Raw genomic sequence first — 42457 nt, 5'->3', positions numbered from 1 at the left:
AGCCCGTCCGACCGTCTCTCCGATCCGTCAACACCGCCTCAGCAGCGCCGGTGAAGGGGGTTCTAAGGTTTACCCCACAAAGCCGCAAGTGGAAAATTGCATATAGCGCGTTTTTTTTGCAATTCAGTTTTTTATATTTTAATAACAATAACTTACATTACATCCATCTAGATGACTTCACACCTATTTACGATTATTGAATGAAGTACCAAGCAATCGCCACACCGCAGCACCCAAGTTCACCCTATATATAGTGAGATTTACTACTCCACCCACAACGCTGAAACGAGTCGGCCTTCCTGTTTTGAATCACGCCAGACCCAGAATCAGAGGTTCGACACTCAGCTTTGAGTAAAATGCCCGGCAACAATGGCCAGAGGCTTGCGTAATCCAACTGAATGCGGTCAGGTCGACCGAAAAGGAACGCCTTAGATTTTCACGTCATGATATCGTCAGACTCATACCCCTTTCCAAGAATTCAACCCGTCGGCTTTGACGGTCTGCTTGTTTCATTTGCGGATACCATGGCGGAGTCATCAAACCGTGCGGCGCTGGCCTTTAGAAATGCTTTGGACCTGGCCCAATGGCACGGCGTTATTGAAACGTCCGCTTCGCTAGCCTCGGCCTATGTCCGCTTTGATCCCGACCAACTCCCTCACGCGGAAATCCGATCCCGTGTTTCCGAGTTACTTGGGCAGCAAAACTGGTTTGACGCCCCGATGCCCTCGGGCCGCAAATATTGGCGCGTCCCCACTGTCTATGGAGGGGACCTCGCGCCGCAACTGAACGAAGCGGCTGCCGCAACCGGGCTGACGCCGGATGAAGCAGTTCGACGGCTCAGCGACTCGCGCGTGCGTGTTTTGACGATCGGATTTGCGCCCGGGCAACCTTACCTTGGGCCTCTGGGGCCCGAGTTCAATATACCACGTCTGCAAGAGCTGACCCCTATGGTGCCCGAAGGGGCGTTAGTTCTGGCCATCTCACAGTTTGTGCTGTTCTCGGGGCCGACGCCAACCGGCTGGCGGCATGTTGGGCAAACCGCGTTTCGCTGCTTTCGGCCCGAGACCCCAAACAGTTTTGCCCTGACGCCCGGTGATGAGATGCAGTTCTATTCTGTTACTCAGGAGGACCTGGAAAATATTCGCGCGAACGACTTTGATGGTTCAGGCGGTGCGACGTATCAGGAAATCGGGTCATGAGCCTTTCCGTTCTGCGCATAGGGCCTGCTTGTACAGTGCAGGATCTGGGGCGTACCGGTTACTTGGATCAGGGTCTGTCCCGCTCGGGGGCTGCAGACATACTGGCCTTGCACGAAGGGGCCGCCTTGCTGGGCCAAGCGCCTGCATTGGCGGCTTTGGAAATGGCAGGCTTGGGCGGTGAATTCGAAGCGACCGAACGCACACGCATTGCGCTGACCGGCGCGCCGATGCAGGCGAGCGTCGACGGAAACCCAGTCATTTGGAATGCGTCGCATGAATTAGATGCGGGACAGCGATTGACCATCGGCGCGGCAATATATGGGACCTATGGGTACTTGCATATCGGCGGCGGAATTGACGGCGACATGTTCCTTGGCTCTCGGTCTGCCCACCTAACGGCCAAGATCGGGCGGACTGTACAAGCTGGTGACCGCTTGTCTGCCGGGGCCGGTTCAGGCGCTGTCGGGTTGAAACTGCAGCCAGACGACCGATTTTCAGGCGGGGTACTGCGGGTCGTCGCCAGCTTTCAAACCCCTTTGTTTGACCAAGATACTCTGGACCGGTTTGCCAATACGCAGTTCCAACGCGGTGGCCGGGCCAACCGAATGGGAATGCAGCTTGAAAGCGCCGGAGAAGGATTTGCCGCCAAGGGGCAGCTCAACATCCTGTCCGAGGTCATAACACCCGGCGACATCCAGATGACTGGCACCGGAAATCCGTTCATCCTGCTGCCGGAATGCCAGACCACCGGAGGGTATCCGCGCATTGCAACCGTCCTTCCGTGCGATCTGCCGCGCGCGGCGCAAACGCCCGCTGGAGGACACCTGACATTCAAGTTTGTCACGATGGATGAAGCCGTCGCCCTGCACGCGGCTTTCCAAGGCGATCTGTCGCGCCTGCCCACTCAGGTTGAACCTCTGATCCGCGACCCACATGACATCCCTGACCTGTTGTCTTACCAATTGGTCGGCGGAATGATCTCTGCAACAGACTAAGGAGTTTTGCCGATGCCCAGCGTTGATCTGAATGCAGATATGGGAGAGAGCTTTGGCCCATGGAACATGGGTGATGATGCAAGCCTGCTCAAAATCATCACCTCGGCCAACATCGCTTGCGGCTTTCACGCCGGTGATCCGGACGTAATGGCGCAGACGATGATACAGGCGGCAGAAAACAATGTTGGTATTGGCGCGCATCCGGGGTTTCCCGACCTTCAGGGATTTGGTCGCCGCAACATGAAAATCCCACATGACAGCCTGCGCAATCTGGTCCGGTATCAGCTGGGCGCAGCCATAGGGGTTGCCAAGGCCGTTGGCACCAAGGTCCGGCACCTCAAGCTGCACGGTGCACTGGCCAATATGTGTTCGGTTGACATCGACATGGCGCGGGCTTGCTATCAGGGTGCCCTGGATGTGGACCCGGACGTTATCATCATGGTTTTGGCCGTGACCAAACAGGAAGACGCCGTGCGCGAACTGAATTGCAAATGGGTCGGAGAGATTTTTGCAGACCGCGCCTATAACGACGACGGAACTCTGGTCGACCGCGGCAAACCCGGCGCGGTCATCCATGACCCCGAACTGGCCGGTCCGCGCATAGTGAATATGGTTCAGGAAGGGGCCATCATTACCGAATCCGGCAAACGACTGCAAACGTCGATCGACACCATCTGTCTGCACGGTGACGGGCCAACTGCTGTGCAGATTGCCCGCTCGGTTCGGGAAAACCTGATTGCGGGCGGCGTTGACGTGACAAAATTTATCCGTTGATCAGGTTGGCGCAACTCGGCCACCCCATGTCGTGACTGTTGCCCGGTACGGCCCCAGGCCCTAGCATGTGCGTAACTGTATGATCTGAGTACCACAAATTCCGGGAACGATCCGCGCCGATCGAGCGGCGCAACGGCAAGGAGCGCGCTTAATGTCTTTTGATTTGATGTCTTACGAACCCCGCGGCGACAAGAAGAACTCGGACTTCTTCAACGAATATCTGCCTATGATTTACGAGCGCCGCTCAAGCTCGGGTATCGCAGATCAGGTCGGGTCGATGCGGGCCATTGTACTTCAGGTGGAACCGGATGCGCTGTTCGACACGCTGGTCGAACTCTACGTGATGACCCCCTATCGCCACACGGCCAGTTATCTTGGGCGAACGCACAAGTTTTCGGTTCTGCATTCTCATGCAGATTACCCCGCGCTAGTCGTCATGGCTCCTCTCAGCCCGACATTCGAGGACTTCATTCCCCGTATCAACCGCATGTACCCGTTGGCCCGCAGCACGCCCCAGACCCGGTATGTCGGAGAGGTATTCGCGGCCTCCGACCTGAAGACGCTGACCAAAACGCTGGAAGATCAAAACATAAGATTTGAATATAGTGGCGATACCGAGAACCCGTTTTACACGCTGGACGGTTTCCGTTTCACGACGCCATCGGATTTCACCTGCAATCGGGTCGGCTATTCCACGCTGGATTTCAACGACACGGACAGCCTTGGCCTGGGGGACCGTGTCTTGCTCAGCGACGCGGAACAAACCCGCCTGGATCAGGCAGCCGGTTTTGGGTCAGACAGCAAGATTGCACCTCTGATGTTGGGGATCGACCACCTTGCCACGCGGGTATTGGCCGGAGAGCGTGAGGATGCGATCCTCGAGTTTCTCACGATGGTGCCCTACTATTTCTGGGGTGCGTACAACATCTTTGACATGAATTCGTCCACCAATGTGAACCGCAATCCGAATGTCGACGATGACAAGAAATCGCCTGCCAAGGTATTCACGGCGAACAACACGCCCTCATTCGTGAATTCCTTTGCCAAGTTACCGATGCCCACCGAAGACTTCGTGCGCAACTTTGGCCGCCGCCTGCACCATATGGCCGTCGAGATACAGGATGGAGACCACGGCGCTGGTGAAAAGAACGTCGATTTCGTCGTGAACACCCTCAAAGACAAGGGCGTGCCTTTCCTGGCGCATGTAGTTGGCGAATGCAAAGACGACCCAAACCTGAAACAGATTTTCTCAAAACACTCCAAGCACACTCTGCTGATCACCGAGTATATTGAGCGCTGCCATCACTATGACGGCTTCTTCACCAAGGATAACGTCGCCGCGCTGACTGCCGCCGCCGGTCAGGATGAACAATATCAGCACGGCCACGTCTTCGACTAAGAAAAAGGGCTGCGAGTGTTTTCGCAGCCCATGTTCAGTCTGAAGATTGCATGTCGGGTCTTATGACGGCCCAATCATGAAACACGTCACGTTCCGTGCCTGAAGCCTGCGACAGGCCAAATCAGCCTGTTCGCGGGTCATGCCCTGAAACGTCGCATCAAAGCCGCGCGCGCTTTGGTTCACTTTGCGCAGCGTTCCTTCCAGAGTGGTCATTTCCGAAAGGGCTGTTTTCAACAGCACCTTTTCGGCCTCATATCGTGTTGTGTAGCGCCCGACATTCACACCCCAGAGGTGCCCACCCGAGGTGGACAAGCGCGTGACGATCTCCTGCTCGGGCTCGGGCTGTTCGATCGGGCCTGTGGAAGCAAGGACAAGATCTTCGGGACGGGCCGCCGGGCGGGTCGTATCCTCGGACGGGGTTTGTATATCTGCGGCGGCAATGGCTGCCGCAATCCCGTTCTGAATGCGCGTGCCGTTCTTCGCCGCGGTCGCCGCGACCGTACCGGCCACCTGAACGGCGGCCCCCGGTCCGGGGCGCAGTACCGGTCGTAAACTGGTGGTCGGCGCGCCGACCAACCGCGCCACTTGTACATTCAGACCCGCATTTCCTGCATATACAGGACGCGACGGTTTGCGAATGGGTGCGCGCGACGGTGCGCGGCGGAAACCCATGTCCAGCAGTTCTGCCACTTTGGCATTTCGCGACGCGCCGGATTTACCGCCGAATACCGTGGCAATGATCCGTTCGTCTTTGCGTTTGGCCGAGGCGACAAGGTTAAAGCCTGCTGCCCGCGTGTATCCGGTCTTGATCCCATCTGCTCCCCGATAAGCGGCCAGTAACCGACGGTTCGTGTTCGGCACCGTCTTGATCCCGGCATGGGTCGATTGACGCGAAAACAGGTTATAATACTGCGGGTAATCATACAGCAGATGCCGGCCCAGCGTGGTCATGTCCCGCGCGGTCGACAGGTGACCCGATTCCGTCAATCCATGAGCGTTCTTGAATGTCGTGCGGCTCATGCCCATGGCTTTGGCAGTCCGGGTCATGCGGCGGGCAAATGCTGCCTCGGACCCGCTGATGGCGATGCCGATTGCCGTGGCCGCGTCATTGGCCGATTTAACGGCAGCGGCGCGGATCAGATACCGGAACGCGATCGTCTGACCCGTGCGAAGACCCAGTTTCGAGGGGGGTTCGGACGACGCTTTCTTGGTGATGCGAACTGGGGTGTCCAGCTCGATCTCACCGTTTCGCACGGCCTCAAACGCGATATAGAGCGTCATCATCTTGGTCAGCGATGCGGGGTGAAGCCGGGTGTCGGCGTTGCGCGAATGAAGCACCTCACCGGTGCGCGCGTCGATCACCATGGCCGCATAGGGCGCCGCCAATGACTGGAGTGGTGCAAAAGCAAGCAACCACACGAATGCTATAAGAATAAAGCCCATCCGGGCCGGAACTGTCCGCCGAACCTGCACGATCTTTGCCTCTGTCTACCTCGCGCTGCCGGGTTTTCCCGGTCAGCAAATCAATTATTTTATTATTCTTCAGGCTAACACAGAGACCCCATGAAATAAACCGTAAGCTGACAAATTCGTCGCTTTGTCGGCCACGATAGAAACACCATATGTTGCCCCACCTGGGCCCCAAACCACTAAATCCGGGACACCCAAGAATACAGCCCTTGTAATCGCTCTGTTTTTCCCGAACTGAGACCTATCGGCAACATCATCCAAGTGCCTGAACAAACCCTGTCAGCTCTCCCAGGTGTTGCAACTCTTTGAAGCGCGGATTGCCCAATGGTGTTTCTGCCTTTTCGATCTCCCAGACCAGTCCATGCGGAACATATACACCCCAACACCCTGCCTGAATCGGGGCGACCACGTCGGATCGCATCGAGTTCCCTACCATCATCGCCCGCTTGGGCCCCTCGCAATATCTGTGGAAAATCTCTCGGTAGGTCTCCGGGGTTTTCTCCGAGACAATCTCGACTTCATCGAACAGCTCACCCAAGCCTGACTGGGCAAGCTTGCGTTCCTGATCGATCAGATCACCCTTGGTGATCAACACGACCTTATGTGTCGCGGCCACGCCCTCGATCGCTTCGCGTGCATGGGGAAGCAACTCAATCGGATGGGCCATCATGTCCTGCCCTGCTTCGATCAACTGCCGAATGACTGACGCGGGAACGCGGTCTTCGGTTACTTCGATGGCGGTTTCGATCATCGACAGGGTGAAGCCCTTGATTCCGTATCCATAGTGTCGAATGTTGCGCTTTTCAGCTTCCAGCAAACGCTCCAGCAGGTGGTCGCGCTCGGCATGATCGGCAAGCAATTCCGCAAAATGGCTCTGCGTCAGTTGGAAGAACCGCTCATTGTGCCACAATGTATCATCCGCATCGAACCCGATTGTGGTCAGCTTATTTTCCATTGCAAATGCGTCCTGCTGGCTCTTTTCTCTGACCCCTTAGACGTTATATAACCGCACAGATAAACCGAAGCCTGAATCGGACAGCCGTGTGATGCTTATTGACCAATGGATGATGTCTGACAATTCCGACGACGATTCTGACTCGTCGGTTCTGGTCCAGACACGCCCCAAGACCAAGCGCCCGCCGCTGTATAAAGTCCTGCTTCTGAACGATGACTACACCCCGATGGAGTTCGTCGTTCATGTGCTTGAACGGTTCTTTGGAATGACACACGCCGAAGCGTTCGAAATCATGCTGACCGTCCACAAAAAGGGCGTTGCCGTGGTAGGTGTATTCAGTCACGAGATTGCGGAAACCAAGGTCGGGCAGGTTATGGATTTTGCCCGTCGGCACCAGCATCCTCTGCAATGCACCATGGAACGCGAAGAGTAACGCCAGCGGCGGCTCTAATCGGATTTGCCCATGTCCCCTCGCCTTGATCTTGCCCTGCAAAGCGGCCTTGTTCTGTCTCAACCGCTGACAGTCATCGGGCCGACACCGGCAAATGATCTGTCATCTTTGTCGCGCGACACGCAGGTCGTTCAGCCCTTCAAACCGTTCCACGACCATTTTGCAGACCAGGGGTTTGCCGTAACGCCGCAGTCTCAGGACCCGTGTCAGGATGCGATCGTGATCCTGCCTCGCGCCAAGGCATTGGCCCGCAGCCATGTGCAGCAAGCCTCCGCACGCGCAAGCGGGGTGATCGTTGTGGACGGCGCCAAAACCGATGGCGTGGACAGTCTGCTGAAAGAGATCCGCAAGCGCACAGATGTTGAGGGGCCAATTTCCAAGGCGCATGGTAAAATCTTCTGGTTCCGCGCTGCGCCTGATGCGTTTGACGACTGGGCCGCGCCACAAACCCAAATGGCGGACGGATATCAAACCGCTCCCGGCGTTTTTTCGGCAGATGGAGTCGATCCGGCGTCAACGCTGCTTGTGAATACGCTGCCGGACAAGATCGGAGCGCGGGTTGCTGATCTGGGGGCGGGTTGGGGATTTCTCTCAGCGTCGCTGATCCAAAAGGCGGGTTTGCGCCATCTGCACCTGGTCGAAGCCGACAATATCGCCCTGACCTGTGCGCAGGCGAATATCACCGATGAACGCGCGCTTTTCCACTGGGCCGATGCTGTAAAGTGGAAGGCGCCCGACGCGCTGGACACCGTCGTCATGAATCCGCCCTTCCACACGTCACGCAGCGCCGAGCCGGAATTGGGCCAAGGATTCATCAAGTCCGCCGCCCGCAATCTGCCCAAACATGGGGACCTGTGGATGGTCGCCAACCGCCACCTGCCATACGAAGCAACTTTGACTGAAAGTTTTGCGCGCGTTGAAGAAGTGTCCGGCGACGCACGTTTCAAAGTGTTCCATGCCTCTCGCCCTCGAAGGTGATCCCGGTTAACCTCCGCCTCAACTCAGGAGATTTGCATGTCCTTTTCCATCGCTGGCAAAACAGCAATCGTGACCGGCAGCGCCAACGGTGTCGGTTTGGCCATCGGTCGTCACTTTGCGGATGCGGGTGCCAATGTCATGTTTGCCGATATGGACGAAAAGCGTCTGGCCGATGAACTGGGCGAACAGGCCGATGACAGCAACATTCGCTTCTTTGCGGGTGATCTGCGGGAAAAGCTAACGATCGCCAATCTGCTTTCGGCCACCATAGACGCGTTTGATCAGGTGGATATTCTAATCAACGGGGCACGGCAGGTGATTCCTTCCGACCCTCTGGATACTGACGATGACTCGGTGCGGACTCTTCTGAACCAGAATCTGATGCCCGCTTTGCGGCTTAGTCAGGTTGTCGCCAAACGGATGATTAAACAGGCGGGTGACAACGAAAACCCCGCAGGGTCGATCATCAACCTGTCGTCGATTGCCGCCCGACGCACGCATCCGGATTTGATGGCCTATTCGGTTTCAACCGCCGCGCTGGATCAGATGACCCGGTCCCTGGCCGTGGCGCTGGCCCCGAGCCGCATCCGTGTCAACTCGATCGCACTGGGATCGGTGATGAGTGCTTCGCTGCAATCTACCCTGAAAGAGAACCGGGATTTCCGGGATGACATCGAAAAACACACACCTCTGTCCCGTATCGCAGCCCCGACCGAACTGACGGAGACTGCTCAGTTCCTTGCCTCGGACGCCGCCGGTTTCATCACCGGCCAAATTCTGACCATTGACGGTGGCCGCACCCTGCTGGACCCCGTCGCAGCCCCGGCGCACTAATCCAATGTTCGAAAAAGAAAAATCAACGGCCTCAGCCTGGTTCCGACACCTGCGTGATGACATCGTCGCGGCGTTTGAAGCGCTGGAAGACAGCCACGACACCGGCCCGCTCTCGGACGCCGAACCGGGTAGGTTTGAGGTCAAGGAAACGAAACGCCAGGCTGACGACGGTACGGATGCAGGTGGCGGCTTGATGTCCGTCATGCGCGGAGGCCGTGTGTTTGAAAAGGTCGGCGTCAACATCTCGACCGTTTACGGCACACTGGGTGAACGCGCGCAACAGGCCATGGCCGCTCGCAAAGGCATTCCCGGCATGACGGAAGACCCGCGTTTCTGGGCTTCGGGCATCTCATTGGTCGCGCATATGCAGAACCCGCATGTACCGGCTGTCCACATGAACACGCGTATGTTCTGGACACCGCATGCTTGGTGGTTCGGCGGTGGGTCCGACCTGAACCCCTGCATCGAGTATGATGAAGACACGGCCCATTTTCACGCCACCCAAAAGGCCCATCTGGACCCGCATGGGCCAGGGCACTATCCACGGCTTAAAGACTGGGCAGATGAGTATTTCTATATCCCGCACCGCAAACGCGCCCGTGGCGTCGGAGGCATATTCATGGATGACTACTGCACCGGCGACTGGTCAGCGGATTTTTCGCTGACGCAAGACATCGGCAAGGCGTTCCTCCCTGCCTTTGCGCCACTGGTCGAAAAGCGCCGGGTCCAGGATTTTGGTGCGGCAGATAAGGACGCCCAGCTTGTGCACCGTGGCCTCTATGCAGAATATAACCTTGTATATGACCGTGGCACCAAGTTCGGGCTGGAAACCGGCCATGACCCCGATGCCGTTCTCATGAGCTTGCCGCCGCTGGCGAAATGGGTCTGATCAGCGATCAGAACCCGAAATCCATGAAGTTGTCATAGCAATACCCCTGCGCGGATCCGGCGGACATGTTTTCACCGACGCGCTTGACCGTGACCGAGTAACCCGGAGTGGTATCGACCCCGTCGGGCGGGGTCAGCGAGAATTGCACGGTCCTCGTCTGTTTCTCGTAGGCCCGGGTGATGTAGATGCGCTGGGAGGCCTTGGTTCTGAGGGTGCGAATGGCAAAGTCGCCAATACCACACCAATACGCAACCGGCGCCGAAGAACCGGTAGTGGAAACTTGGTAAATACCGTTCTTCAGGGGTGTAACCGTGGTTCTGAACGCCGGATACGCGCCGATCCCGAAACCGACTGCCTGCGCGAGTCCCGGCAGGGCAATCAACAAAGCCAAAAATGGCAGCTTCCAATTTCGCATAACAAAAATCCCGTGAAAAACCTGACCAGAACCATAGCAAACAAAGAGACCGAGTAAAGAATCCCGATCACAACGCAAGAAGGGCCGGTGGCCTAATAATTGCCCAGACGCCCGCCTACATCCTGCGGGGCCAGCGCGACGGTTTTGATCACCGCATAACAAACCCGACCGGGCTCCAGCCCCAAGGATGCGACCGAGCGGCGGGTAATCCTTGCCAGAACCGACCCAGCCTCGGTTTTTATGGAAACAATTGCGCCCGGCCCGTCACCTGCCCGGATCGTCTCAACCGTACCCTCAAGCATGTTCAAAGCAGAAAGCCCCTCGGGGCGTTTGCTGGACAGGATGACCTCTTGGGCCGGAATGCGGATACGCAGACTGGCTCCGATCTGATGAGGGATAAGCGGTAGAAACAGACTGGTGCCACCTGCATCCAGTTCGGTCAGCCCGTCTTCATGGTGCTTGGCCACGCGGACCTGCAGCACCGCACCGACGGATCTGACACCTGCTGGCGCAACCGACGGGTCGGCCAACACCTCGGACGCGGGACCATGGCGTACGGCTTTGCCGTCTTGCAAAGCCACCACCGAAGTGGCAAGGCGCGCGACCTCGGCCGCCGAATGTGTGACATAAAGGATCGGTACGGACACTTCATCGCGAAGCCGCTCGAAATACGGAAGAATTTCAGACTTGCGCGCATCGTCCAGCGCGGCCAAAGGCTCATCTGCCAGGATCAGACGCGGGCTGGCCAGCAATGCGCGGCCAATCGCAACACGTTGCTTTTCACCGCCCGAAAGACCCGCTGGTCTGCGATCCAGAAGATGCCCGACCCCCAGCATTTCGATTACCTTCTCCGGGCTTTCCTTACGGGTCCTTCTGGGCGCAAACCATCGCCCGAAGAATAGGTTCTGACGAACTGTGAGATGCGGAAACAGGCGCCCTTCCTGAAAGATATAGCCAAGCCGTCGTTTATGCGGCGGCAGCCACAGGCCACGCTCGGTGTCGAACAACTCCCAATCATCGATCGCGACGCGACCTGCCGACGGGCGCAACAAACCCGCGACCGCATTTACCACCGTGGTTTTACCCGCCCCGGATCGCCCGAATAACACCGTCACCCCGGGCGGGGCCTCAAAGCTAATGTCCAGACTGATGTCCGGCAGGTCGTGTTGCAGGCGTACAGAAAGACTCATGATCCGGCCACCCGTGCAGCGACCCGACGCCCTATGAATTCTGACAACAGCAAAGCGCCCATCGCGATCACGATCGAGATCACGACCAACCTTGTCGCGGCAGCTTCACCCCCCGGCACTTGCAGGAATGCGTAAACGGCCGAGGGCAGGGTCTGGGTCTGACCCGGAATGTTCGAGACGAACGTGATGGTCGCCCCGAATTCCCCCATCGCTTTGGCAAAGGCCAGTATCGCCCCGGCGATCACGCCCGGCAGGATCATCGGCAACGTTACCGTAGCAAAAACCAGCGGGCGCGACGCACCCAGTGTAGCCCCTGCCTGTTCAAGTTTGGGGTCCACAGCCTCGATAGACAGCCGGATCGCCCGAACCATTAACGGAAACGCCATGATCCCAGCGGCCAGCGCTGCTCCGGTCCAGCGAAAGGCCACAACGATACCGAATTCCGCCAACAGCCTGCCCAAAGGCCCCTGAATGCCAAAAGTAATGAGCAACAGATACCCTGTGACGACTGGCGGCAGGATCAATGGCAGATGCACCAGCCCGTTCAGAACCTGCCGACCTGGAAACCGCCAGCGGGCCAAGGCATAGGCAACAAAGATGCCAAAAGGCAGGGTGACCAGCGTGGCCCAAAAGGACACACGCAAGGATAGCTTCAGCGCCTCAAGCTCTTCCGGCCCTAGCCATCCCATGCGTTATCCACCCGGCAGGGCAAACCCCTGCTCTGCAAACACAAGGCGCGCCGCTTCCGAGTTGAGATGGGCAAGAAAAGCTTTGGCCCCGGCGGATGGTGGCAAGATCGCTGCCGCAGGGTAAATGATCGGCGGATGCAGGTCCGGTGAAAAGGTCGCAACGACTTGGACACGATCTTCAACCTTGGCGTCGGACCGGTAGACAATTCCCAAAGGCGCCGCCCCGGTTGCAACCAGCGCAAGCGCGGCTCGGACATTGTCTGTTTGCGCGACCTGATTTTGAACGCGGCTCCATTGACCCAGGCTTTGCAGCGCCGCTTTGCCATAGATCCCAGCGGGCACAGCATCCACCAGCGCCATAGCCAGATGCCCCCCATCCAGTGCGGCCTGCAGATCGACTTCCGGCCTCATTTCGCCGATTGTGATTGCGTCACCACCAGCAATCAGGACAAGCCCGTTCCCCAAGAGATCGACACGAGAGGCCTCATCTATCAATCCCTGTTCCTGCAGGACATCCATCCAGTCCGCGTTGGCGGAAATGAATAAATCCGCGGGGGCACCAAGCTGTATCTGCCGGGCCAAAACGGACGATGCTGCGTACGAGATGGTAACCTCCTGTCCGGATTGCTGTTCAAACGCGGGCGCGATCTCATCCAGCGCGGTTTTGAGGCTGGCGGCGGCAAATACCAATACGCCTTCCGCTTCCGCCCGCAGCGGACCCTGCAGCGACCCCACCAGAACGAGGGCCGCAATCAATACGCGGTGGGCACGTGACAGGAGCATATCCTTTTCGTTGGCATCGTTTCAGTCCCTTCGGGGATATCTGAGGCAACCGGGGGCACGCAAGCGCCTTTGCGGAACGCAGCCGCATATCAGGCAGATATTGAAAGAAAAATGCACAGCATCGCCATTTCCGTCAGTTGGTTTGCGACCAATGTCGCAAACGATATTGATCCAGACCCTTCACAGATGGATGCTGCAATCAACTCAGGAACAGGACGTCCACCATGCTGCACACTTCACCCGGTCTGATCGACGCCATTCGTTCACGCTTTGCCCATGTCGATGCCTGTCCCTTTCAAGGCCCCCGCATTTTTTTCGAGAACGCAGGCGGGGCTCTTACGCTGAACTCGGTCGTTGAAACCTCGGCCAAATTCGCCGCAATCCCTGACAATCAGGGACGAGACAACATAGCCAGCCATGCGCTTGTGGGCATCATCAACACCGCCAAGGCCGATTTGTCAGTATTCATGAACGCCTCGACAGGGCAATTCTTTGTCGGTGAAAGCGGAACTGAGTTGTTGTTCCGAATGATCCGAACGGCCTGTGTCAACGCACCCAAGGGCAGCAAAGTGATCGGCAGCTCGATCGAACACCCCGCAAGCCGTAGCGCCGCACGACGCTGGGCCGCGATTGCGGGGTTGGACTACGTCAACGTGCAGCATGATGACGAAACGGGTTTGGTCACAGCCGAAGATTACCGCGCAGCCCTGACGCCGGATGTGCGCGTCGCAACGATCGTTCACGCGTCGCCCGTTACCGGCATGGGCATGGACGTCGCGGCCATCGCGCGGGCTATACGTGACATCTCACCCGACTGTTTTATCATCGTCGATGGCATTCAACACGCGGCGCATGGGCAGTTGGACATCGACAGCTACCGCGTCGATGGCTATGCGATTTCGCCTTACAAAGTGTTTTCTCGCCACGGCTACGGAATTGCATGGATTTCAGACCGTTTGACCGCCCTGCCCCATGATCAATTGATCGACGCCCCATCAGAGGGGTGGGAGTTCGGCACCCGCGACACCGGGTCTTACGCAACGATGTCCGATGTTGTGGCCTATTTTGACTGGCTGGGGGCTCAGGTCTCGGAAGAATCAGATCGACGCGCCCGGATTGAGGCTGCGGGTCGCGCCATTCACGCCTATGAAACCCACCTGACCGACGCGATGATCAACGGCACCGGCAACCTGCCCGGCCTGCGAGATATGGATCACATCACGATTCTGGCCGGTGCGGATAATCCTGCGCGGGAAGGGCTGGTCTCAATCGTAGTGCGCGACACACCCTCCGCCCAAGTCGTGACGCGACTGAATCAGGAAGGTATCCGTACCCACATCAGAAAGGCCGACCACTATAGCGGCAATGTACTGACACCACTGGGCTTAAGCGACTGTATCCGCATCTCGCTCTGCCACTACAATACCGAACAGGAAGTGGCGCAGTTGCTGACCGTTTTGAACGAGATGGCGGACTGATCCGAAATCTGAGAAAGAAATTATGCAAGACCCTCTTGCACCCGCGCGCTGGCTTGGCTACATGCACCGTCACGGGTGATTAGCTCAGTTGGTAGAGCGCTTCGTTTACACCGAAGATGTCGGGAGTTCGAGTCTCTCATCACCCACCATCCTTTCCCCACAATGTATCAAGGTCTTACGCGACTAGCACATTTTGCTTTGCTGCGCGTGAAACTGTGTCCGCTGCGCCTCCGCTGCACTTAAACGGAAAAGATGTCTCCAACACAGGAGATATGGGCCATGGCAACAATCGTAAAACGGCCTAGCGGAAAGTGGCAAGCGACTGTACGGAAAGACGGGCAATCCCGATCTAAGTCCTTTCTAAAGCGTTCTGATGCGGCGAAGTGGGCGCGAGAGACGGAGTTGAGCGCCGACAGAGGATTGCTAACCCCAACCCTCAGTGTGGGCGCATCCGAGATGACGCTTGATGAAGTGCTGCGAAAATACCGAGATAACATCACAAGCGAGAAACGGTGCGCGGAAAATGAAAGTTATGCAATCAACGGGTTCCTGCGTAAGTGCTCCAAGTTAGCCACCAAGAAGGTCGGCAAGCTGCGATCTGGTGACTTTGTCCACTATCGTGACCAGCGCATTAAATCCATGAAGGCGGCGACTGTGGTGAGGGAACTGGGTTGGTTGCAGCATGCCCTTGATGTCGCCTGTGAGGATTGGGGGCAGACCCTGCCGCATGGGAACCCGGTCAAGCCTGTCCGGCGGCCCAAGATCGACAACCGCCGCGAGAGGCGATTGCAGCAAGGAGAATGGCAGGCTTTGTTGGAAGCCGTAAACCAAGCCCGGTCTCCACTGATGATACCGTTGCTGACGCTGGCCTTGGCAACCGGGATGCGACGCGGGGAATTGTTATCAATGCAATGGAAGCACGTAGACCTTGAGCGTCGGACAGTGTTCTTGCCCCAAACCAAAAACGGTCGCGCCCGTACAGTGCCTCTCAGCCCGAATGCTGTTGCCGTATTGATGGACCTGCCGCGCGAGGACGACCGGTGTTTGCCGTTGTCTGGTAACTCTGTGCGATTAGCCTTTGAACGTCTCAGGCAACGGGCGGGCGTGGTTGACCTTACATTTCATGACATTCGGCACGAGGCGGTATCGCGCTTTGTGGAAAGTGGGTTATCGCTTGCTCAAGTCCAGATGATCAGCGGGCATCGCGATTTGCGGATGTTGATGCGTTACACCCACCTGCAGACTGATGACATCGTGGCGAAGCTGGCAGCCGTAGAATTTGCTTAAATCGAATTGATATAGTGCAGGGTGGTCAAACTCTCCCCAGTGCGTCGGCAGGGACCACCCTCACCCGCATCCAGCGACAACAAGTGTCCCTTGTGCATTTTGGCTGTCCGGTTGCTGGCAAAACAATCCTCAAGAATTGGCAATGACGTTAGCCCTCCGTCTGGTGAACTAACAGGCGTTACCACTCCCTCATTTGAGCAAAACCCCTCCATCAATTGAGCATACAGGTTTCGCTTGGTCAGCGTTGATCAAGTTGCTTTTTACGGGATTGGACTTCCTTCACTCCAATGCGAGTGGAGTAAGTGGCCATTAAGCATAAGTAAACAAACACAAAATCACGCTGACCTGTAAGCAAAGATACTGAAAAGAGGGCTTTTGATCCCTCTAGTTTAGCCATTGCGTGTTCACCGGGATTTTCTCCCAGTCGCCCCAACGGGGCAATTCTATCTGCTCGGTATCCGCGAGAGCGTATCCCCAAAATGGGTCCAATGGACCAAACACAGGAGGCTTACATGCCCCATATCACTATTGTCGACAAACCGTGCGGCTATGGCAAATCCACACAGATCAACCGCAGCTTCAAAAAGCAGGAGAAGTACATAGCGGTTGTGCCTTACCTGAGTGAGGTGGAACGGTTCATCGAAGATGCCCGAAAAGGCTCCGATTTCATTCTTACACAACCCGTTAACAACGGTAGCAACAAAAGCGATCACTGCGAGAAGTTGATCCGGGCAGGTAAATCAATCGCATGTACGCACGCACTTTTCTACCGACTTGGAACTCTGGCAACCCAAGACACAGGGATTGTGAGATGTACTGATTTCGACAGCGGCGGCAAACCGACAATCGAAGTCGATCACCTACTTGATAGATACAACATGATCATCGACGAAGTCGTAAACCCCTTCGAGGTGGACCAGACAGTCCGAAAGGTTGACTTTGACACAGCTTACCTCGGCCTTGGCATGGCAAAAGAGGAGCCTGACGGACGTATTGTTCCAACGGAAATGTGGGACGAGCTTTACCGCAAAGGGAACAAGACATTTGACCGATCCCTATATGACAAGGCCAAGTCGGGCGCACTGTATCGCATAAGCGAGAAGCTGTTCGTCCTCGCCATTCCCAAAGAACTCTTGCTCAAGCCCAAATCCGTGACGATTTACACGTACCTTTCTGAAGGATCGGTGCTGTTGCAGTACCTGCACAAACTGAAGAAAGACCACCCCGAATGCTTCACATTGGAGGTGGAGCGTCTGGATGCAGTAGATGAGGCAGCATGGCGAGAAGATGTTGCTAACGCGCTGACGGTTCTACCCATGCCAGAGATAGGGAGCCAAAAGTGGACACATTGCGCACAGCTAAAGTCGATCAAAACGCATCGGGAGTGCTCTTCGATTGGCCAGAAGCTACGCAGGTTCAAGGATAGAGAACTGTATGGAGTAAACCTCAAAACCGTAATGCTGACGTGTGCACGTGACCTGTGGCACGGGGCAGTAACAGGCCAAAAGCCAAAGGCAGGGAGGCTATCAAAGCATACACGGCTGTTCGGTCGAGCGATGAAGGAAGAAGTGTACAACAAGGGCACGGAGACCTTTGACGAGGAGTGGACCACAAACGGTGTCAGCTTTGTGCCCAACACCACACGCGGTACTAATGACCATATCGGATGCACAACAGCGGTGTACCTATATGACCAAAACCCCAACCCACAACTGTTGACCTTCCTAGGCATGAAACGCGACAGCAAGGAGGCTCATAGGTTCTCGAATGCCTATGCGTTGACCGAACTGGTGCAGTGGCTATTCCGATCAGCAATACGTGTCGGAGGTCTAAACGGTACCGGACACGCCTATACGCCAAGGCGTCGGGTAACGCTTTACATGCCATCTCAGAGAATGCGGAACCTACTGCTGAACTGGCTGCTATCGGGTCAGGTCGACAGTGGGCCGGTCAATGCGAAAGGACAGAGACAGATTGAGTTGCTTGCCCGATTGGAGGGTCGTCAGGTGGCGGCAGTAGCCTAATGCCGTTTGACATAGCTGCGGAACAGACGTTCCTAACTCGTGAAGAGGCCGCCCTGTGCGGCCTTTCTCGTTTCTGGACGGGTCGTCCGTGTAAGTATGGGCACGTGTCCGAGCGGTACGTTAGCAATCGCCAGTGTGTGCAGTGCAATGCAGAGCAAACGGCGCAGCGAGATCGGAGGTGTCGAGCAGTCGACCCATCTTACCGGATGTACAGGTCGGTACTAAACCGGTCGGGACAAGTACTGATGGGGCGGGCGAGCCCCTCTAATTCGGTTAGCTGCTCTCAGGAGGACTTGAAACAGCACATTGAGGCCCGGTTCACAGACGGCATGACATGGGATCGGTATGGTCAATGGGAAGTGGACCACATAGTGCCACTTTCGGCTGCACGGTCTTTGGAGCAACTCATCGAACTTTGTCACTACAGCAATCTGCAACCACTTTGGAAGCGGGACAACTTAGCAAAGGGCGGGGCGTAAGCCTCGCCCGTGCGGGATGTAATCTGTCTTCTTTCGGTAAGCTCCCAATAATCTAACGCGAATAGAACCCATCACGTAGTTCTTGCCTTAGGCGCAGACGCTCGGGGTACTCTTTCAGGAATAGTTCGGGTGGTTTGCCCTCCCAAACCTGCGCATAAACTCGCATCTTGTTACCGCCATAAATCTTCGCAAGGTCCTCATTGGAATAACCCCTCGCCCAAAGGTCATCGGTAATCGCCGCAAGGATTTTGGCAAGTTCACCGTTGCCAGTGGCCCCTTTGTTGAACGCATCGATCATGTAGCCGCCGTCGTCGTACATGCTCGCGTTAGCAGTTGCGAACTGTACGACTAGTTCAGTCGAGAACATGTCGTCCGTAGCGATCCCAACATGGTCGACCCCCACAAGTTGGACATAGTAGTCGATCATATCAGCAGCTTGCTCGGGTGAGATATCCTCGGGCCAAACTCCGTCCATCATCCATTCGGTGAAGGTCGGAGAAATATAGCCGCCCGATTTGGCAGCACGCAGCGCCTCGTCGTCGGGAATGGCCCGATAACAACCGCGTGTCGTGGCATTGGGTTCGTTCGCATAGAGCCCAGCTGGGACAGAGTGCGTATAGACATATGGCACGCCGGGATAGTTTTCATCCATGTAGTCCATGGCGTCGTTGGCCGTTTTTGAACCCGTGTGGCTTAGGTCGAGCAGAATACCGAACCGCACCATTTCATCGATGACCGACTTCCCCCAAGGCGTCAGACCAATGTCGCGCCCGTTATAGGCCGCCAACTGCCCCGATCCGGTTCTGAAAATGTCATTGTAAGCCAGGATCATACTTTTGATCCCCATATCCTTTAGCAATGCCATTTTCTTAAGATCGCCGTTCAGGATTGTGGCGGTTTGGCTGTTCCAGATGACGGCCGTCTTGCCTTGTATATGGGCGGCTTCGATATCTCGGGTTTCATTGACGATCAGGTAGTTTTCCGGTTGCTGCGCCATGGCTGAGCGAAAGTGATAGTGCTGCTCTAGCAGGGTTTCAAACGACATATCCGCAGCAGCCAGGGTCATCTCGTGTCCCGTAATGCTGTTGTCCCGAGCGCGCGCGAAGTAAGTATGAAGCTGGTCGTAGTCGGTCCAACCAGTGCCGTAGGGGCTGGCCAACATGCCGAGGACGATGGTGTCTTGTACGAATTGCTTCGCCTCTTCTGATGCATCCCAAGTCTTGCTTTCCTCGCTCGCGTGTAGTGCGCAACCTAGAGTGATCGCGATAGCGCTTACGGCCAACATGGTCTTCATGACAGAACCTCCCTAACTGCTTTGTTTTTAGCGCCACATTCGAACCCGTCAGAAAACGATCCGGGTTCTTAGACCGAAGAGCGTAATGCTATCCTGAGTGGGGTTCAGCAGCGGGTCAGAAATGAACTGCAGTGATGGCGTGATCTGCAGTCCGGGCGAGATTGAAAAACGGTAGAATGCTTCGAGCGTGAACTGCTCACCGTCTATTCCTCTTGCCTCGGCCCAGTTCAGGCCCAACCCGGCCAAATCGGTATTGCGACCATAGTAGCCCAGACCTGCAGAGACGGACCGGTCATAAAGCGCTGCGGTCCCCTTTGAGGCCCCAGCCCGAAAGAACGGCATCCACTTATTGTCAACAAACCATGCGGCAGAGAACGCAGCGCCGTAATCTTCCGCTCGACTGCCATCGTCAGCCGCATCCGCATGCCAGAGGGTCAAATGGATATTGTCGAAGTAGATGCGATCAAAGCCGGAGGTGTAACCAAATTCGAGTGATTTGAAGAGTTTGCCGTCGCTAAACACATCAAAGTTTGGATCAGACGGGTCGGCGTTTGCGTCTGAGACGCTGGCAACGGCGTAAAGGTTCTCGCTCAGCTTTACCCCACCGGCAACACCAAGGCCTTGGTTGGGCGTGTTAACTGTCGGGTTGGTATTGAAAGACAGGTTTTGGAAACCACTGTAGGGGCTTACCAACCCATAGATATCCACAAAGTCCGTTACATCAATCTGCCCGACTTGGAGCGTCCACGAACCGTTCTCGGCCCTTTGGGTCCAGAAAAGGTTGGTCAGCAGCAGACCATTATCGTTGAAGGCCGTTCCCGTGATTGAAAGGGCTCCGCCATCCAGACCGAGAAACTGCGGAGCAACGTCCGTGTAACTGTGCCGGTCTTCAATCTTGAATGTCAGGGAACCCCGTTCAGTTGCCTGCCAACTACCGTAGAAGCGCGCAATTCCGCTGGCCGCGTCGCCGGTTCCCAGATCAGCGTTCGTGGATTGGCCCAATGCCAAGTAATCAATGTTGAACCGAAACCCGCCCTCAGCCAGTCGGTCTTTCCATTGAAACCAACCCGGTGCGATGTTGCGTGGAAAATCGGAACGATATTGAGGGTCGGTTAGTCCATCTCCGGGCTCTAGATCAGCTTCGACCGAAGAGGGCCCGGACAGACCTTGAGCCGACGCTACACCAGCGAAGGAAATGCTCAATGCGGCAACCAGAAGTCTTATCATTCAGATGCCTTTGCCCCGCCGGTCTTGCGATTTCCCGCCGCCCGGATGCGATCGGCGGCACGCTGCTTCCATTCCAGCCTGTCTGCCTCGGTTTCCAGAGTTTCGACACGTTCCGTCTCTAACTGAAAAGTCGCATTCATAGGCATGAGGCCGTCCACAACCATCATGTTCTGAACAGACGGATCGATTGTTAGCGTGCCCGTCAGCCGAACGGGTTCGTGGAAATAGCTGGGCGCCCAATCCCCATTCAACCGAACACGGATCATTTGGTTGGGCGGAGGTGGCGGCATGTGGCTGCACATCCCGCGTTCCGGCACCAAATACGCAACAGGCCGCCCGTCCGGATCATTCGGAGCAGGAATGGCAAAGCCCGCCAGTGTGATTGATTGACCATCGAATTGTGGGTTTCCGTTCATCCCAGCCTTTCTCCGACGTTCCATCACAACTTCACGCTGATCGAGCAGCCAGTCGACGTCAATTCCATCAGATGCCAAGGCATCCTCAGTCTCGGTCAAAAGCATTTGCCACTTTTGCCGCTCTTCTTCGCTACCACCATCCTGCTGCAGCCTGCCACGCAATCGAACGACGTAAAGAACATCGTCAAATTGTTCAGGGCTAAGATCACGGTAGGGGTCTTCAAAGACCTGCGCAGATGGGTCTGGCAAGTCGGTCCAATCCAATGCGGTTTCAGGCGTTGCCAACGCAGAATGCCCACACCATAAAAACCCTGCGAATACTACCCAGCGGAACCAATGGTGCATAAATTCTCTCCGGCTACTTAGGCAGGTCAATTCAGTGTGTTTTTGTAGATAACGCCATCTTTCATGATCAGTCGAATCGTATCAGGGCTTTCAGGCCTCGGGTCAGCCCCAAACCATTGATCACCCGTACCAACCACCGAGAAATCTTCGAGCGGGTTACCGTCGATCAGCAGGATATCCGCATAGGCGCCTTCCTCGATCACACCGAGCTTGCCAGCCGTGTAAGGGTTCGAGAAATCGCCTGACAATGCTACGACCTCACCGCCGATTGACGTAAGCGTCACCATCGACTGGTACGGTCCGAAGAACTCGTTATTGAGATGTTTTTCATAAGCAATCTGGATGTTGCAGGCTTCCACTGATCCCACGCAATCGGTCTGAAAGCCGCGTTTTACAGGGCATTCCTTCATATTCGGAATGTAGTTCGCGAAAGTCGCGGACGCCGATATCGCTTTCGCGAGGCTCTTGGGCTCGTTCTTGACCGATGGAATATCCAACAAACCCGGATCAAAAGCCGTGAGGTTGGTCGTTATGTAAGCCCCTTTCTCGTTCATAATCTCGGCAATCTCGCAATCGAAGGAGAAGCCGTGTTCAATGGACATTACACCGGCCTCAAGGGCGTTCATGATTGCTTCCTTGCGATAAGAATGCGCCATGACATAGGTGCCGTATTCGTTGGCAACCTGAACGGCAGCTTCGATTTCTTCCTTGGAGCCGGCGAGCAACTGCCATGGGTCAAAGGCCGAGATCACCCCACCCGACTGCATGAATTTCAGCTGTGTCGCCCCCATGCGCATGTTATTACGACCATACAAGTAGACATCATCGACACCGCTGACCTGTTGCGCCATGTTCAGATTACCGAAGTTGGTCTGTCCGCCCGGCGGCGAGGTGAAGGATGCGAAGTCAGCGTGGCCGCCGCGTGTCCCGAGGAACGCGCCTGACGCATAGTGACGTGGACCGACGATCTGTCCGGCGTCGATGGCCCTCCGCAGACCGCCGTTGGCGCCGCCAGCATCTCTTACAGTCGTAAATCCTTGCATCAGGTACATCTCGGCCATCCTGGTTCCATGGATGCCAAAATCCTCCCAGGTCGAGTTCGTTTCCATGGAAGCGATAGACGGTCCCATGAGCATGAGGTGTGCGTGAAGCTCGATGAAGCCAGGTGTGAGTGTCCTACCGCCGCCATCGATCACCTCCGCATTGGGGGCATCAATCGCATCTGTTGAGACGGCCTTGATCAGGTTGCCTTCGATCAGAACGCTGGCATTTTCGATACGCTGTTCATTCACACCGTCGAAGACATGCACGTTGGTAAACAGCGTTTGGGGTTCTTCTTGATCCTGAGCTTGTGCAGACGTTGCAACAAAGAGACCTGCAGCGACAATTGACGCCGAGCAAAGAGACATTCGCAGACCGGACATAAGTACTCCCTTCATATTCATGTTTCGCCAACTGTAGCCCGGAAAGTTTTGCCTCGGTTGCCAGTTTCGCATTAGGATGTTCGAATGTGACTGCAAAAATGGCCACTGATCACAGCATTTGATCCTGAAAGGGTGACGAGATTGCCGTTCCACTCCACCTCTCAAGAGCATAGCGAAGGGTTCATTCGCCTCGCGTTGGCAGCTCCGTTTCTGCAGTATCTCACCGACCGCGAGATCGATCCGCAACCAGCCTTGGATCAGGTCGGCTTGAAAGCTGAACTGTTGTCTGAACCATCTGTCTATGTCCACTCAGAGCTGGTCTACGGTCTGTTAAATGCCTTCTCAGACTTATCAGGGGATCGATACCTTGGCCTGAATGTAGGAGAAACTTTTGACCTGCAGGAATGGCCTCCGTTTGCTCAAGCCTTGCAATCAACAAAGTCACTGTTCGAGTTTTTTGCCCGTTTCGTGGGGCTAGTACCGCAGGAGTCCAATTCTGTGCGGCACAGCCTTGTCATTGAAGCAGACAAAGCGACTTATCGTATCGAGAGGCAACAAGACCCAACTGTCCCACCCATTCAGGTGACCGGTTTTGGTGCCGCAATCTATGTACGCCTCTTGCAGACCGTCGTCGGCGATTCCTGGGATTCTTCACTTGTGCGATGGGAAAGCAGATACATCAATGGTTTGCCTATCGACTACAAAGGGATCGAAGTTGGGTTGGGAACCGATCCCGGAATGCAAATTAGTTTTCCGGTGGAATGGTTGTTTCTGCACCATTCCTCTGAGGGCTCTGCCAAACCCGTTGCCTCGGCTCGACAAGATGAAGAAGTGACTGTGGTGGCCGCTTTGCGATCCGTCTTACGCGACAAGCTGGATGAAACCGAACTGGGGCCAGAGGTGGTGGCCGGATTTCTGGGGATACAGCCGGAACGGTTTCTGAAAGCGCTTCAACAACAAGGCACGACGTTGCCCCGGGAGATCAAACGGCTACGTATCGATGTCGCCAAAGAGCAGCTCAGAGATGAGAAGATGACAATTGCGGAGATTGGTCTGATGCTCGGCTACTCTGACAAGTCCCATTTCACTCGCTTTTTCCGAGGTCAAACCGGAATGACACCGACCAAGTTCCGCCTTGGTGCATAATTACGTTGCAATTACTTGGACTGCTTAACCACTACGTAACAAGTGCGGGCCGACGAGAATTTGCGACACATTTTTTGAAGCCCCTATCTAAGGATCGCAGTGTGACAATTGCCCCCATGGCCCCTGCGGCGGGGCATGCAGCGCTGCGCCTCCGCTGCAGCAATTCTCTGTTTTAGTTCGATCAGCAATACACCCGATTGCAGAAAGCTGTCATGTGCTATTGAACCGCCGGGAAGATTGTGCAACCTTCAAGCCACTGACAACACTAGACATCTATCCAAGATAGTGCTGGTTGCGGCAGTGGAAAACAGCGCCTTGTTGCACGGGCGGATTAGGATAGAGCGCTTCGTTTACACCGAAGATGTCGGGAGTTCGAGTCTCTCATCACCCACCATCACATTTTCCCCTTATTTACTGACACTTGCGGGCCAATTTCCCCCCTTTCAGGTATGGTCCGCACATACTGTGCGGGTTTTTGTACTAAAACTGTGGGTCAAACATCCAAGGCCATCCGTGCCTGAGCAACCACATCAACCGTTTCAAGTTGAGCGTATTTAATTGTTTGAGAAATGTTCGAATGCCCTAGAAGGATCGAAACTTGTTGGATCGAAAGCCCACGCTGAACCATCCGGCTTGCGTATGTATCCCGAAGGCTATGCACTGTCGCCCTACCCCGTGTCGCCACAACCCGTTCTGACTTGTTACAATGGGTTCGGATCACTTCACGCAACACCTTGATAGCCCATTCCATGTTCTGGCACTTAGTACGTTCGAGGCTCGCCAATCGTAGCTAAAGGGGTGGAAGTACTCTCTGGAACCGGGATCACTCGCCTGCTCAGAAAAAAATCGCCCATAGGCTATCTCTTTCACTCTTCTGTCAAAAGCGCTGAGAGATGTGAGGACTTTGGTTTCAACGTGTTGATTTTCATTATAAAAAAACTCTTCTGCAAAAAAATTGGTGCTTCCCCAGATATTTTTTCCATCTACTGTTAAGCTTGACCCCATTATCCCTGGGACAAACACTACTTTGTTTTTACTTCCAGGTAAGCTGAAGCCGTTTCCCCGAACGGCGTCAATTGCCTGCGCAGATGCAGTTTCGCTGAATGAGTTAAAAGACAAAATTATAGCGATTAACCCAAGCAATTTTCTATACATGACAACCTCAAACAAAGATCAGTCCGCAACAATGAAATCATTTTGACACTGTGATCAAAGGTTGTCGAGGCTTTAGCCGACTACCGAACTGGTAGAGTCAAAATGCTCAGTTTTGGTATAGGTGCAACGATGTGGAACGACATATCAGGCTTCCACCAGAACTTCATTTTGAGTCGAACTACTCGGAACCTTTAGAATAATTTTTGCCCAAGCGTGTTTCTAATCTGAGCAGCCTCAACTGACTGGTCCAAGTTGATTGTTAGTGCATCATCGGCCAGTGATCCATCGGGATGATGGTTTCGGGCGCTGGCGGGCGGTAACCCAGAGCACTGTGGGGTCGTTTTGTGTTGTAGTGTTTTCTCCATTGTTCGATCAGGATTTGTGCTTCGCGCAAGCTGTAGAAGATCTCTCCGTTGAGTAGCTCATCCCTGAACCGGCCATTGAAGCTTTCACAATATCCGTTCTCCCATGGGCTGCCGGGTTCGATGTAAGCCGTCTTGGCGCCGACGGCAGCAATCCAGTCTCGGACAGCCTGGGCGACAAATTCCGGCCCATTGTCAGAACGTATGAAACTCGGCACGCCGCGAAGTATGAACAGATCCGTCAGAACGTCGATTACATCGGTCGAGTTCAGTTTCCGCTCGACCCTGATTGCCAAGCATTCCCTACTGTATTCATCAAGGATGTTCAGCGTTCGGAAGGCTTTTCCATCATCGGTTCGGCAATGGACGAAGTCATACGACCAAACATGGTTGCGAAACTCTGGCCGTAGCCGAACACACGACCCATCGTTCAGCCAGAGCCGTCCTTTCTTCGGTTGTTTCACTGGCACTTTCAGCCCCTCCCGTCGCCAAAGCCGTTCAATCCGCCCATCACTGACAGACCAGCCAGCCTCTCTCAGCAGTGCAGCGATCCTGCGATAGCCATATCGACCGTATTGACGGGTCAGCTCGATCATGTCGGCCACCAATCGGTCTTCGTCTGCGCGACCTTCTGGGACACGCCGTTGCGTGGACCGGTGTTGTCCAAGCACGCGGCAGGCGCGTCTCTCGGAAACGTTCAGATGGCTACGAACATGATCGATGCAGGCACGACGACGAGCGGGGCTCAGTAGTTTCCCTTTGCGGCTTCCGTCAGGATCAGTTTGTCCAGCGTCAGATCTGAAACCGCGCGTCTCAGTCGCTCGTTCTCTTTCTGAAGCCGCTTGAGTTCTTTCAACTGATCTACACCCATTCCACCGTACTTCTTTCTCCAGCGGTAATAGGTTTGTTCAACAACGCCGATCTGCCTGATCGCATCAAGACGGGACATGCCTTGCCCCATCAGAACTTCAACCTGCCGTAACTTCGAGACAATCTCTTCGGGCTTTGGTCTCTTGTTTGCCATTCGTGGTCCTCCGTTTCCTAAACATAACGGTGGACCAGTTCAGTGGGGGAGGCTCACTCAAGGATTTCCGTAAGCGCCTTTTACTGCTCGGGATTCGCCGTTTCGTACCACCAACTGATCTCTTGTGCTTGCGCCGGCAGCACCACCGCCAATCCCAGCACTGCCGCGGCGGCAAGCATCGTTGTGTTCTGCATGGTTGTTCCTCCCTCTTCAGTCGCGATCAATGCGCGACTGTGCAGCTACGGTTTTATGTCGAGGCACGCTCGACAATGGTAAATTCGACTACCTTTGAGACCCCCGGGCCACTGCGCTCGCTATTGATGCGCGACATTAGACACTCGGCCGCGCGCCGACCAAGCTCAGCCTGCGGCTGCGCAACTGTTGTCAATGATGGATAGGCAAGGGCCGCGACAGGGATGTCGTCGAAACCCATGACGGCGACGTCACCCGGCACCGAAAAACCTGCGGTATGCAGCGCGTGCAGGGCGCCAATGGCCATGTAGTCGTTGACTGCAAAGATCGCGCGCGGACGCTCTGCGCCAGCAATAAGGGCCTGCGTTGCGGCGAACCCACCCTCTTCGTTAAGCGAGTGCGCTTCTATAGTCTTAACGTCACATCCACGATTGCCAGCTTCGCAAAGAAAACCGGCGACACGTGTTGCGCTCGGCTCTCCCGGGCCAGAAACGATTGCCAGCGGGCCATAGCCCTTTTCAATCAAGAATTTGGCCGCAGCGGCAGACGCCGCTTTGTTATCAACAAAAACATTGTCAACTGGAAGCGCGCCGCCGGATTTCTCAGAAATCTCAATTCGCGAAATTGCGATGCCTGAATCCAGAAGTGGCTCAAGGTCTGGCACACGAAGATTAAAAAACGCACCGACGACACCGTCTACACGACCCGATTGCGCCCAATCAATAAATCTTCGCTCTCGGTCCGGTGCGCCTTCGCTGTCATAAATGATGATATCGTGATTGCTCTCTTCAACCACCTTGCGAACCCCGCGTACCAACGCCGGGTAGAAAGGGTTGGTCAGGTCGGGAACGACGCAGCCAATAGTATGCGTACGCCCGCTCTTTAGTGCCTGGGCGAAACGGTTTGCACGGTAACCAAGCACTCTTGCCGCCTCTTCGACGGCCTGAATTGTATCCACTGAAAGCGTCGCCCGCCCCTGTGGACTAAGCGCCAAAGAGACCGTTGCTTGCGAAACCTTCGCCAATTCCGCCACTTGTTTCTGTGTTGCTGCCACGCTTTCGAATCTCTATTTATACGTATCAGTAAATATTTATACGTATTAGTCAAGAATTGATACGAATAACTCGCGCGAAGCCCCGCCATGCGGTTGGGCTGCCAGTTGGGAAAGTCTTACGCGATTGGCACTTATTTCTGCGTTGCGCGAAAACGGAAAAGATACCTTCAACACAGGAGGCACGGGCCGGTCCCTTACCCTCTGAGGCAATAAGGGTCGCAGCTTAATTCCCACCGCAAATTGCCAGCCCACGGGATTTATTTGGCGATCTGTGATAGAGTGTCGTCCAGTTTATGGGTACCAGGATGTTACAATGTTTGAATACGGAATAGCGACGGACACTTTTACGGGCTCGGGTTCACGAAGTGGCGGCAGTAGCACAAACCTGTCTTATTGGGTCGGATATTTCGAACAAAACCCCGAAATATTAATTGCCTCGATTGTCGGAATTTTGCTGATCGCAAGGTACATTTTGGCCCGATAATATATGCTCGGCACAACAGACGGACATACGCAGGCTGACCGTTTTCAGTGGCTTTTCAGAGGGTGCTAAAAATGGCGATCCCGGAAGGACTCGAACCCTCAACCTGCTGATTAGAAGTCAGCTGCTCTATCCAGTTGAGCTACGGGACCGCTGCGCCCTTCTTGCGGTTTTTATGACCGGGGTTCAAGAGCCAAGCGCATGAAGGCGCTGTTCGGATCCTCTTTGTAGCCAAAGATTGGCCCGCAATAGGAATAACCTAACGACTCATAGAGTTTTCGCGCCGCGTCATATTCAGGAAGAATGTCTGCTCCGGTCTCCAGAACTAACGCAGTCACGCCCTCGGCCCGAGCGATTTCTGCCAAACAGGTCATCATAATGCGCGCCAGTCCCCGCCCCCGTGCCTCTGCCAGGACATGAACAGATTTGACTTCGGCCGTCCCATCCGGAAGCTCCTTTAACGCACCGCAGCCTACGGCCTGACCCTCGTCATACATCGCCCAAAACCGAATACCCGGCCCTGCCAGCCCTTCGGCATCCATCGTGTGATTGCTTTCAGCAGGACCTGCTGTTTTGCTGTGGGCAAAATGAGCCTGAACCACCGGACGCAGCGCCGGTGAAGTCGGGTCGGCCAGCCGAATGTCGATCACTCAGTGTGTCCAGGGAGTGCGCCGGTCGGTGGCAAAATTCTCACCATAGCCGCGCGATCGCAGGTTTGCTTTACGCTTGTGCGGCTCGCTGACCTGCGCGTCGATGCCGTTATCCTTGGCATAGTCCAACGCCTCTTCTTTGGTGTCGAACTTCAAACGCACCTGTGTCTGCGTGTCACTGGATGACGTCCAACCCATCAGCGGATCAACCTCACGCGCGGATGCCGGAGCGTACTCCAGTACCCACTTGCGGGTCTTGGCCATTCCCGAAGTCATTGCATTCCTTGCAGGCTGGTAAATCCGTGCGCGCATGTCGCCTCTCCGTACTCGCTTGGCTGAGGACGTTTATGCGTCAGAGCGCGCTCCGGGACAAGGTGGCAATTGTCGCGCCCATTCCCCTGCCTCTGATGACAACTATTGTCATCAGATTGGGCTAGAAAGAGCTGAGGTGCAGACGGAAAAAACGCAACGCTTTGCCCAGAGCGCAACCGGGACATCACCGCCGAAACACTCAGCCCAGCCTCAAGCCGCGTAATGAGACTAGAATCTGGATCAGGTCTTGCAGTTGGACAAAATAAGAACAAATGTAAGGACCTGATCCGGAGCCCGCCCATGCCTTATGCCCATTCCGACAAGACCCAACTGACCGCCGAAGACGTCCGCGCGCGCCTGAAACTGGAAGGCGGCAAACAGTTCGTTATGCACACTGAATTCAATGCGGCAGGGGACCAACCCACAGCCATCAAAGAGCTGGCGGGCGGCGTTATGGACGGCGAGCGCGATCAGGTTCTGCTGGGCGCGACCGGAACGGGCAAGACCTTCACCATGGCCAAGGTGATCGAGGAAACCCAGCGCCCCGCCATCATCCTGGCGCCCAACAAGACGCTGGCCGCTCAGCTATATGGGGAATTCAAGGGATTCTTCCCGGAAAACTCGGTCGAGTATTTCGTCAGTTACTATGATTACTACCAGCCCGAGGCCTACGTGCCGCGCAGCGACACCTATATCGAGAAAGAATCGCAGATCAACGAACAGATCGACCGGATGCGCCACTCGGCCACCCGCGCGCTGCTGGAACGCGATGACGTTATCATCGTGGCCTCGGTTTCTTGTATCTACGGCATCGGTTCAGTCGAGACCTATGGGGCAATGACGCAGGATCTGAAAGTCGGCCACGAGTATGACCAGCGTCAGGTGATGGCTGACTTGGTCGCCCAGCAATACCGCCGCAATGACCAGGCGTTTCAGCGTGGGTCCTTTCGGGTACGAGGCGACTCGCTAGAGATTTGGCCTGCTCATCTTGAGGACCGTGCGTGGAAACTGTCGTTCTTCGGCGAGGAATTGGAACAGATCACCGAGTTTGATCCCCTGACCGGCGAACGCGCTGCAACGATGGAACAGGTGCGGGTCTATGCAAACTCGCACTACGTGACGCCGAAACCAACGATGCAACAGGCGATCATCGGCATCAAAAAGGAACTCCGCATCCGGCTGGACCAACTGGTGGGCGAAGGCAAATTGCTCGAAGCTCAACGTCTGGAACAGCGCACCAATTTCGACCTGGAAATGCTCGAAGCCACCGGCGTCTGCAACGGGATCGAGAACTATTCGCGCTACCTGACCGGTCGCGCGCCGGGCGAGCCGCCCCCGACCCTATTCGAATTCATCCCCGACAACGCCATCGTCTTCGCCGACGAATCCCACGTCTCGGTCCCGCAGATCGGTGGCATGTACCGGGGCGACTATCGCCGCAAATTCACGCTGGCCGAACACGGGTTCCGCCTGCCGTCCTGCATGGATAACCGCCCCCTCAAGTTCGAGGAATGGGACGCCATGCGCCCGCAATCCGTCTTTGTCTCGGCCACCCCGGCTAAGTGGGAGATCGAACAGACCGGCGGTGTCTTCACCGAACAGGTGATCCGCCCCACCGGCCTCTTGGACCCCGAGGTCGAAATCCGCCCCGTCTCCATGCAGGTGGACGACCTGCTGGACGAGGTCCGCAAAGTCGCCGCCAACGGCTTTCGCACACTGGTCACCACGCTGACCAAACGCATGGCCGAGGACCTGACCGAATACCTGCACGAACAGGGCATCAAGGTGCGCTACATGCACTCGGACATCGACACGCTGGAACGCATCGAAATCCTGCGCGACCTGCGGCTGGGGGCGTTCGACGTGCTTGTCGGCATCAACCTGCTGCGCGAGGGGCTAGACATCCCCGAATGCGGGCTGGTCGCCATTCTGGACGCCGACAAAGAGGGCTTCCTGCGCTCGGAAACCTCGCTGATCCAGACCATAGGCCGTGCCGCGCGCAACGCCGACGGACGGGTGATCATGTATGCCGACAAGATCACCGGCTCCATGGAGCGCGCCTTGGGCGAAACCAACCGCCGCCGCGCCAAACAGCTCGCCTATAATCAGGAACACGGCATCACCCCCGAGACGGTGAAGAAAAACGTCGAGGATGTTTTGGCCGGGCTTTATGACGGCGACGTGGACATGAACCGCGTCACCGCCACCATCGACAAACCGATGCACGGCGCCAACCTCGAGGCCCATCTGGACGGGTTGCGTGAGCAAATGCGCAAAGCCGCCGAGAACCTGGAATTCGAAGAGGCCGCCAATATCCGGGACGAGATCAAACGTCTGGAAGCCGTCGATCTCGCCGTCGCCGACGACCCCATGGCACGTCAGTGGGCGGTCGAGAAGGCGTCCGAAGACGCAGTGAAATCGCGGGGGAGGTCAACGGCTGGTCGACCGGGGCAACGAGGTGGGAATGTGAAGCGACGGAAGCGTTAAACTGTTAACAACGCAACTCAAAGTCGCAGCACTTGGCGTTGTTTGTTTCAACCGCCTTGCCTAACCGCAGTCTGTGGCTAGGTTCAAGGTATGCGAGCCATTCTGATATCACTGATCCTTAGCACGCCTGCCTATGCGTGGGATGCAACAGTTGGTCCAATTTGCACGCTTTCGCACGAGACCGGCGCGGCGAAAATATTTCTCACATACGATCCATCGAAACCACTTTATTCAATCACCGTGACCCAAACGAACTCTGTTTGGAAACAGGCCCCTTGGTTTGCAATGCGTTTTGAAGGCTCGTCCCCGATCGAGATTGCTACATCGCGCCATGTTCTATCCGACGGCGCAACTTCTTTGACCGTCACGAATACGGGTTTCGGAAACGTGCTTGATGGGTTGGAGTACAACCGCATAGCCTACGCATTCACGCAGGATCATGTGGCCACATTCTCGCTGGACGGCGCTGCTGACCCCGTGCGGGTTTTTCGTGAATGTGCTGGAGCGCACCTATCTTAAAGCGTCCGGAACGCAACCATTCCTGACATAGTTCTCATTGCGTTTTCACAGCAATATGAATTAAGAGAGTAAGCCTCGAACGGTCTGAACCCGAGCGAGTGTTCCTCGCTCAGGTCAGTGTTCAGCCCTTATCCCAGTGGGCAACCACATCATACCCAACAGGCGTTGGCGGGCCTTCCATGAATTCGGCGAATTGGCCCCACAGCTCTGCCACTTTCGGGGCATTCGCGTTCGAGGTCGCCTCGCTCTCGACCACGGAGATCACATAGCCCGAGCCGTCTTCATTCATCACATTCGTAAAGCTATGCATGCCGGGCATGCCCATGATTTCTGACTTCAACGCGTTCATTTTCGCCGTCGCGGCCTCGCGTGTGCCTGGCTTCATTTTGAATTGAGTAATACGTGCAAACATGACTTTCCTCCCTCGTCTGGCGAAATTGCCGTAGGGCGCGACCAAAACGATCCCGCCGCGCGTAAGGTAGCATGGCGGCGTCAAATCCCGTATTGATACTTGTGGATTCAGAGTGTTTTCAACCGCGCGCCGTACCCGAGTATGCAGCCTAACACTCCAAGGTTGCAGCCCAGCGCGTAGAGCCGAAATGTTGCAGGACTGCCGCGCAGCTTAAACCCCCAACTCCGCCCGCGCCTTCTTAGTCAGTTTCGTCACCACAAGATCATAAGAGGTCACGATATGCTCGCACAGGGAGGCATCGCTCATCCCGCGTGCCTCGTAGACCTGAAGCCACTTCATCCCGCGCGAGGCCAGATAGGGCGCGGGGCGGATGCCGGGTTGATCACTTAGCACCTCAAAGGCCAGATCGGTGGCTTTGAAAGTAAAGGCGTCGCGCCCCTCGTTCCAGCCACAGATCGCAAACACCTTGCCGCCCACTTTCCACACATCCGCATTGCCCCATTGCACAACATGGGTGGTCGCCGTGAGGCCCGCGCAAAAAGCGTTGAAGTCGTCTCGTGTCATGTCAGAACCTTAGGGCCGAAGGAATTTTGCATTTCCAACCGCGCGACCAGCGGGGTCCGGTTGTGCTGTCTGCGGGTCCTGGGGCGGTGCCGCCTGCAATTGCGGGTCACATGCAATTCCGTCGCCATCGGGGTCATTGCGCCGGTGATAGCCCGGCAACCCTTCAAAGAACGGTCCGGGTATGATGGCTTCGGCCGCTGGGCAACCAGCCATAGCGATGAGGTGAAACAGGGCTTCCTCCCGGCCGAATTCAGAGGTCCGCGTATAAACGGTTACCGCGATTGCCGCAGTCGTCACCGGCAGCATCAAAATCATGATCGCAATGCGCACGGGCGACAACGCGCGTCGTCGCACGGTATCGGCGCGCATGCGACGGGCCGGTGTATTCGGGTCTGTAAACAACTGTCGCGGGTGGGGGTCACGGGGCGGCATAGCTTATGATACATCGAATTTGCGGCGAATCCGAGGCCCCCTCGCCGATACTTCAAATTAGGTGGATTCGTTCTGTGGCACGTCATACCAAGTTCCCGCGGCCATAGATGTCGCAAAACCTGACGTACCCTGCCAAAGGCGCAAGAATTGACATGTCGAACACCGATCCATTCCGCCCTGTTGACGAAACGGCCCGTCAGTTGGCCCGCGATCTTATTGCCAGAGCAACCTATGGCGCTCTGGCGGTTTTGCGGCCAGATATGCCGGCTCCGTCAGTGTCGCGTATCGCTATTGCCGCAGACGAAGACGGAACGCCGTTTACCCTGATCTCGACACTGGCGGATCATACCCGTGCGTTGCAGGCCAACCCCGTTTGCGCAGTTTTACTGGGTGCACCGGGACCAACCGGAGACCCTTTGACCCATCCGCGGCTTACGCTGCACGCCAATGCGGTATTTGTTGCGCGTGGTACGGATGAACATGATCGCCTGCGCGCGCATTACCTAAAGCTGCGGCCCAAGTCGAAGCTCTATGTTGATTTTACCGATTTCGGCTTTGTGCGGTTTCGCATTTCAGACGGTCTGCTGAACGGCGGGTTCGGCAAGGCTTGGCGCCTTGCCCCATCGGACATATGGCCCGATCACCGCACCACGTGAACCGCGCAGGCTGCGTGGCGTACAACGTGGTTCGCCGTTGAACCAAGTAGCAAGTCCTGCATTCCTGGTCGGTGGGAGGCCATGATTATCAGATCGGGCTTATGCTCTTCGGCCCAGTCAAGAATGGTCCGCCCTGAATGCCCTTCGACCAATACACCATTGGCATTTGGCAGCTTCGCGGCCAGATCGTCCAATTCCGACTGCAGGGCCTTTCGTGCCTCGGCCAAATATTCGGGCGGCATGTATGAGATCGCATAACTGGGAATATGCTCGACCACATGCAGCAGGGTCACCTGCGCATCCGGCGTCGCCAGCACCTCGGCCAGTTTCAGGGGGCCGGATATATCCCGTTCTGCATCAAACGAAATCGGGACAAGAATATTGTGATACATGGTGCGCACCTCCGTTCAATTTACGATAAAGATGCGTCGCAACAGAACGTGCTGCTTTGATTTAAGTCACGATCCGCCAAATGTTTCGGCGACATCATACATAACCGGCTCAAAGCTTCTGCACAATTCGTTGATCTTCCGGTTGCGCTCCCGCATTTCCGGGGTGCGCAGCATGGCCAGAAAATCCTCGCGACGCGCCCATTGCGAGTAATTGGCGATTCTGGTCTGCGCGTCATTCACATGCAAACCCGCAGCAACAAAACCAGGTTGTTTCGAGATGAAGTCCGCATAGGCGTCGGTCAAAGCCTCCAGCAGATCGTGACAGGTACCCGGGGTCATTTCAAAAGTGGTAATGACAGTCTGGACGCTTGCGTTCTTTGCAATCTTCGGCATCTGGATTCTCCCTTTTCCAATTGAACTTAACATAGGTTTCGGAAAGATCGCGGGTTTCCTTTGGCTTTTGCCCAAAGCTGCAATCATTGAAAATCAATACATCCTAACGATCCGTTAACCATGCTAACGGATGCTGCGCGAATGTGGCGGTTTGTTTCCCTTCTTCTGCTTATGTTGTCGGCTTCCCCCGCGTTGCCCGGCCCGTGGCTTCGCGAGAAGGACAGCGCCTTTACCGCCGCATCTGTCACGGCTTTCAAAGATGGGGACTATGGTTATGACTATAAGTCCGCGCTGTACGCTGAGTGGGGGTACAAAGATAACCTCACCCTTGGATTCGACTTTGAGGAAAACCGAGACCTTTACGGCCACGCAACCGTATTTGCGCGCCTGCCCTTGGCCAGCTTGGGCGAAAAGGGAAGGTTAGCGGCGGAATTTGGCGTGGGCGTGCACCACCGCCATAAGGGGGCGTGGGCATTGTACAAGGCAACTTTGTCCTACGGCAAAGGCTTTCAGACCGGCTGGGGCAATGGGTGGGTCGCGGTCGATACCACGTTGGAATACCGAACCCACAATGCCCTGATCCGAAAACTAGATCTGACTGCAGGCCTTAAATCGCGACGCTGGGTTGACCCTTTGCTGCAGGTCGAAACCGCATATCGTTCCGGCGACGACCTATATTGGCGGGTGCGTCCGTCGGTCATGGTCAGCAATCCTGACAGTCCCACAACGTGGGTGCTGGGATTTGAACGCAATGATGCCCGTGATAACACAGGCATCAAAGTTGCGATCTGGGGAGAGTTCTGAGTGCACCGCGAACCACATGTGGAATTGCGGTTCAGTACTCCATGCGCACTATTGCCGACACCTGACCTCGGACACCTTGCGCCCATCGTAGTTGGATTTGGTCCCCGTTAGAGCCCTGCTCCAAGTTGACATACGGTGTCGTGTAGACCGCCGACCCGAACGTGTTCTTCAGTTGCCCAATAATTGTAACGGCATCGCATCCGCGTGCCCGGCCACCAAAAGGCAGACGCCCTTGGGTACCAATCGTCCAGACCTGCGAGGTCGAGCTTTTTGAGTATCGAAGCCGCAAGGGGTTTTCGACTTTTGCTGAAACGCCATGGAACGTGTTGTCCTGAAACTTGACGTTAAGATGCGCCTTACGGTTCAGATCGGCAAGGGTCGTATCCACTTGCTCCGCCCGGTTGATATTGCCGTTGGTCGAGCGGAACTTGTTGCCCGTCACCACGACACCGTTCAAAAAATGACCCGAACCATGGGGGCGAATAACGATTGGACTAAACCACGGGGCGACTTGGCTGGAATAAAAGATATTGTCCGTGATGGTCATGGCGCTGAAAGAGAACCCACCACTGTAGACCGGATTGGCGTCCCTTTCATTCGTCCATTGGACAAAGCAGTTGTCGACGTAATTCTCGGAAATTGTCGAGCTGTTATAAGTGCCGATCATCACGAGGCCAGCCGTGCGGACGCCCTGCGGAATACTGTCGCCCTGAAAGAAATGGTTTCCCAGAACAAGGTTGTTCGTACCCCCAAGAACTGCAAAGTGCAAAAAACGTACCGCCCGATTGTGGCGCAGCTTGATGTCGTTTGCTGTCGCGTTCAACGCGATGGATTTGCGGTCCGAAACATTGAAGGATTCCTCGGAAGACAGGAATTGGCAATTGTCGATCAGCATGCCCTGACACCCGGTTCCGATAGACGTAATCCCACGGTCCTTTGGGCGGCTGATAAAGCAATTGGTGATGGCGAATGTGCTGCCAGACGGCGCAAGGCGAATTGCACTGCAACGACCGTTGCACTGGAATTCAATCTCTTCCACTCCAAACTTGCGCAGTGTGCTGAAGCCACTGAAATCGAGAAGGTACTTAAAGTCGACAAAGGTGAATGTCTGCGTGCCTGAGGCGTCATAAATCGGAGCGTTCAGCGTGATCTCGCCCGCGCCGACGTTTTTGGATCGCACGTAGATTTCGCGCCCGACACCGCTGCCCTGAACCAGCGCGCCCACCGGGATATTGGCCACATTGGCGACATTTCTCAGGCGTGTCGGATCCGATGGATTGTAGGTCGCCACTGACGTGAAAGTCTCGGTATCCCAGGCAGAGCTGTTTCTGACATCAAATTGGCCATTGCGGATCACCCGGCGCGTTGAAAACCCGGCTTGTTTGTTTGGAACTGCCGCCGCCATATCAATTGGCCCGGTGATCGCGACTTTTCTGCCGCCAAGATCAAGGGACTCGTGGTCAGAATTGTTCAACAAGGCTTGAAACGCCTTTTTGAAAGCAAGCTCTTCATCACCAAACGCCGAGATGTAGGCGGGCAGATTGTAGTTCTTGGTCAAAAGCAACATCTTGTCGTCAGGCATGGTGACGGTGCCCTCGAATTCCACCTCTGACGACAGGGTCACGCTCTGCGCCAAAAAGTACGTTCCTTCGGAAACAAAAACGCGTCGCCCGCTTGCTGCCTGGTCGGCCGCCTCAAATGCGTCAGTGTCGTCAGCAACACCATCTCCTACGGTGCCAAAATCCCGCACATCGACTAGGCTGATCTAGGCTGATCATGTCGCGCAGGAATACACCCGTGACATCCTCGATCTCGATATCGTCGACTCGGATAACCGAACCGTTCGCGCCTTCGATATCCAGCCCGAAATGCCCGTAGATCGCCTGAATACCCCAAGGCATGTCCACACCGGCGCGCTGGCCAGTGCCCACAATGGCCGTGACCTCGTGCACCGTGCCGTAGCCCGAAAGCTGCGTTGCCGAACCTTGTTCGACCACTCCAGTGACATGGGCATCCCCAGCACCACCTGCCCAGGCCGCAATGCGGACTTCGGGCAAAGGACCACTGATTGCTTTGACCCGCGCCTTGATCTGCAAGTAACAGCCCGGCAGCAGCGGTGTTTGCCCCATATATCGCAGCTTTTGCGTCGGGCTTACCTTCAGGATTTCAAGACAGCCTCCAAAATCCGCATCGGCGGGGACAAACGCGCCCGTGCCTGAACCGTCATATGTCGGCGATCCGGGCGTTCCGTCGCCGCTGGACCAAACATTGAGGCCATTTGCGAAAGCAGGCGGCATGAATACGATGCCGTCGGTGATTGCCTTGTTCATAGAAATCCCTTTCCCATTAGCGCTACGGCAGGTCACCGTGCGCATAAACCCAGTGCCCGAGAGCCATGCCCAAGCGCGAAATCCTGAGTATCGGAAAGGAATTAATCGCCCGTCACGCCTCCGTAACGGAGGCGTTGCATCAGGCGGACGGGTCGGAATTTCCAAGCAATTGGACGCCGTTGATCTTCCACCCGCTTTCAAGCTGGATCATTTGATAATCAAGGATATGGGCACGCCCATCCCCATCGACGATCATCACCTTCTGCCACAAAGCTCCGGCCACTTCGCGCAGCTCCAGAAACCTTACTTCGGACGGTCGCCAGACCATCGGATAGCCATTTCGCACCATCGCCCCGAAATTCTCGGGCGTGCGAAATATGTTCTGAATATTCGGGCTGGCAAAGGTAAAGGCGGTGACGAAATCATCCACTTTGAACGCTTGTATCTGGGCCGCGATATTGGCCTCGATCTCGGCATCCTGAGCGGCACCGCCCGACGCCAGCCCGACGCTGAAGGCTATAGCAAGAATAATACGGCGCATGGGGCCACCTCCTGATCCAAGAGTAGCCCCATGCGGTATTAGGTCAAATCAGACCAGTTCTCCGGCCAGCGCCTTGTCGATCAAGGCAATCGTTTCCGGCACGCCATACAGCGCGATAAATCCACCAAAACGCGGCCCTTGAGAGGCCCCCAAGAGGACTTCGTACAGGGCGGTAAACCATCCCCGCAGAGGGTCGAACCGATCCCGCCCGATGGCATAGACCACGGATTGCAACGCCTCATCTTCGATCGGACCGTCATAGTCTGCAAGCGCGGCTTTAAGCGCTTCCAACGCCTCGCGCTCTTGATCTGTAGGTGCACGATGTTGGCGGGTTGGCTTGACGAAATCGTTGAAGTAGCGAACCGCAAAACCTGCCGCCTGATCAAGGTCAGGATGCGTTTCGGCCGTGGCTTCAGGCGCGTAGCGATGGATAAAGCCCCACAACGCCTCTTTGTCCTCGGCGCCGGACACAGACGCAAGATTCAACAACATCGCAAACGACACCATCAGCGTTGATTCAGGAACGTCGCCGCCGTGGATATGCCAAACGGGGTTGTTCAACTGCGCCTTCGATTCTTGCCCCGGATAGGCCCGCAACTGCTGGTGATACTCATCCACCGCTTTGGGAATAACATCAAAATACAGACGCTTGGCCGTCTTGGGCTTTTGGTACATGAAATACGAAAGGCTTTCGGGCGCGGCGTAGGTCAGCCACTCCTCCATCGACAAGCCGTTGCCTTTCGATTTCGAGATCTTCTGCCCCTGCTCATCATTGAACAACTCATAGTTCAGCGACTCGGGCGGCTGTTTGCCCAGCGCCCGGCAGATTTTCGACGACTGCGTGACCGAGTCGATCAGGTCCTTGCCCGACATCTCATAGTCCACGCCCAGCGCGGCCCAACGCATCGCCCAATCCGGCTTCCACTGCATCTTGACGTTGCCACCAGTGACCGGGATTTCGACCTTTTCACCGTCGGGCTCCTGATAGACGATCGTCCCCTTGGCCACGTTACGCTCTAGCGTGGGAACCTGCAGAACGTGACCGGTTTTCGGGCTGATCGGCAGGAAGCAGGAATAGGTCTCGCGCCGCTCGGCCCCAAGGGTCGGCAGCATGATTTCCTGAATCTTCTCGAACCGGTCCAAGGCCGTCAGAAGCATCTCATCAAACTTGCCGCTGGTATAGTAATCGGTGGCCGAAGCGAATTCATACTGGAACCCGAAGCTATCCAGAAAGTCACACAGCATCGCGTTGTTGTGTTGCGCGAACCCTTCATGCGTCCCAAACGGATCGCGCACTTTGGTCAGCGGCAAGTGCAGGTCTTCTTTCAACTCTTCCTGCATTGGTACGTTGGTCGGCACTTTGCGGAAACCATCCATATCGTCCGAGAAACAAATCAGCTTGGTGGGAATATCGCTGATCTGCTCAAACGCGTGACGCACCATCGAAGTCCGGGCAACCTCGCCAAATGTTCCGATATGCGGCAGGCCCGACGGTCCATACCCTGTCTGGAACAGTACATACCCCTTTTCCGGAGCGCCCTTCTGATAGCGTTTGAGCACCCGGCGCGCCTCTTCGAAAGGCCAGGCCTTGGACGACATCGCGGTTTCACGCAGTTCAGACATTATTCGACAAGCTCCATCGGGAAAAACAGTGCCGGTCACCGCACGCAACCGACCGGCCCCTCCTATTGTGCCGGTGCAGCATGAGTCAATAAAGGCTGGGGTTTTTCCTGACGGGAAAGCCTGGAAACGCGGGATCACTCGGTCAGTTGATCCAGTTTAGCCGCCCAAATGAAATCATTCTCGCTGAGCCCGCCAATTTCGTGCGTCGTCAATTTGACATCTACATACCCCCAGCCAAACGCGATATCCGGATGGTGGCCCTGTAGATCCGCAAGCCACGCACAAAGATTGGCCAAATACGTTGCCTTGGCAAACCCCTTGAACGCATAGTGGCGGCTCAGCGTTTTTGCGTCTGCGCCCAGTTTCCAGTCAGCGGCAAGCTCAGCCATATGCGTATTGGCCTCATCAGCCGTCAAAGGTGGGATTCCTCCAGAACAGGGCACACAGGTCCGGTCTGATAGGCTGCACGTCTCTCCAGATAGGGTCATTTTCATTCACTCCGCTGCAGTTACTTTTTCCGGAAATTTGTTCGGCAGCAGCCCAAGGGTCTGCGCTTGCCGTACATCAGCCAACAGGTCTCGGTCGGCGGCCTCAAACAGGTTTTCGGGCGAGTTTAGCACGAAATAGCCCATTTGATGCATGTCGATCCGATAAGGGGTACGCAGGATCGTAAGAACGTCGAACGGATCCCGGTCAGGTATGTCGCTTTCCACGGCATAGACCAACTCTGTCGGCGACGAGGCAAGACCCGATCCAAGCGCCTTGATCTGGCCGTTTTGACGGCGCAAACCAAATTCGATCGAGAACCAGTAAAGGCGGATCAGCCACGAATAGTCCTTTGCACCGGCCTGAACACCGGCCTTGCCAATCGCATGGCTAAAGGCGGCGAAGCGCGGATCACTCAGCAAGGGAGTATGGCCAAAGATCTCATGAAAAATATCGGGCTCTTCGATGTAATCAAAATCCACGCGCGAGCGGATAAAGGATGCGGCTGGGAAAACGCGGTCGGCCAACATACCAAAAAAGGTTTTGAACCCAATCAGGGCAGGCACCGGCTGCACCCGCCAACCGGTAAGGTCCAAAAGCCGCTCTGAGATTGCGGCGCAAGAAGGTACGGACGTTTTCGGCATATCCAGACGAGCCAACCCGTCCAGGTAATCCTGAGCCATATAACGTTGAACATTTGCCTCTTGAGCTGCGTAGAGATCGGCCCAAACGGCGTCCTCTTCCGGCGAATAGGCAATATGTCCGCGCGCATCGGCGACTTTGGCGACGTATTTGGTCGACTTCGGCATCACGTTTCCTCCTCAAGAGAATTTTAGCTACGTCGAACGGGAGATTTGGTTTGGATTCATCCGGAAATTTCGATATTTTGGCAGATACATGTCGAAAAAGTGAAAAATATGACACGAAATCTTCAAACCGCCGATATCGCCATTCTGCAAGAGCTTCAGGCCGATGGTCGTTTGTCCATGCAGGAGCTTTCTGACCGAACAGGATTATCCGCGTCACAATGCTGGCGGCGCGTGCGCGATCTAGAGGCCGTCGGTATTATCGCGGGCTATACGGCTCAGATACGCGCCAAGTCCGTTGGGCTGAACGCAATCGCCTATGTCCATGTAGCCCTGCGCGAACATCAGGAAGACAGCATCAACGCCTTCCTGCGCCTGATCGAAACCGAACCGCAAATTGTCGAGTGCGCCTCAATTACCGGGGATCACGACTTTATCCTCAAGGTCTATGCCAAAACCCCAGAAGAGCTTGAGCATTTCATCATGCAACGCCTTTTAAAATCCGGTTTGGTTCGCGACACGCGCAGCAATTTTGTGCTGCGCCAGACAAAAACACGCGGGCCTTTGCCCATTCTCTAACAGCGGCAAAGCAAAATCCGTTGAACCTGCCCGCCAGCCCTCCTATCGTGCGGATGCAGAAA

General features: G+C 55.7%; 42 protein-coding genes, 2 tRNA genes and 1 pseudogene. 18 read left to right on the top strand and 27 right to left on the bottom strand.

From position 1 onward, the window contains the following. Positions 1-524: 524 nt before the first annotated feature. The 4 genes from ACT2B1_RS04275 (at position 525) to ACT2B1_RS04260 (ending at position 4367) form a co-directional block, all read left to right on the top strand. A complete protein-coding gene (locus ACT2B1_RS04275; protein ID WP_254428723.1) occupies positions 525-1199 on the top strand; it encodes a carboxyltransferase domain-containing protein in 675 nt (224 codons plus the stop codon). Next, a complete protein-coding gene (locus ACT2B1_RS04270; protein WP_481668622.1) occupies positions 1196-2194 on the top strand; it encodes a 5-oxoprolinase subunit C family protein in 999 nt (332 codons plus the stop codon). The genes ACT2B1_RS04275 and ACT2B1_RS04270 overlap by 4 nt, the downstream gene beginning before the upstream one ends. Before the next feature lie 12 nt (positions 2195-2206). Beyond that, on the top strand, positions 2207-2968 hold the full coding sequence (locus tag ACT2B1_RS04265; protein WP_171239807.1) for a LamB/YcsF family protein: 762 nt from the start codon (positions 2207-2209) through the stop codon (positions 2966-2968). Positions 2969-3119: 151 nt separating this feature from the next. Next, positions 3120-4367, top strand: a complete 1248-nt coding sequence (locus tag ACT2B1_RS04260) for a hypothetical protein (protein ID WP_171239808.1) — start codon at positions 3120-3122, stop codon at positions 4365-4367. 60 nt (positions 4368-4427) lie between these two features. Here the strand turns inward: ACT2B1_RS04260 and ACT2B1_RS04255 are convergent, their stop codons facing one another. Then, positions 4428-5810, bottom strand: a complete 1383-nt coding sequence (locus tag ACT2B1_RS04255) for a D-alanyl-D-alanine carboxypeptidase family protein (RefSeq protein WP_171124692.1) — start codon at positions 5808-5810, stop codon at positions 4428-4430. Positions 5811-6090: 280 nt separating this feature from the next. After that, entirely contained in the window at positions 6091-6792 is a 702-nt protein-coding gene (locus tag ACT2B1_RS04250; RefSeq protein ID WP_171239809.1) for an HAD family hydrolase, read from the bottom strand. 91 nt (positions 6793-6883) lie between these two features. On the opposite strand from ACT2B1_RS04250, the gene clpS reads away from it, so the two are divergent. From clpS to hemF, 4 genes are read left to right on the top strand one after another with little or no spacing between them, the layout of a single operon-like run. Next, positions 6884-7225: an ATP-dependent Clp protease adapter ClpS gene (clpS, locus tag ACT2B1_RS04245; RefSeq protein WP_171123198.1), complete on the top strand. Its 342-nt coding sequence runs from the start codon at positions 6884-6886 to the stop codon at positions 7223-7225. A 30-nt stretch (positions 7226-7255) separates the two neighbouring features. Beyond that, on the top strand, positions 7256-8221 hold the full coding sequence (locus ACT2B1_RS04240; RefSeq protein WP_171239810.1) for a class I SAM-dependent methyltransferase: 966 nt from the start codon (positions 7256-7258) through the stop codon (positions 8219-8221). Between the two features lie 36 nt (positions 8222-8257). After that, entirely contained in the window at positions 8258-9055 is a 798-nt protein-coding gene (locus ACT2B1_RS04235) for an SDR family NAD(P)-dependent oxidoreductase (RefSeq protein WP_171122384.1), read from the top strand. 4 nt (positions 9056-9059) lie between these two features. Continuing rightward, positions 9060-9944 (top strand): oxygen-dependent coproporphyrinogen oxidase, encoded by an 885-nt coding sequence (gene hemF, locus ACT2B1_RS04230; RefSeq protein ID WP_481668621.1) that lies wholly within the window; start codon positions 9060-9062, stop codon positions 9942-9944. Between the two features lie 7 nt (positions 9945-9951). Here hemF and ACT2B1_RS04225 read toward each other — a convergent pair whose 3' ends face one another. The 4 genes from ACT2B1_RS04225 to modA form a co-directional block, all read right to left on the bottom strand. After that, positions 9952-10359 carry a hypothetical protein gene (locus tag ACT2B1_RS04225; RefSeq protein ID WP_171124629.1) on the bottom strand — a complete coding sequence of 136 codons (408 nt, stop codon included), beginning with the start codon at positions 10357-10359 and terminating at the stop codon, positions 9952-9954. A gap of 92 nt (positions 10360-10451) precedes the next feature. Next, positions 10452-11549 (bottom strand): molybdenum ABC transporter ATP-binding protein, encoded by a 1098-nt coding sequence (gene modC, locus ACT2B1_RS04220; protein ID WP_481668620.1) that lies wholly within the window; start codon positions 11547-11549, stop codon positions 10452-10454. Continuing rightward, positions 11546-12238, bottom strand: a complete 693-nt coding sequence (modB, locus tag ACT2B1_RS04215; protein WP_171124625.1) for a molybdate ABC transporter permease subunit — start codon at positions 12236-12238, stop codon at positions 11546-11548. The genes modC and modB overlap by 4 nt, the downstream gene beginning before the upstream one ends. A 3-nt stretch (positions 12239-12241) precedes the next feature. Beyond that, complete coding sequence (modA, locus tag ACT2B1_RS04210; RefSeq protein ID WP_481668619.1) at positions 12242-13021, bottom strand: molybdate ABC transporter substrate-binding protein; 780 nt, start codon at positions 13019-13021, stop codon at positions 12242-12244. Between the two features lie 224 nt (positions 13022-13245). Here modA and ACT2B1_RS04205 point away from each other — a divergent pair, with 224 nt between their 5' ends. From ACT2B1_RS04205 to ACT2B1_RS04190, 4 genes are all read left to right on the top strand, one after another. Next, positions 13246-14499 carry an aminotransferase class V-fold PLP-dependent enzyme gene (locus ACT2B1_RS04205; RefSeq protein WP_481668618.1) on the top strand — a complete coding sequence of 418 codons (1254 nt, stop codon included), beginning with the start codon at positions 13246-13248 and terminating at the stop codon, positions 14497-14499. Between the two features lie 73 nt (positions 14500-14572). Continuing rightward, a tRNA-Val gene (locus ACT2B1_RS04200) sits at positions 14573-14648 on the top strand. 130 nt (positions 14649-14778) lie between these two features. Beyond that, the gene (locus tag ACT2B1_RS04195) at positions 14779-15786 is read left to right on the top strand and encodes a tyrosine-type recombinase/integrase (protein ID WP_481668617.1); all 1008 of its coding nucleotides are present in this window, start codon (positions 14779-14781) and stop codon (positions 15784-15786) included. Positions 15787-16298: 512 nt separating this feature from the next. After that, positions 16299-17810 (top strand): hypothetical protein, encoded by a 1512-nt coding sequence (locus ACT2B1_RS04190; RefSeq protein WP_481668616.1) that lies wholly within the window; start codon positions 16299-16301, stop codon positions 17808-17810. Between the two features lie 531 nt (positions 17811-18341). Here the strand turns inward: ACT2B1_RS04190 and ACT2B1_RS04185 are convergent. Genes ACT2B1_RS04185 through ACT2B1_RS04170 form a run of 4 tightly spaced genes read right to left on the bottom strand, consistent with a single transcriptional unit; the run spans position 18342 to position 22995 of the window. Then, positions 18342-19583: a membrane dipeptidase gene (locus tag ACT2B1_RS04185; protein WP_481668615.1), complete on the bottom strand. Its 1242-nt coding sequence runs from the start codon at positions 19581-19583 to the stop codon at positions 18342-18344. Between the two features lie 48 nt (positions 19584-19631). Next, entirely contained in the window at positions 19632-20810 is a 1179-nt protein-coding gene (locus tag ACT2B1_RS04180) for a carbohydrate porin (protein ID WP_481668614.1), read from the bottom strand. Next, the gene (locus tag ACT2B1_RS04175; RefSeq protein ID WP_481668613.1) at positions 20807-21571 is read right to left on the bottom strand and encodes a DUF3299 domain-containing protein; all 765 of its coding nucleotides are present in this window, start codon (positions 21569-21571) and stop codon (positions 20807-20809) included. The genes ACT2B1_RS04180 and ACT2B1_RS04175 overlap by 4 nt, the downstream gene beginning before the upstream one ends. 26 nt (positions 21572-21597) lie before the next feature. Then, a complete protein-coding gene (locus ACT2B1_RS04170; protein ID WP_170464209.1) occupies positions 21598-22995 on the bottom strand; it encodes an amidohydrolase family protein in 1398 nt (465 codons plus the stop codon). Between the two features lie 141 nt (positions 22996-23136). On the opposite strand from ACT2B1_RS04170, the gene ACT2B1_RS04165 reads away from it, so the two are divergent. Then, positions 23137-24141, top strand: a complete 1005-nt coding sequence (locus ACT2B1_RS04165) for an AraC family transcriptional regulator (protein ID WP_481668612.1) — start codon at positions 23137-23139, stop codon at positions 24139-24141. Positions 24142-24634: 493 nt separating this feature from the next. Here the strand turns inward: ACT2B1_RS04165 and ACT2B1_RS04160 are convergent, their stop codons facing one another. The 7 genes from ACT2B1_RS04160 to ACT2B1_RS04130 form a co-directional block, all read right to left on the bottom strand. Next, on the bottom strand, positions 24635-24892 hold the full coding sequence (locus tag ACT2B1_RS04160; RefSeq protein WP_481668611.1) for a site-specific integrase: 258 nt from the start codon (positions 24890-24892) through the stop codon (positions 24635-24637). Further along, positions 24859-25296: a hypothetical protein gene (locus ACT2B1_RS04155; RefSeq protein WP_481668610.1), complete on the bottom strand. Its 438-nt coding sequence runs from the start codon at positions 25294-25296 to the stop codon at positions 24859-24861. The genes ACT2B1_RS04160 and ACT2B1_RS04155 overlap by 34 nt, the downstream gene beginning before the upstream one ends. A 259-nt stretch (positions 25297-25555) precedes the next feature. After that, a protein-coding gene (locus tag ACT2B1_RS04150; RefSeq protein ID WP_481667660.1) for an IS3 family transposase occupies positions 25556-26682 on the bottom strand; the annotation gives its coding sequence in 2 pieces (ribosomal slippage) (positions 25556-26418 and positions 26418-26682; 1128 coding nt in all). Between the two features lie 247 nt (positions 26683-26929). Then, positions 26930-27928 (bottom strand): LacI family DNA-binding transcriptional regulator, encoded by a 999-nt coding sequence (locus tag ACT2B1_RS04145; RefSeq protein WP_481668609.1) that lies wholly within the window; start codon positions 27926-27928, stop codon positions 26930-26932. A 556-nt stretch (positions 27929-28484) separates the two neighbouring features. Then, positions 28485-28561: transfer RNA gene (locus tag ACT2B1_RS04140), tRNA-Arg, on the bottom strand. Between the two features lie 21 nt (positions 28562-28582). Then, positions 28583-29059, bottom strand: coding sequence for a GNAT family N-acetyltransferase (locus ACT2B1_RS04135; RefSeq protein ID WP_481668608.1), 477 nt, complete (start codon positions 29057-29059; stop codon positions 28583-28585). Continuing rightward, positions 29060-29371, bottom strand: coding sequence for an ETC complex I subunit (locus ACT2B1_RS04130; RefSeq protein WP_171122403.1), 312 nt, complete (start codon positions 29369-29371; stop codon positions 29060-29062). A 300-nt stretch (positions 29372-29671) separates the two neighbouring features. Here ACT2B1_RS04130 and uvrB point away from each other — a divergent pair, with 300 nt between their 5' ends. Beyond that, entirely contained in the window at positions 29672-31858 is a 2187-nt protein-coding gene (gene uvrB, locus ACT2B1_RS04125) for an excinuclease ABC subunit UvrB (RefSeq protein WP_481668607.1), read from the top strand. Between the two features lie 90 nt (positions 31859-31948). Then, on the top strand, positions 31949-32377 hold the full coding sequence (locus ACT2B1_RS04120; protein ID WP_171122407.1) for a hypothetical protein: 429 nt from the start codon (positions 31949-31951) through the stop codon (positions 32375-32377). Between the two features lie 121 nt (positions 32378-32498). Here the strand turns inward: ACT2B1_RS04120 and ACT2B1_RS04115 are convergent, their stop codons facing one another. From ACT2B1_RS04115 to ACT2B1_RS04105, 3 genes are all read right to left on the bottom strand, one after another. Continuing rightward, positions 32499-32789 carry an antibiotic biosynthesis monooxygenase family protein gene (locus ACT2B1_RS04115; protein WP_171122409.1) on the bottom strand — a complete coding sequence of 97 codons (291 nt, stop codon included), beginning with the start codon at positions 32787-32789 and terminating at the stop codon, positions 32499-32501. Positions 32790-32999: 210 nt separating this feature from the next. Beyond that, a complete protein-coding gene (locus ACT2B1_RS04110; RefSeq protein WP_171122411.1) occupies positions 33000-33353 on the bottom strand; it encodes an MmcQ/YjbR family DNA-binding protein in 354 nt (117 codons plus the stop codon). Between the two features lie 9 nt (positions 33354-33362). After that, complete coding sequence (locus tag ACT2B1_RS04105) at positions 33363-33659, bottom strand: excalibur calcium-binding domain-containing protein (protein WP_481668999.1); 297 nt, start codon at positions 33657-33659, stop codon at positions 33363-33365. A gap of 278 nt (positions 33660-33937) precedes the next feature. Here ACT2B1_RS04105 and ACT2B1_RS04100 point away from each other — a divergent pair, with 278 nt between their 5' ends. Further along, entirely contained in the window at positions 33938-34441 is a 504-nt protein-coding gene (locus ACT2B1_RS04100) for a HugZ family pyridoxamine 5'-phosphate oxidase (RefSeq protein WP_171239827.1), read from the top strand. Here the strand turns inward: ACT2B1_RS04100 and ACT2B1_RS04095 are convergent. Together ACT2B1_RS04095 and ACT2B1_RS04090 are read right to left on the bottom strand one after the other, a co-directional pair. Next, on the bottom strand, positions 34426-34833 hold the full coding sequence (locus ACT2B1_RS04095) for a universal stress protein (protein ID WP_171122417.1): 408 nt from the start codon (positions 34831-34833) through the stop codon (positions 34426-34428). The two genes, ACT2B1_RS04100 and ACT2B1_RS04095, sit on opposite strands and share 16 nt — an antisense overlap. Positions 34834-34899: 66 nt before the next feature. After that, a complete protein-coding gene (locus tag ACT2B1_RS04090) occupies positions 34900-35226 on the bottom strand; it encodes an antibiotic biosynthesis monooxygenase family protein (RefSeq protein ID WP_171122419.1) in 327 nt (108 codons plus the stop codon). 141 nt (positions 35227-35367) lie between these two features. Here ACT2B1_RS04090 and ACT2B1_RS04085 point away from each other — a divergent pair, with 141 nt between their 5' ends. Further along, complete coding sequence (locus tag ACT2B1_RS04085) at positions 35368-36030, top strand: hypothetical protein (RefSeq protein WP_481668606.1); 663 nt, start codon at positions 35368-35370, stop codon at positions 36028-36030. Between the two features lie 31 nt (positions 36031-36061). Here the strand turns inward: ACT2B1_RS04085 and ACT2B1_RS04080 are convergent. The 5 genes and pseudogenes from ACT2B1_RS04080 to phhA form a co-directional block, all read right to left on the bottom strand. After that, a pseudogene (locus ACT2B1_RS04080) lies at positions 36062-38360 on the bottom strand (glycosyl hydrolase family 28-related protein). 139 nt (positions 38361-38499) lie between these two features. Further along, on the bottom strand, positions 38500-38901 hold the full coding sequence (locus tag ACT2B1_RS04075) for a DUF4864 domain-containing protein (RefSeq protein ID WP_171239836.1): 402 nt from the start codon (positions 38899-38901) through the stop codon (positions 38500-38502). A 48-nt stretch (positions 38902-38949) separates the two neighbouring features. Next, on the bottom strand, positions 38950-40524 hold the full coding sequence (locus ACT2B1_RS04070; protein ID WP_171239837.1) for a lysine--tRNA ligase: 1575 nt from the start codon (positions 40522-40524) through the stop codon (positions 38950-38952). Between the two features lie 134 nt (positions 40525-40658). Then, complete coding sequence (locus ACT2B1_RS04065; RefSeq protein ID WP_481668605.1) at positions 40659-40940, bottom strand: 4a-hydroxytetrahydrobiopterin dehydratase; 282 nt, start codon at positions 40938-40940, stop codon at positions 40659-40661. A 78-nt stretch (positions 40941-41018) separates the two neighbouring features. Beyond that, positions 41019-41819: a phenylalanine 4-monooxygenase gene (gene phhA, locus ACT2B1_RS04060; protein WP_481668604.1), complete on the bottom strand. Its 801-nt coding sequence runs from the start codon at positions 41817-41819 to the stop codon at positions 41019-41021. 108 nt (positions 41820-41927) lie between these two features. Here phhA and ACT2B1_RS04055 point away from each other — a divergent pair, with 108 nt between their 5' ends. Then, a complete protein-coding gene (locus tag ACT2B1_RS04055) occupies positions 41928-42395 on the top strand; it encodes an Lrp/AsnC family transcriptional regulator (RefSeq protein ID WP_171211819.1) in 468 nt (155 codons plus the stop codon). The last annotated feature ends 62 nt before the right edge of the window (positions 42396-42457 follow it).

It is taken from the genome of Ruegeria sp. S263 (genome assembly GCF_056780525.1).
This window is presented reverse-complemented; position numbering and strand designations above follow the sequence as displayed.

Coding starts and splice junctions, on each gene's coding strand:
- ACT2B1_RS04275 (WP_254428723.1), top strand. CDS start 525: ATGGCGGAGTCATCAAACCGTGCGGCGCTGGCCTTTAGAAATGCTTTG.
- ACT2B1_RS04270 (WP_481668622.1), top strand. CDS start 1,196: ATGAGCCTTTCCGTTCTGCGCATAGGGCCTGCTTGTACAGTGCAGGAT.
- ACT2B1_RS04265 (WP_171239807.1), top strand. CDS start 2,207: ATGCCCAGCGTTGATCTGAATGCAGATATGGGAGAGAGCTTTGGCCCA.
- ACT2B1_RS04260 (WP_171239808.1), top strand. CDS start 3,120: ATGTCTTTTGATTTGATGTCTTACGAACCCCGCGGCGACAAGAAGAAC.
- ACT2B1_RS04255 (WP_171124692.1), bottom strand. CDS start 5,810: ATGGGCTTTATTCTTATAGCATTCGTGTGGTTGCTTGCTTTTGCACCA.
- ACT2B1_RS04250 (WP_171239809.1), bottom strand. CDS start 6,792: ATGGAAAATAAGCTGACCACAATCGGGTTCGATGCGGATGATACATTG.
- clpS (WP_171123198.1), top strand. CDS start 6,884: ATGCTTATTGACCAATGGATGATGTCTGACAATTCCGACGACGATTCT.
- ACT2B1_RS04240 (WP_171239810.1), top strand. CDS start 7,256: ATGTCCCCTCGCCTTGATCTTGCCCTGCAAAGCGGCCTTGTTCTGTCT.
- ACT2B1_RS04235 (WP_171122384.1), top strand. CDS start 8,258: ATGTCCTTTTCCATCGCTGGCAAAACAGCAATCGTGACCGGCAGCGCC.
- hemF (WP_481668621.1), top strand. CDS start 9,060: ATGTTCGAAAAAGAAAAATCAACGGCCTCAGCCTGGTTCCGACACCTG.
- ACT2B1_RS04225 (WP_171124629.1), bottom strand. CDS start 10,359: ATGCGAAATTGGAAGCTGCCATTTTTGGCTTTGTTGATTGCCCTGCCG.
- modC (WP_481668620.1), bottom strand. CDS start 11,549: ATGAGTCTTTCTGTACGCCTGCAACACGACCTGCCGGACATCAGTCTG.
- modB (WP_171124625.1), bottom strand. CDS start 12,238: ATGGGATGGCTAGGGCCGGAAGAGCTTGAGGCGCTGAAGCTATCCTTG.
- modA (WP_481668619.1), bottom strand. CDS start 13,021: ATGCTCCTGTCACGTGCCCACCGCGTATTGATTGCGGCCCTCGTTCTG.
- ACT2B1_RS04205 (WP_481668618.1), top strand. CDS start 13,246: ATGCTGCACACTTCACCCGGTCTGATCGACGCCATTCGTTCACGCTTT.
- ACT2B1_RS04195 (WP_481668617.1), top strand. CDS start 14,779: ATGGCAACAATCGTAAAACGGCCTAGCGGAAAGTGGCAAGCGACTGTA.
- ACT2B1_RS04190 (WP_481668616.1), top strand. CDS start 16,299: ATGCCCCATATCACTATTGTCGACAAACCGTGCGGCTATGGCAAATCC.
- ACT2B1_RS04185 (WP_481668615.1), bottom strand. CDS start 19,583: ATGAAGACCATGTTGGCCGTAAGCGCTATCGCGATCACTCTAGGTTGC.
- ACT2B1_RS04180 (WP_481668614.1), bottom strand. CDS start 20,810: ATGATAAGACTTCTGGTTGCCGCATTGAGCATTTCCTTCGCTGGTGTA.
- ACT2B1_RS04175 (WP_481668613.1), bottom strand. CDS start 21,571: ATGCACCATTGGTTCCGCTGGGTAGTATTCGCAGGGTTTTTATGGTGT.
- ACT2B1_RS04170 (WP_170464209.1), bottom strand. CDS start 22,995: ATGTCCGGTCTGCGAATGTCTCTTTGCTCGGCGTCAATTGTCGCTGCA.
- ACT2B1_RS04160 (WP_481668611.1), bottom strand. CDS start 24,892: ATGGAATGGGCTATCAAGGTGTTGCGTGAAGTGATCCGAACCCATTGT.
- ACT2B1_RS04155 (WP_481668610.1), bottom strand. CDS start 25,296: ATGTATAGAAAATTGCTTGGGTTAATCGCTATAATTTTGTCTTTTAAC.
- ACT2B1_RS04130 (WP_171122403.1), bottom strand. CDS start 29,371: ATGCGCGCACGGATTTACCAGCCTGCAAGGAATGCAATGACTTCGGGA.
- uvrB (WP_481668607.1), top strand. CDS start 29,672: ATGCCTTATGCCCATTCCGACAAGACCCAACTGACCGCCGAAGACGTC.
- ACT2B1_RS04120 (WP_171122407.1), top strand. CDS start 31,949: ATGCGAGCCATTCTGATATCACTGATCCTTAGCACGCCTGCCTATGCG.
- ACT2B1_RS04115 (WP_171122409.1), bottom strand. CDS start 32,789: ATGTTTGCACGTATTACTCAATTCAAAATGAAGCCAGGCACACGCGAG.
- ACT2B1_RS04110 (WP_171122411.1), bottom strand. CDS start 33,353: ATGACACGAGACGACTTCAACGCTTTTTGCGCGGGCCTCACGGCGACC.
- ACT2B1_RS04105 (WP_481668999.1), bottom strand. CDS start 33,659: ATGCTGCCGGTGACGACTGCGGCAATCGCGGTAACCGTTTATACGCGG.
- ACT2B1_RS04100 (WP_171239827.1), top strand. CDS start 33,938: ATGTCGAACACCGATCCATTCCGCCCTGTTGACGAAACGGCCCGTCAG.
- ACT2B1_RS04095 (WP_171122417.1), bottom strand. CDS start 34,833: ATGTATCACAATATTCTTGTCCCGATTTCGTTTGATGCAGAACGGGAT.
- ACT2B1_RS04090 (WP_171122419.1), bottom strand. CDS start 35,226: ATGCCGAAGATTGCAAAGAACGCAAGCGTCCAGACTGTCATTACCACT.
- ACT2B1_RS04085 (WP_481668606.1), top strand. CDS start 35,368: ATGTGGCGGTTTGTTTCCCTTCTTCTGCTTATGTTGTCGGCTTCCCCC.
- ACT2B1_RS04075 (WP_171239836.1), bottom strand. CDS start 38,901: ATGCGCCGTATTATTCTTGCTATAGCCTTCAGCGTCGGGCTGGCGTCG.
- ACT2B1_RS04070 (WP_171239837.1), bottom strand. CDS start 40,524: ATGTCTGAACTGCGTGAAACCGCGATGTCGTCCAAGGCCTGGCCTTTC.
- phhA (WP_481668604.1), bottom strand. CDS start 41,819: ATGCCGAAGTCGACCAAATACGTCGCCAAAGTCGCCGATGCGCGCGGA.
- ACT2B1_RS04055 (WP_171211819.1), top strand. CDS start 41,928: ATGACACGAAATCTTCAAACCGCCGATATCGCCATTCTGCAAGAGCTT.